The sequence below is a fragment of the Bradyrhizobium sp. 132 genome (assembly GCF_023074185.1).
GTDB lineage: Bacteria > Pseudomonadota > Alphaproteobacteria > Rhizobiales > Xanthobacteraceae > Bradyrhizobium.
Map to the genome: position 1 here is coordinate 1 of NZ_JADPKY010000142.1, position 55,088 is coordinate 55,088.

Annotated in this window: 55 protein-coding genes and 5 pseudogenes (1 of these 60 running past the window's edge); 38 read left to right on the plus strand and 22 right to left on the minus strand. The window is 63.1% G+C overall.

Annotated elements, in window-relative coordinates; genetic code table 11:
* Together IVA74_RS31125 and IVA74_RS31130 are read right to left on the minus strand one after the other, a co-directional pair.
* Positions 1 to 215: pseudogene (locus tag IVA74_RS31125) on the minus strand (IS5/IS1182 family transposase); the annotation flags it as partial.
* A gap of 77 nt (positions 216 to 292) precedes the next feature.
* On the minus strand, positions 293 to 553 hold the full coding sequence (locus IVA74_RS31130) for a hypothetical protein (protein WP_247350644.1): 261 nt from the start codon (positions 551 to 553) through the stop codon (positions 293 to 295).
* A 267-nt stretch (positions 554 to 820) separates the two neighbouring features.
* Between IVA74_RS31130 and rocF the strand changes: the two genes are divergently transcribed.
* From rocF to IVA74_RS31150, 4 genes are all read left to right on the plus strand, one after another.
* Complete coding sequence (rocF, locus tag IVA74_RS31135) at positions 821 to 1,798, plus strand: arginase (RefSeq protein WP_247350647.1); 978 nt, start codon at positions 821 to 823, stop codon at positions 1,796 to 1,798.
* A 161-nt stretch (positions 1,799 to 1,959) separates the two neighbouring features.
* On the plus strand, positions 1,960 to 3,231 hold the full coding sequence (gene soxC, locus IVA74_RS31140) for a sulfite dehydrogenase (protein WP_247350650.1): 1,272 nt from the start codon (positions 1,960 to 1,962) through the stop codon (positions 3,229 to 3,231).
* A complete protein-coding gene (locus tag IVA74_RS31145) occupies positions 3,218 to 3,760 on the plus strand; it encodes a cytochrome c (protein WP_247350652.1) in 543 nt (180 codons plus the stop codon). The genes soxC and IVA74_RS31145 overlap by 14 nt, the downstream gene beginning before the upstream one ends.
* A gap of 102 nt (positions 3,761 to 3,862) precedes the next feature.
* Positions 3,863 to 4,159, plus strand: coding sequence for a hypothetical protein (locus tag IVA74_RS31150; RefSeq protein ID WP_247350657.1), 297 nt, complete (start codon positions 3,863 to 3,865; stop codon positions 4,157 to 4,159).
* Between the two features lie 6 nt (positions 4,160 to 4,165).
* Here IVA74_RS31150 and IVA74_RS31155 read toward each other — a convergent pair whose 3' ends face one another.
* The 3 genes from IVA74_RS31155 to IVA74_RS31165 all read right to left on the minus strand — a co-directional run bounded on the left by IVA74_RS31155 (position 4,166) and on the right by IVA74_RS31165 (position 7,289).
* Entirely contained in the window at positions 4,166 to 5,380 is a 1,215-nt protein-coding gene (locus IVA74_RS31155; RefSeq protein ID WP_247350658.1) for a mandelate racemase/muconate lactonizing enzyme family protein, read from the minus strand.
* A gap of 153 nt (positions 5,381 to 5,533) precedes the next feature.
* The gene (locus tag IVA74_RS31160; protein ID WP_247350660.1) at positions 5,534 to 6,820 is read right to left on the minus strand and encodes a divalent metal cation transporter; all 1,287 of its coding nucleotides are present in this window, start codon (positions 6,818 to 6,820) and stop codon (positions 5,534 to 5,536) included.
* Between the two features lie 283 nt (positions 6,821 to 7,103).
* Complete coding sequence (locus IVA74_RS31165; protein WP_211398252.1) at positions 7,104 to 7,289, minus strand: hypothetical protein; 186 nt, start codon at positions 7,287 to 7,289, stop codon at positions 7,104 to 7,106.
* A 248-nt stretch (positions 7,290 to 7,537) separates the two neighbouring features.
* Between IVA74_RS31165 and IVA74_RS31170 the strand changes: the two genes are divergently transcribed.
* Both IVA74_RS31170 and IVA74_RS31175 read left to right on the plus strand, forming a co-directional pair.
* Positions 7,538 to 7,807 (plus strand): hypothetical protein, encoded by a 270-nt coding sequence (locus IVA74_RS31170; RefSeq protein WP_247350661.1) that lies wholly within the window; start codon positions 7,538 to 7,540, stop codon positions 7,805 to 7,807.
* Between the two features lie 68 nt (positions 7,808 to 7,875).
* Positions 7,876 to 8,049 (plus strand): hypothetical protein, encoded by a 174-nt coding sequence (locus IVA74_RS31175; protein WP_247350663.1) that lies wholly within the window; start codon positions 7,876 to 7,878, stop codon positions 8,047 to 8,049.
* 233 nt (positions 8,050 to 8,282) lie between these two features.
* Here IVA74_RS31175 and IVA74_RS31180 read toward each other — a convergent pair whose 3' ends face one another.
* Positions 8,283 to 8,441 (minus strand): hypothetical protein, encoded by a 159-nt coding sequence (locus IVA74_RS31180; protein ID WP_247350665.1) that lies wholly within the window; start codon positions 8,439 to 8,441, stop codon positions 8,283 to 8,285.
* Between the two features lie 204 nt (positions 8,442 to 8,645).
* Between IVA74_RS31180 and IVA74_RS31185 the strand changes: the two genes are divergently transcribed.
* The 4 genes from IVA74_RS31185 (at position 8,646) to IVA74_RS31200 (ending at position 10,359) form a co-directional block, all read left to right on the plus strand.
* Positions 8,646 to 8,822 (plus strand): hypothetical protein, encoded by a 177-nt coding sequence (locus tag IVA74_RS31185; RefSeq protein WP_247350666.1) that lies wholly within the window; start codon positions 8,646 to 8,648, stop codon positions 8,820 to 8,822.
* A gap of 676 nt (positions 8,823 to 9,498) precedes the next feature.
* Positions 9,499 to 9,747 carry a hypothetical protein gene (locus IVA74_RS31190; RefSeq protein WP_247350667.1) on the plus strand — a complete coding sequence of 83 codons (249 nt, stop codon included), beginning with the start codon at positions 9,499 to 9,501 and terminating at the stop codon, positions 9,745 to 9,747.
* Positions 9,748 to 9,749: 2 nt separating this feature from the next.
* Positions 9,750 to 9,932 carry a hypothetical protein gene (locus IVA74_RS31195; protein ID WP_247350669.1) on the plus strand — a complete coding sequence of 61 codons (183 nt, stop codon included), beginning with the start codon at positions 9,750 to 9,752 and terminating at the stop codon, positions 9,930 to 9,932.
* A 157-nt stretch (positions 9,933 to 10,089) separates the two neighbouring features.
* Positions 10,090 to 10,359, plus strand: coding sequence for a hypothetical protein (locus IVA74_RS31200; RefSeq protein ID WP_247350670.1), 270 nt, complete (start codon positions 10,090 to 10,092; stop codon positions 10,357 to 10,359).
* On the opposite strand, the gene IVA74_RS31205 is transcribed toward IVA74_RS31200, so the two are convergent.
* The 4 genes and pseudogenes from IVA74_RS31205 to IVA74_RS31225 all read right to left on the minus strand — a co-directional run bounded on the left by IVA74_RS31205 (position 10,353) and on the right by IVA74_RS31225 (position 13,498).
* The gene (locus tag IVA74_RS31205) at positions 10,353 to 10,556 is read right to left on the minus strand and encodes a hypothetical protein (RefSeq protein WP_247350673.1); all 204 of its coding nucleotides are present in this window, start codon (positions 10,554 to 10,556) and stop codon (positions 10,353 to 10,355) included. The genes IVA74_RS31200 and IVA74_RS31205 overlap by 7 nt on opposite strands.
* Positions 10,553 to 10,753 carry a hypothetical protein gene (locus IVA74_RS31210; RefSeq protein WP_247350674.1) on the minus strand — a complete coding sequence of 67 codons (201 nt, stop codon included), beginning with the start codon at positions 10,751 to 10,753 and terminating at the stop codon, positions 10,553 to 10,555. The genes IVA74_RS31205 and IVA74_RS31210 overlap by 4 nt, the downstream gene beginning before the upstream one ends.
* Positions 10,754 to 11,547: 794 nt before the next feature.
* Positions 11,548 to 13,101 (minus strand): annotated as a pseudogene (locus IVA74_RS31215) (FAD-dependent monooxygenase).
* 196 nt (positions 13,102 to 13,297) lie between these two features.
* Positions 13,298 to 13,498: a hypothetical protein gene (locus IVA74_RS31225; protein WP_247350676.1), complete on the minus strand. Its 201-nt coding sequence runs from the start codon at positions 13,496 to 13,498 to the stop codon at positions 13,298 to 13,300.
* A gap of 76 nt (positions 13,499 to 13,574) precedes the next feature.
* Between IVA74_RS31225 and IVA74_RS31230 the strand changes: the two are divergent.
* From IVA74_RS31230 to IVA74_RS31260, 7 genes and pseudogenes are all read left to right on the plus strand, one after another.
* Positions 13,575 to 13,817, plus strand: a pseudogene (locus IVA74_RS31230) (YciI family protein); the annotation flags it as partial.
* Positions 13,818 to 13,885: 68 nt separating this feature from the next.
* Positions 13,886 to 14,029: pseudogene (locus IVA74_RS41310) on the plus strand (RNA polymerase sigma factor); the annotation flags it as partial.
* A 173-nt stretch (positions 14,030 to 14,202) separates the two neighbouring features.
* Positions 14,203 to 14,502 carry a hypothetical protein gene (locus IVA74_RS31240; protein ID WP_247350680.1) on the plus strand — a complete coding sequence of 100 codons (300 nt, stop codon included), beginning with the start codon at positions 14,203 to 14,205 and terminating at the stop codon, positions 14,500 to 14,502.
* A 63-nt stretch (positions 14,503 to 14,565) separates the two neighbouring features.
* On the plus strand, positions 14,566 to 14,937 hold the full coding sequence (locus IVA74_RS31245) for a GNAT family N-acetyltransferase (RefSeq protein WP_247350681.1): 372 nt from the start codon (positions 14,566 to 14,568) through the stop codon (positions 14,935 to 14,937).
* 292 nt (positions 14,938 to 15,229) lie between these two features.
* Positions 15,230 to 16,498 carry a CoA transferase gene (locus tag IVA74_RS31250; RefSeq protein ID WP_247350753.1) on the plus strand — a complete coding sequence of 423 codons (1,269 nt, stop codon included), beginning with the start codon at positions 15,230 to 15,232 and terminating at the stop codon, positions 16,496 to 16,498.
* A 187-nt stretch (positions 16,499 to 16,685) separates the two neighbouring features.
* Positions 16,686 to 17,915, plus strand: a complete 1,230-nt coding sequence (locus IVA74_RS31255) for an acyl-CoA dehydrogenase family protein (protein WP_247350682.1) — start codon at positions 16,686 to 16,688, stop codon at positions 17,913 to 17,915.
* A 9-nt stretch (positions 17,916 to 17,924) separates the two neighbouring features.
* The gene (locus IVA74_RS31260; RefSeq protein ID WP_247350683.1) at positions 17,925 to 18,488 is read left to right on the plus strand and encodes a flavin reductase family protein; all 564 of its coding nucleotides are present in this window, start codon (positions 17,925 to 17,927) and stop codon (positions 18,486 to 18,488) included.
* A gap of 25 nt (positions 18,489 to 18,513) precedes the next feature.
* On the opposite strand, the gene IVA74_RS31265 is transcribed toward IVA74_RS31260, so the two are convergent.
* The gene (locus IVA74_RS31265; protein ID WP_247350684.1) at positions 18,514 to 19,422 is read right to left on the minus strand and encodes an NAD(P)-dependent oxidoreductase; all 909 of its coding nucleotides are present in this window, start codon (positions 19,420 to 19,422) and stop codon (positions 18,514 to 18,516) included.
* A gap of 166 nt (positions 19,423 to 19,588) precedes the next feature.
* On the opposite strand from IVA74_RS31265, the gene IVA74_RS31270 reads away from it, so the two are divergent.
* From IVA74_RS31270 to IVA74_RS31295, 6 genes are all read left to right on the plus strand, one after another.
* The gene (locus IVA74_RS31270; RefSeq protein WP_247350685.1) at positions 19,589 to 20,572 is read left to right on the plus strand and encodes an ABC transporter substrate-binding protein; all 984 of its coding nucleotides are present in this window, start codon (positions 19,589 to 19,591) and stop codon (positions 20,570 to 20,572) included.
* Positions 20,573 to 20,623: 51 nt separating this feature from the next.
* The gene (ilvD, locus tag IVA74_RS31275; RefSeq protein WP_247350687.1) at positions 20,624 to 22,318 is read left to right on the plus strand and encodes a dihydroxy-acid dehydratase; all 1,695 of its coding nucleotides are present in this window, start codon (positions 20,624 to 20,626) and stop codon (positions 22,316 to 22,318) included.
* A 120-nt stretch (positions 22,319 to 22,438) separates the two neighbouring features.
* Positions 22,439 to 23,284: an ABC transporter ATP-binding protein gene (locus IVA74_RS31280; protein WP_247350689.1), complete on the plus strand. Its 846-nt coding sequence runs from the start codon at positions 22,439 to 22,441 to the stop codon at positions 23,282 to 23,284.
* The gene (locus IVA74_RS31285) at positions 23,281 to 24,066 is read left to right on the plus strand and encodes an ABC transporter permease (RefSeq protein WP_247350691.1); all 786 of its coding nucleotides are present in this window, start codon (positions 23,281 to 23,283) and stop codon (positions 24,064 to 24,066) included. The genes IVA74_RS31280 and IVA74_RS31285 overlap by 4 nt, the downstream gene beginning before the upstream one ends.
* Positions 24,063 to 24,830 (plus strand): ABC transporter permease subunit, encoded by a 768-nt coding sequence (locus tag IVA74_RS31290; protein ID WP_247350692.1) that lies wholly within the window; start codon positions 24,063 to 24,065, stop codon positions 24,828 to 24,830. Before IVA74_RS31285 ends, IVA74_RS31290 begins: the two co-directional genes overlap by 4 nt.
* 35 nt (positions 24,831 to 24,865) lie before the next feature.
* Entirely contained in the window at positions 24,866 to 25,912 is a 1,047-nt protein-coding gene (locus tag IVA74_RS31295) for a peptidase M29 (RefSeq protein ID WP_247350695.1), read from the plus strand.
* 99 nt (positions 25,913 to 26,011) lie between these two features.
* Here the strand turns inward: IVA74_RS31295 and IVA74_RS31300 are convergent, their stop codons facing one another.
* The 5 genes from IVA74_RS31300 to IVA74_RS31320 are packed head-to-tail and all read right to left on the minus strand — an operon-like array spanning position 26,012 to position 31,718.
* Positions 26,012 to 27,004, minus strand: a complete 993-nt coding sequence (locus IVA74_RS31300; protein WP_247350698.1) for a 3-hydroxybutyryl-CoA dehydrogenase — start codon at positions 27,002 to 27,004, stop codon at positions 26,012 to 26,014.
* A gap of 3 nt (positions 27,005 to 27,007) precedes the next feature.
* Positions 27,008 to 28,096, minus strand: a complete 1,089-nt coding sequence (locus IVA74_RS31305) for an NAD/NADP-dependent octopine/nopaline dehydrogenase family protein (RefSeq protein WP_247350702.1) — start codon at positions 28,094 to 28,096, stop codon at positions 27,008 to 27,010.
* Entirely contained in the window at positions 28,093 to 29,616 is a 1,524-nt protein-coding gene (locus IVA74_RS31310) for a long-chain fatty acid--CoA ligase (RefSeq protein ID WP_247350703.1), read from the minus strand. The genes IVA74_RS31305 and IVA74_RS31310 overlap by 4 nt, the downstream gene beginning before the upstream one ends.
* Positions 29,617 to 29,618: 2 nt before the next feature.
* Positions 29,619 to 30,908, minus strand: a complete 1,290-nt coding sequence (locus IVA74_RS31315) for an acyl-CoA dehydrogenase family protein (protein WP_247350705.1) — start codon at positions 30,906 to 30,908, stop codon at positions 29,619 to 29,621.
* 12 nt (positions 30,909 to 30,920) lie between these two features.
* Positions 30,921 to 31,718, minus strand: coding sequence for an alpha/beta fold hydrolase (locus IVA74_RS31320; RefSeq protein WP_247350707.1), 798 nt, complete (start codon positions 31,716 to 31,718; stop codon positions 30,921 to 30,923).
* Between the two features lie 226 nt (positions 31,719 to 31,944).
* Between IVA74_RS31320 and IVA74_RS31325 the strand changes: the two genes are divergently transcribed.
* The 4 genes from IVA74_RS31325 to IVA74_RS31340 all read left to right on the plus strand — a co-directional run bounded on the left by IVA74_RS31325 (position 31,945) and on the right by IVA74_RS31340 (position 37,338).
* Positions 31,945 to 32,706 (plus strand): SDR family oxidoreductase, encoded by a 762-nt coding sequence (locus IVA74_RS31325; protein WP_247350708.1) that lies wholly within the window; start codon positions 31,945 to 31,947, stop codon positions 32,704 to 32,706.
* A gap of 43 nt (positions 32,707 to 32,749) precedes the next feature.
* Positions 32,750 to 33,586, plus strand: coding sequence for an enoyl-CoA hydratase family protein (locus tag IVA74_RS31330; protein ID WP_247350710.1), 837 nt, complete (start codon positions 32,750 to 32,752; stop codon positions 33,584 to 33,586).
* Positions 33,587 to 33,680: 94 nt separating this feature from the next.
* Positions 33,681 to 36,032 (plus strand): bifunctional salicylyl-CoA 5-hydroxylase/oxidoreductase, encoded by a 2,352-nt coding sequence (locus IVA74_RS31335; protein WP_247350712.1) that lies wholly within the window; start codon positions 33,681 to 33,683, stop codon positions 36,030 to 36,032.
* A 55-nt stretch (positions 36,033 to 36,087) separates the two neighbouring features.
* Positions 36,088 to 37,338: a flavin-dependent oxidoreductase gene (locus IVA74_RS31340; protein ID WP_247350714.1), complete on the plus strand. Its 1,251-nt coding sequence runs from the start codon at positions 36,088 to 36,090 to the stop codon at positions 37,336 to 37,338.
* Between the two features lie 9 nt (positions 37,339 to 37,347).
* On the opposite strand, the gene IVA74_RS31345 is transcribed toward IVA74_RS31340, so the two are convergent.
* Together IVA74_RS31345 and IVA74_RS31350 are read right to left on the minus strand one after the other, a co-directional pair.
* Positions 37,348 to 37,803 (minus strand): cupin domain-containing protein, encoded by a 456-nt coding sequence (locus IVA74_RS31345; protein WP_247350717.1) that lies wholly within the window; start codon positions 37,801 to 37,803, stop codon positions 37,348 to 37,350.
* A gap of 29 nt (positions 37,804 to 37,832) precedes the next feature.
* Positions 37,833 to 39,005: an ABC transporter substrate-binding protein gene (locus IVA74_RS31350; RefSeq protein WP_247350720.1), complete on the minus strand. Its 1,173-nt coding sequence runs from the start codon at positions 39,003 to 39,005 to the stop codon at positions 37,833 to 37,835.
* A 249-nt stretch (positions 39,006 to 39,254) separates the two neighbouring features.
* On the opposite strand from IVA74_RS31350, the gene IVA74_RS31355 reads away from it, so the two are divergent.
* The 3 genes from IVA74_RS31355 (at position 39,255) to IVA74_RS31365 (ending at position 42,090) form a co-directional block, all read left to right on the plus strand.
* Positions 39,255 to 39,773, plus strand: a complete 519-nt coding sequence (locus IVA74_RS31355; protein ID WP_247350722.1) for a MarR family transcriptional regulator — start codon at positions 39,255 to 39,257, stop codon at positions 39,771 to 39,773.
* A 147-nt stretch (positions 39,774 to 39,920) separates the two neighbouring features.
* Entirely contained in the window at positions 39,921 to 41,612 is a 1,692-nt protein-coding gene (locus tag IVA74_RS31360) for a benzoate-CoA ligase family protein (RefSeq protein ID WP_247350724.1), read from the plus strand.
* 13 nt (positions 41,613 to 41,625) lie between these two features.
* Entirely contained in the window at positions 41,626 to 42,090 is a 465-nt protein-coding gene (locus tag IVA74_RS31365) for a RidA family protein (protein ID WP_247350725.1), read from the plus strand.
* A gap of 36 nt (positions 42,091 to 42,126) precedes the next feature.
* Here IVA74_RS31365 and IVA74_RS31370 read toward each other — a convergent pair whose 3' ends face one another.
* Together IVA74_RS31370 and IVA74_RS31375 are read right to left on the minus strand one after the other, a co-directional pair.
* A complete protein-coding gene (locus tag IVA74_RS31370; RefSeq protein ID WP_247350727.1) occupies positions 42,127 to 43,101 on the minus strand; it encodes a CHAD domain-containing protein in 975 nt (324 codons plus the stop codon).
* A gap of 41 nt (positions 43,102 to 43,142) precedes the next feature.
* Complete coding sequence (locus IVA74_RS31375; protein ID WP_247350728.1) at positions 43,143 to 44,669, minus strand: bifunctional aminoglycoside phosphotransferase/ATP-binding protein; 1,527 nt, start codon at positions 44,667 to 44,669, stop codon at positions 43,143 to 43,145.
* A 188-nt stretch (positions 44,670 to 44,857) separates the two neighbouring features.
* Here IVA74_RS31375 and IVA74_RS31380 point away from each other — a divergent pair, with 188 nt between their 5' ends.
* The 4 genes and pseudogenes from IVA74_RS31380 (at position 44,858) to IVA74_RS31390 (ending at position 49,646) form a co-directional block, all read left to right on the plus strand.
* Positions 44,858 to 45,697: a universal stress protein gene (locus IVA74_RS31380; protein ID WP_247350729.1), complete on the plus strand. Its 840-nt coding sequence runs from the start codon at positions 44,858 to 44,860 to the stop codon at positions 45,695 to 45,697.
* A gap of 69 nt (positions 45,698 to 45,766) precedes the next feature.
* Positions 45,767 to 48,460, plus strand: coding sequence for a bifunctional acetate--CoA ligase family protein/GNAT family N-acetyltransferase (locus IVA74_RS31385; protein ID WP_247350730.1), 2,694 nt, complete (start codon positions 45,767 to 45,769; stop codon positions 48,458 to 48,460).
* A pseudogene (locus IVA74_RS41315) lies at positions 48,459 to 48,592 on the plus strand (cyclic nucleotide-binding domain-containing protein); the annotation flags it as partial. The gene IVA74_RS31385 and the pseudogene IVA74_RS41315, both read left to right, overlap by 2 nt.
* Positions 48,593 to 48,917: 325 nt before the next feature.
* On the plus strand, positions 48,918 to 49,646 hold the full coding sequence (locus tag IVA74_RS31390; RefSeq protein WP_247350731.1) for a Crp/Fnr family transcriptional regulator: 729 nt from the start codon (positions 48,918 to 48,920) through the stop codon (positions 49,644 to 49,646).
* Here the strand turns inward: IVA74_RS31390 and IVA74_RS31395 are convergent.
* A complete protein-coding gene (locus tag IVA74_RS31395; RefSeq protein WP_247350732.1) occupies positions 49,643 to 50,419 on the minus strand; it encodes a cyclase family protein in 777 nt (258 codons plus the stop codon). The genes IVA74_RS31390 and IVA74_RS31395 overlap by 4 nt on opposite strands.
* 323 nt (positions 50,420 to 50,742) lie before the next feature.
* Between IVA74_RS31395 and IVA74_RS31400 the strand changes: the two genes are divergently transcribed.
* The 4 genes from IVA74_RS31400 (at position 50,743) to IVA74_RS31415 (ending at position 54,452) form a co-directional block, all read left to right on the plus strand.
* Positions 50,743 to 51,714 carry a TRAP transporter substrate-binding protein gene (locus tag IVA74_RS31400; RefSeq protein ID WP_247350733.1) on the plus strand — a complete coding sequence of 324 codons (972 nt, stop codon included), beginning with the start codon at positions 50,743 to 50,745 and terminating at the stop codon, positions 51,712 to 51,714.
* Between the two features lie 73 nt (positions 51,715 to 51,787).
* Positions 51,788 to 52,339: a TRAP transporter small permease gene (locus tag IVA74_RS31405; protein ID WP_247350735.1), complete on the plus strand. Its 552-nt coding sequence runs from the start codon at positions 51,788 to 51,790 to the stop codon at positions 52,337 to 52,339.
* Positions 52,330 to 53,622, plus strand: a complete 1,293-nt coding sequence (locus IVA74_RS31410) for a TRAP transporter large permease (RefSeq protein ID WP_247350737.1) — start codon at positions 52,330 to 52,332, stop codon at positions 53,620 to 53,622. The genes IVA74_RS31405 and IVA74_RS31410 overlap by 10 nt, the downstream gene beginning before the upstream one ends.
* Positions 53,623 to 53,645: 23 nt before the next feature.
* Complete coding sequence (locus tag IVA74_RS31415; protein ID WP_247350739.1) at positions 53,646 to 54,452, plus strand: SDR family oxidoreductase; 807 nt, start codon at positions 53,646 to 53,648, stop codon at positions 54,450 to 54,452.
* A 9-nt stretch (positions 54,453 to 54,461) separates the two neighbouring features.
* On the opposite strand, the gene IVA74_RS31420 is transcribed toward IVA74_RS31415, so the two are convergent.
* Positions 54,462 to 55,088: the 3' portion of a substrate-binding domain-containing protein gene (locus IVA74_RS31420; protein ID WP_247350742.1), read on the minus strand. It continues 72 nt past the right edge of the window; only the last 627 of its 699 coding nucleotides appear in the window; its start codon lies beyond the right edge, outside the window — the gene reads right to left on this strand; its stop codon occupies positions 54,462 to 54,464.

Genomic DNA, 55,088 nt, shown 5'->3' on the forward strand with positions numbered 1-55,088 from the left:
TAGAACACCTGCAGCAGCAAGGCGCTCAGCAATTGCTCCGGAGGGATCGAAGGACGTCCCTCGCTGGCGTATAGCTTTCCAAGGCTGCGGTTCAAATCATTCAAAACATCCCGGACAAGTTCCCGGACCTTCCGCAGCGGATGGTTCGCTGGCACACGTTTATCCGGCGCGATGTACGAAAACAGGCCGCCCTGATCCGTAAACCTGCCGCGCATGATCGTCTCCGCCGATTCGAGATGATAAAGTGAATCATCAAGTCCCCTCCCTGGCGAGGGGGTTTTTCAGCAGACTGCTAGCGCCGACGCGCCACCGCGACCCCGAACAGGAAAGCAACGAACAGGCTCGCAAGCGGCGCTTCGCGCGTGATTGCCGCGACGGTCGCGAGGGGCCGTCCGGGCTTTCGCGCTTCATCGATTGCGGAGGTCATGCGGTCGACAGCTGCATGCAAGCCGCCTGCGACCTCACCGACGGTGCGGGATACGTCCGTCGCGGCATCGATGGCGCGCTCGGCCATGCCGGGGTGGGAAGTGGACTGCGGAATCTCCGTGCTCAAGCGCGCGACCTCCAGGCTGATCGTGTGACGGAGGCCGGTACCTTTGGCTATCCGCGCGAGCGCTCGTTCTGAACAGCGGGTCCGACGACCTTTGGCTATCCGCGACAGGCGCCGTGGTTTTTACGGCGGGTACCGGCCGTGGATGAGCAATTCGGCGCGCGGGGTTTTGTTCCGAGTCGATACACCGCTACGCGGACCTCCCCCGTGAAACGACGGGCGCGAATCTCTGTTAGGCTGGCGCAATCTTGCTGATCTCAGGAGACGGCTGTGACCGATCGGACCCCGACGGATCGAGCCCGGCGAATCGCCTTGCTGGGCGCTCCCATCGACATGGGGGCTTCGCAGCGCGGCACCCTGATGGGTCCTGCGGCGCTCCGCACCGCCGGCCTTGCGACACTGCTCGAAAGCCTGGATTTCGAGGTCACTGATTACGGCGATCTCTCGGTGGCCGAGGTCCGGGACCTCGCGGACAGGCCTCCCGACAAAGCCAATCACTACCGCGAAATTCAGCGCTGGACGCGCGTGCTGAGCCGCAAAGGCTACGAGATCGCGAACACCGGTGCGCTGCCGATTTTCCTGGGAGGCGATCACACCTTGTCGATGGGATCGGTGAACGCCATGGCCCGTCACTGGCAGGAGCGCGGACGCGAGCTGTTCGTGCTCTGGCTCGATGCCCATGCCGACTACAACACGCCGGAGACGACGATTACCGCCAATATGCACGGCATGTCGGCAGCGTTCCTGTGCGGCGAACCCGGCCTCGACGGATTGCTCGGTGACGATCCGCGCGCCTCGATCGATCCCGACAGGCTCGACCTGTTCGGCGCGCGCTCAATCGACAAGCTCGAAAAGGAGTTGATGCGCGCGCGCCGGATCAGGGTTGTCGACATGCGACAGATCGACGAGTTCGGCGTCGCCGTGCTGATCCGCCGCGTCATCGAGCGCGTCAGGGCCGGCAACGGCGTGCTGCATGTCAGCTTCGACGTCGATTTTCTCGACCCCTGCGTCGCGCCGGGTGTCGGCACGACGGTGCCGGGCGGAGCGACCTATCGCGAGGCGCATCTGATCATGGAGCTTCTGCACGATTCCGGCGTGGTCGGATCAGTCGACATCGTCGAGCTCAACCCGTTCCTCGACGAACGTGGCCGCACTGCGCGGACTGCGGTTGAACTGATCGGCAGCCTGTTCGGCCAGCAGATCGCCGACCGGCCGACACCAAGCAATGCGATCGCGCCGGGTGAGTGACGCACGAGCCGTTTGTGCGTTGCGAAGAAGGGAACTGCCGTCGCCGCCGCCGGATTTAGATCAGTCGAGGTCGAAATCGCCTATTTTTGAAACAGCTGCGAATTGCAAATGCACGTCGCAGAATGTTTCATGCGGGTGGCGCTTCAGCCGAGGATCCGCAAATGAGCAGCACGTTCGACGCCGACGACAAATCCGCAGGCACGACTCGCCGCCTCTTTCTGCGCGGCAGTGCTGCGGTGGCGGGTGGCACCGTCATGGGCGCCGGTGCATCGGCTGTCGCCGAGACCGACAACCTTCCACCCAACGTTCCCGAATGGATGAAGGCGCCGGGCGAACCGATGGGAAGCCAGCCCTATGGCGCGCCGTCACCGTTCGAGAAGGGCGTCGTCAAGAACATCTCAAAGACCCTCAAGCAGTACATATCGGCCTCCGGCCGGACTCCATTGCAGGAGCTCGATGGCATTATCACGCCGAACGGACTGTTCTACGAGCGGCATCACGGCGGCGTTCCGACCATCGATCCGGCTCAGCACCGGTTGATGCTGCACGGGCTGGTCGAGCGTCCGCTGATCTTCACAATGGACGATCTCAGGCGTTTCCCGTCGGAATCGCGCGTCCACTTTCTCGAATGCTCCGGCAATCCCGGCTACAGCAAGCCTTACGGCAAGACAGCGTCGGACCTTGTGGGTCTGGTGAGTTGTGCGGAGTGGACCGGCGTCAGTCTCAAGCTGGTGCTTCAGGAGGCCGGGTTGAAGCCGGAAGCCAAATGGGTCGTCGCCGAGGGCGCCGACGCCGCTGCTCTGACCCGCAGCATCCCGATCGAGAAATGCCTCGAGGACGCAATGTTGGTTTACAGCCAGAACGGGGAGCGGCTGCGTCCGCAGCAGGGCTATCCGCTGCGGCTGTTCCTCCCTGGCTTCGAGGGCAATATGAGCGTGAAGTGGCTGCGCCGCCTGCATGTGACGGCGGAGCCGGTTTATTCGCGAGAGGAGACCTCGAAATACACCGACCTCCTGCCGGACGGCACCGCACGTGAATTTTCGTTCTTCATGGAGGCGAAGTCGATCATTACGCGGCCCTCGGGCGGCCAGCGTCTGAACGCGCCCGGCTTCCACGAGATCACCGGCATCGCTTGGAGCGGGCATGGCAAGATCGCGCGCGTCGAGATATCCGTCGACGACGGCAAGAGCTGGCAGGACGCGCGATTGCAGGAGCCGGTGCTGACGCGCGCTCTCACGCGCTTCCGTCTGCCGTGGCGATGGGACGGCAAACCTGCCGTGATCCAGAGCCGGGCCATCGATGAGACCGGCTATGTGCAGCCGACGCTGTCCGAGCTGCTCGCGGTGCGCGGCGAGAACTATTTCTACCACAACAACGCGATATGGCCCTGGCGCATCGCGGCTGACGGTGAGGTGACCAATGCGCTGGCGTGAGATTTGCAGCATCGCCGTTGCAATCGTGGTCTCTGTCTTTGCAAGCGAAGCGCAGGCGCAAAGCCTGTACGGCATCGGGCACCCGGCGACGGCTGCGGAGATCGCAGGCTGGAACATCGATATCGGGCGCGACGGCAGCAATCTGCCGAAGGGAAGTGGCTCAGTCGGCCACGGGCGCGAGGTGTTCGCCCAGCAATGTGCTTCATGCCATGGCGACCAGGGCGAGGGCGGACTGGGTGATCGGCTCGTCGGAGGGCAGGGCACGATCGGGACTCCTAAGCCTATCAGAACGGTCGGCAGCTATTGGCCTTATGCGCCGACGCTGTTCGACTACATCCGTCGCGCCATGCCGCAGAACGCGCCGCAGTCGCTGAGTGACGAGGACGTCTATGCGGTGTCCGCCTATATCCTGAACCTGAACGGGCTGGTGGCAGCCGATGCGGCGCTCGATGCAAAATCGCTTGCGGCGGTCAATATGCCGAACCGCGACAGGTTCGTTGACGATGCGCGGCCTGATGTGAAAAAGTGATGGCCTTGTCGCGATCAGGTTCCACGCGGTGGCTCGGAACTTGCTTATGCTAATGGTGGAACTCGCGGGACGTCATTGAATTAACCTGCGAGAGGAAAAAATATGGGTCATACGATGGCAACTGATCGCTTCGCAAACTCCATGTTGTCAGCGCTTCGCCATCCCGGCGTGATTGCGTTGATTGTGGCCGGCGTGACGATTGCTGCGATGCTCATCGTCGATCATGGGCCGTGGAATCGCGCCAAGACGCAGCCGGCTCACGTCGCGATGTATGCGACCACGGGAGAAGCTGCGCGCGCCGCTGGTGCGGCAGTGCTCCCGACCGAACAGAAGTCGCCGATCGAGCCGGAGCGGCCGGGGCCGAACACGTCCCCGACCATCAACCCCGTGACGCCGTAGTCGGCCTCAATCCTTGCGACCGTAGTTGAGGAGCCCGCCGCTGGCCTTTGGCGGATGCGCGCGAAGGGCTTCCTCGTTCGGCTCGGTGCCCCAGCCGGGCCGGTCTGGAATAACCAGATGCCCGTTCGCAATCTCCGGCTCATGCGTGAACAGCTCGCGGTCCCATGCCAAGCGATCGATGTCGATCTCCATGATGCGCAGGTTCGGCACCGCGGCGCAGAAATGCGCATTCATCATCGAGCAGAGATGGCCGTAGAAATTATGCGGTGCGACGTTGACTTCGAACGCTTCCGCGGCGGCTGCGATTTTCATCGACTGCCAGACGCCGTTCCAGGGCGTGTCGATGATCGCGACGTCCATCGCCTGCTCGTGGAAATAGGGCAGGAATTCCCGCAGGCCCAATAGCGTCTCGCAGGACGAGATCGGATGCGGGCTTTGCCTGCGGATGTAACCGAGCGCTTCCGGGTTGAAGCTGTCGATCTCGATCCAGAACATGTCGAGGTCCGCGATGGTACGCAGGATATTCAGATAGCCCTCGGTCTTGGCGTTGAAGTTGCAGTCGAGCAGGATGTCGACGTCGGGGCCTGCACCGTCGCGGATCGCTTCCAGATGCATGCGCAGGTCGCGCAGGATTTTGCGGTCGACGTTGATCTCGGGGGCGAAGGGAGAGCCGAACCCCGGCCGCCAACCGGTCGGCTTGCCGTCGTCGTAGGAAAAGATGTTGGTCTTGAGCGCGGTGAACTTCTTCTCGCGCACCTCGCGTCCCATTGCCTTGACGCCGTCGAGGTTCTCGATCGGCGGCTTGTACCAGGACGGATGATTGATCCGCCATGTCGCGCAATGCGACCAATACACCCTGACGCGGTGACGGATCTTGCCGCCGAGCAGTTCGTAGCAAGGCACGCCGAGACACTTCGCCTTGGCATCGAGCAGTGCGTTCTCGATCGCGCCGAGCGCCTGCGCCACCACGCCGCCGGCGGCGGGACGTGTGGCCGCGAACAGCTCGGCGTAGATGCGCTCGTGCCGGAAAACGTTTTGCCCGATGACGCGGGCGGACAGGCGCTGGATCGCAGCGCCGACGCCGGGCGAGCCGAAGCCTTCGTCGAACTCGCTCCAGCCGACGATACCGTCTTCGGTCGTCAGTTTGACGAAGTGGTAGTTTCTCCAACCGGCATCGCAGGCGAGAATTTCGAGACTTGTTGCTTTTGATGATTTGGTCATGTCGCTCCCCGTCGCCCGGCCGGGCTTTGCTTATTCTTGAGGCCCGGTCGCAAGCCCCGGCCCTGGTCGCAATTGTTAGGCCAACCACGGATCGGCGTGAAGCCCGCAGCGGGCCTGGCCCTAGACGTTTTACGGCCATTGTCGCAAGGTTAGTCAGCCGATCGCGGAAGAGCCGAGCAGAGCAAGCACGGCCAGCGCCATCAACGCGGTGCCGAGCCAGCCCAGTACGACGAGCCATGACCGGGCCTTGAAGCGGCCCATGATCGCCTTGCTCGAGACGATCAGCATCATCATCGCCATGATCGGAACGGCGACGATGCCGTTGAGCACGGCGCTCCACACCAGCATTTGAATTGAGCCGATCCCGGTGAAGCCGAGCCCGAAGCCCATAATGGTCGCCGCGGCGATGATGGTGTAGAAGCCGACCGCCTCGTCCGGCTTGGCCTCCAGCGTCGCGCGCCAGCCGAAGATCTCCGCCACGCCGTAAGCGGCCGAACCCGCCAGCACCGGAATTGCGAGCAGGCCCGTGCCGATGATGCCGGTCGCGAACAGGGCGAAGGTGAAGTCGCCGGCGAGCGGCCGCAGCGCTTCGGCGGCCTGCGTCGCCGAGTTGATGTTGGTGACGCCATGTGCGTGCAGGACCGACGCGGTGGTTAGGATGATGAAGAAGGCGATGCCGTTGGAGAGCAGCATGCCGGCGAGGGTGTCGACCCTGATGCGCGCGAGTTCGGGATTGCCGCCGCGCTTCAGTGCGCGAAGCGGCTTGTCGCGCTTGCCCTGATTCATCTCCTCGACCTCCTGCGAAGCCTGCCAGAAGAACAGATAGGGGCTGATGGTGGTGCCGAGCACGGCGACCACCATCATGAGGTAGTCGGCGCTGACATTGGCCTTCGGCCACACCGCCGCGAGCAGCGCCGTGCTCCACGGGATATTCACGGTGAAGGCCGTCGCGACATAGGCGAACAGCGCCAAAGTGAGGAATTTCAGCACCGGCGAATAGCGCCGATAGGGCAGAAACACCTGCAGCAGGGTCGAGCCCGCCGCGAAGATCAGCGCGTGCTCGTGGTTGAGGCCGCCGATCACCAGCGAGAGCGCCTCAGCCATCGCGGCGATGTCAGCGGCGATGTTGAAGGTGTTGGCGGCGACGAGCATGGCGACGAGCGTCAGCACCGCCCAGCGCGGCGCGATCTGCATCACGTTGGCGGCCAGCCCCTTGCCGGTGACGCGGCCGATCCGGGCGCTGACGAGTTGGATGGCGATCATGAACGGTGTGGTCAGAAACACCGTCCAGAGCAAGCCATAGCCGAACTGCGCGCCGGCCTGCGAATAGGTGGCGATGCCGGACGGATCGTCGTCGGCCGCTCCGGTGACGAGACCCGGCCCGAGCCTTTGCAACAGCGTCGGCGCCGATTTCGGGGGGGTGAGGGCACTGTCGGTCATGGCAGGAGGGACCTCGGTCGGGGGCCGTCTTTAGCAAATGCTAATGAGGGAACAAGGTTCCGAGCGGGGCATGAGCGGGCTCCTCGCCAATTTCTGATAAAGCTAATCGACTTTTGACTCGTCGGGCAAAACACCTGTATAAGTGCATCATCGAAGAACACTCGGTGCCCGCTTTTGCCCGCATCCCTAGCGCAACCGGCGACCATGGACGGCCGTCGCGCGTCCGCAACGTGCGCATGGAGAGCAGCGAGGTGTTTGTCCCCTGAGCAGATACGCTTCGGGACTATTTGATGCTGACGAACATGCCCCAGGCGCCGGCCAGCGCGGCGCCGGAAAAGACGATCAGCGGATTGTCGCAGAACGCGCTCCCATAGGTGCACATGGTGACGCCGAACGAGCCGATCTCGTGATGGCTTGCGGAATAGAACAGTCCCGACAGCACCAGCAATGCAGCGGCGACGTAATACATCGACGATCTCTCCGAAGCTTTCCCGATTGCGTCTTTCGCAAGGGACACGTTCCAGCATGGCGCGAACGAATTGCATCCTGCCGAATGTGCCTTGCTGCATTTGAACTAAAGTCGATCAGTCCCGCGAGACGTTGCCGCCATTGGTTGCAGTTTGCTGCGCTATCTACGTTGATTCGGGACGGGAACATCTGGACGCGCGGTCCATTAACGAACAGGAAATTGGCTGGACCAACCTAGGGGAGTGGCCCATGGGCGCCGAAAGGATGCACCCTCCGCGGTACTGGCGAATGCGGGCGGAAGAATTCCGCACCAAGGCGGACAATTGCGAGTACGCCGAGACGCGGGAAGTGCTGCGCAAGGTGGCGGAAAATTACGAAGAACTGGCGCGCCGCGCCGCGCGCATCTGCACCGTCCCGACCCTGGACGAACGGCGAAGGCAGGAATCCCACCAAGTCGTTCAGGACTACGCCGAGGATCAGCGCGCGATCATGGGACGTCTGGGCGCGCCCATGAATTAGAAGCGCTACCGCGCCAGGGAACAAACGTTCACTTTGGGACTTAGGACTCAGTTCGCCAGCGAGGGGAAATGAGCAAGGACCAGCAAGCCGGGCCGTTGAGAGTCCATCATCATCAGCCGGGGCCGTCGTGCTCCAAATGCGAGACGTCCACGCGCTACCTGACCTCGATCCTCGACGTGCAACGCGATCGCCCGGTCCTGATCTACCGGTGCGATGGTTGCCGCGAGGAGGTCTGGGTGTGAGCGAGGGTGTCTGCCGGCGGTCCCGCAGAAGCGCAGACCCTGAAAAACAGCTAGTTTGAAGGCCCGCAGCTCAGCGCCGCGATCTTCCCGGAGGCATTAAAAGTGAGGATCGCGCTCACGATGCCGTCGCGCGAAACGTATGAGATGATCGTTGCGTCCGCGGTCGGCTGGAGGTTGTCCAGGCGGGATGCGGGGTAGTTCTTCATGCGATCGACCCAATACTCCCGCAAGCCTTACTCCCACAAGCCTTGCCGGCCCGAGATCGTTTTCATGCCGCCGCAGCCGCAATGGACCACCGCGTCGTCAGCATACATTGCCAGAATGGTTTCGATATCGCCGTCACGGTAGGCATCGAGCCAGTCAACCGCAGCGGCCATCGGGTCAAAGGACATGATCCTACCTACGTGCCGTTTCTCGCCGTGGTTTAGGGGCGGGGTCGTGAATGTGAGGTGAAAGGCGCGCGTTCGGATTGCGCAAGAGGGCAAGAGCGCACCGGATAGCTGCAGGCGAGCTTCCCTCCGCGTGTTCACTTTTGGACTGTCCTAAATCGTTTCATAACCTACGCTGCGAATAGAGCAGGAAGACGGGAGCTTGTCATGCTCATCAGCAAGGAATTCGGGGCGTATCTCGACGTGCAGAAAACGCACCAGCTTGACGCAAGCCAAACGACACGACAATTGCTGCGCCGTTCGCGGGAGCAGATCGAGATGTCAACGACACTGCTTCAGCAACGGGTTCCGAAGATCTGGCACCCTGAGCCTCCAGAACAATAGAAACCTCGTCCGCCGTTCCCGCGTTGCGCGGAATGGCGAACCGAGACACCAGGCAGCGGCCTATTTGTGCTGCGTGCAACATACCCATGACGTTCATTGACGCGGTTGCTTCACCGGACGGCGCGATTGCCATCTTTCGGTGCTCCGGGTGCAACAAGCTCTGCTGGGAGAAGCCCAGACGAGACCAAAACTAAGGGCGCCTCGGTCGGCGCCTCCAGGCTGCCAACGCTGCTTCCATAGCGGCTGAACCTCTGGCCTGCTTTGACCTGCCAGTGGAAAGAAACGGCCGCAGCGCGGCGGGCCGAGCTGAGGCCGTGGAGGTTGTCGGTCGTTCATCCGGACCGACACCCGAATAACCCTTTGTCCCTTAAAGCTGTTCCTAATCGGGTGGCGTGTTTTTCGCTTGTCGCGTAGCTGCCGGGGCCGTGCTCCGGCCGGTTTGCGTGCCCAATGCGGCATGGCGCGTCTCGACGAAACACGCCTGAAACAGTGCTGAAACCAGATAGTCTCGAACTCCCCGCCCGCGGCGCCCGACCAACCAGGCGAAAAGGAGATCACCATGATCCAGGTCGGTTCGAAGGAAGAAGTCGCGTTTCTGCTGGCGCTGTTCGGCACGCATACCCAACCGGTCAAGCGGCCGAAGTCGACATCGCAGCAGGCGTGAGGCGCTGATCCCATGCCAGGTTTGGCCGAATGCCAGAGCCTCTTGCGCCTTCTGATCGCAAGGGGCGACCCGAAAGCCATCCCGCTCGCCCAAGGCGCTATCGATTCATACCTGAACACGGCGCCGGTGTGCATGCGCGGGCGCGGCCTGCGCGTGCTCCAGCGCGATGCGCTTGACCAGCATGGTGCCGCGGTCGGCGTGCAGCGCTCGTTCGCCGAGACGGTGGATGCCTATATCGAGCGGAAGCTTGCGGAGGAGTGAGGGTGGCGAGCGTCATTTCGCCCCTGTCGCTTTCGCCCGTGAAGAGACCGGGCACGAACGCGGCAACTGATGCTGCCGCGTTCGCGTCTTCATCGAATTTCACGCTCGGCTTCCGCGCGGTTACTGGGTCGGCGGCAGCACCTGTCTGCTTGCTTGTTTTGCTTGAAACCGTCGTCGTGGGATGAGTGATTAGGCCGTTGTGGCGCGCGCGTCCGCGACGGAGGCGCGGAATCGGCGGGCAGGACGCTGGAGTTCCTGGAACCCATTGATTCCCCGCAGATTTTTTCGTGCCGCCGGAAACCCTTTGTCCGCTTCGGACCTATTACGGCAAAGGATGCTGCAATGCCCCGATATTATTTCGATCTGCGCGACGAGACCGGTGTAGCGCTCGACGAGGAAGGGCTGGAGCTGGCAAGCCCTCGCTCCGTTCACGCGGAGGCCGCCAGGTCGGTCGCGGATATGGCGCGCGACGCCATCCTCTCCGCGCCTCCCGCCGGCCGCAGGCAGACGATGGCGATCGACGTTCGCGATGCCGCAGGTCCCGTGATGCAGGTGAACTTCTCGTTCGCGATCGAGATCTTCAGGACAGCTTCAGAATCACGCGATCATTGACGCGTCAGCAATGTCGCCGACTGCTCGGGCTCGAGCACGGCGATCTTGCGGCCGAGCTGCCAGACCTCGACCTTGCCGTGCCGCGTGAATTGCTGCGCGAAGATGAGCGCGGTCGCATCCGACGTGGCCTCGAAAGCTTCGGCGGAGCGGAAGACACCGTTTTCGCCGACCAGGTAGGCGCGATATTGCTGTGTCATGTCGGAGCCCTCAGACCCGGGGAATGCAGCCAGGCGTCGATGCGAATGGCCGTCTCGTCCTGCCGCGCGCGGCGCAGCAGCATCTCGCGGCGGCGCCCCGGCGCGAGCGTGCGCGCCTCCTCGCGAAGGCGTGTCGCTTCGTCTGCGAGTCGCTCATGGAGGGGTTTGATCTGCTTGAAGCGTCGACGCGTCAGCATGGCGCATGTCCATCGTGCGAGCAGGGGGAGCGCAACCCCGGCGTTGTCGTTGCCGATCGATGCCGAGTGAGGCGCGGTGATATCTCAAGCCTAGGCCGCCGGTTTCGCACCGTCTTTGTCATTTGCTATTTTGTTTAGAAGAATCTTTCGGGGGTGCGCGCGGCTAGTCTGAGCGGCTTGAGTGGCTTACTCATTTTGCGGTGCAGGATGCGAGCTGCGGTGGACCGCATCGGCTCGGGCAGCAGCGCCGCGGCGACCGATGAGTGCGCATCGATTTCACCTCCGCGCTACCGTCGTCCCACCTCCTTCAGCGCCCGATGCGGACCACCTCATTGCCGTCGCGAACGCATGCACGCCGGCGAGGTGCAGCGCCAGCAGGCGGCGGGCCGGGGCGCCGGAGAGGTCGTCGAGGTCGATCGAGAACATGGATGCCGGCCTGTGGTCGCGCGCCGCCGGGACGAAGGAGCTCGTCGCAGATAGTAGAGGAGTGTTCTCAACGGGAGCGCCTGCGTACAACGCGTTCATTGACGGGGGCATGACTGGCGCCACGACCAGCAGTAGCTCCGCGTCGTCGATGTCCGGATCGCCGCTGACCGAGCACGCACAGCTTGATCAAGAGGCTGTTTCCGCCGGTTCCTTCGTCGATCGCCTCGGAAACTGGACCGACACGCCGGCCGGCACTATGCCTGCCCGATACTCGCCAGAACCACTGCTCCCTTCCGCCGCGGGAGTAGTCGCTCCCGAAGAGGTCCGCCGTCTCAGTCGTGTCAATGAGTCGAATGCGGGCAGCGTTTTCACGTCGGGAAGTGCACCAGTCCCGTATCTGCCTTCCACGCCGCAGCCGGTCCGAACCACCTCGTCAGCGCGTTAGCGAGTTCGTGTTGGCGCTGATCTCCCACCCAGGCCACGTGCCCGTCGGGCCGCACCAGCACGGCGCCTGGTGCTGCGACTTGTCCGATCGCCGGAAGCTGCCACGGGCCGTCGCAATCGGCGTAAATGCGATCGATGCGATCTGCCCAGGGCGCGATGTCGAGGCCGCCTGTCTTGCTGAAATTGAGCAGCAAGCCCCGCGCGCCATGTAGCAGCGTGAACAATCGCAGCGGTCGTCCGTCGATCGTGAGATCGAGATCGGGCATGCGGCGCCCGAGCAGTGGATGTCCTTTGCCCAGATCATAGTGCACGTCGAGCCCGCTCATCATCGCGCCAAAACGCTGGCGCGGCTCGTCCATCGCGAGCAGCTCCGCCACGATGTCGCGCGCGGCCTTGAGGCCGTCCTCGCCACGGCGGAGCAGGGCGATTTGCGCCATGGTGTTGCGTCGCACGCGCGCGGCGACGGGATGGCGCTCGGCACTGTAAGTGTCGAGCAGGCTTTCGGGGGATATGCCTTTGACCACCTGCGCGAGCTTCCAGCCGAGATTGACCGCGTCCTGCGCGCCGATGTTGAGGCCACGTCCGCCGACGGAATGATGGATATGCGCGGCATCGCCGGCGAGCAGCACGCGTCCCTTGCGATAGAACACGGCCTGCCGTGCTGCATCGGTGAAGCGGGATCCAGGACGGGCTGTGCAGTCCCAAGTCGGTGCCGTACACGGCGACGAGGGCCTCGCTGAGATCGCGCAAGCCGGGTTCTCCGGTGCGGTCGAGCGTCGCTTCGGTCAAGACCACCAGCACGCGTCCGCTCGTGGTCTTGCTGAGGCCGTGAAAGCCGAGCGCATCGTGGCGCAGGCCCCAGGCCGGCTCGCAAGCCGGTTTTTGGCGCATTTCGACCTCGGCCATGAGGTTGCTCAGCGTCGGATCGGAGCCGGCGAACTCGATGCCGGCGGCCTTGCGCACCAGGCTGCGGCCGCCGTCGCAGCCGACCAGATAGTTTGTGCGCAAGGTCTCGCCGTCGGAGAGCGTCAGGTCGATGCCGGTCTCGTCCTCCGCGAAGCCCGTCACCTCCAGGTTTCGATAGATCGGCACAGCGAGCTCTTCGACCCAGCCGGCCAGGATGCGCTCGATATGGCTCTGCCGCAGTGCGAGCCCGTAAGCGTGCCGGGCGGGGAGGTCGCTGATGTCGAGCGTGGTCCAGGCGAAGCCGGCGAGCTGGGTGATCTGTCCTTCGCGCAGGAAACGATCCGCGACGCCGCGCTGGTCGAGGATCTCGATGCTGCGCGCGTGCCTGATAGCTCCTGGTCGGCGCGCCGTTCGACCACGGCGACGTCGACATTCGCGAGCGCGAGCTCCGCGGCCAGCATCAAGCCGGTCGGGCCACCGCCGACGATCACCACGGCGTGGTCGGTCGCGTCGCCGGCGCGGGCCGGTGTGGTGTGGCCGCGCGGCCGGGACGTCGGATGCAATACGGACATGTGGTGACCCCCTCGAGTTTGGATATTGTTCGGGTCGAGGGTTCTACGGCAGGGCCGGGGGCTTGAAGCAAGCCCGTTGCACACCACATATCTGAGTGGGAGAGGAAATCCCCCTTCCGCGTCCGCCACGTTGACACATCGGGCAAAACACCGGCAGAATGGCATCATCGAGATGCGTGCCGCCCGCGGAAGCGGCCTAGTCATCCTTCGACAAATCGCCGGGCTTGGTGGGAAGGTCGATGGTGCCGCCGTCGCCGTGCACGAGATCGCGGCCCTTGTCCTCCGTCTCGCCGGCGTCTTCAACGATGGCCTCTCGCGTGTTGCGCTCCTTGTCGATGCGCGGCTTTTGTCTTGGAAGATTTCGCGACGTCTGCTGGGACGTAGTGTTGCGTGTCATCTGTCGGTCCTCCTGATCGCCTAACGCAGCCTTGGCGAATTCGTTCGTTTGACACGTCGGGCAACACACCGGCAGAATGATATCATCGAGACGAGTTGGTTCACCCGCGCGGAAAACATCCGCCGCGGGTTTTTTTGTCTTGATTTCGAGATCGGACGGCGGTGGCGCATTGCGGCCACTCGTCGAACCTCGAGCGCCGATCGGCGCGCCGTTGGTGCTCGACGGCCCCTATGCGGAGACCAAGGAGCAGTTGCTCGGCTTCTACATCGTCGATTGCAAGAACCTCGACGAGGCTCTCGATGTTGCGCGCGACCTCGGATAGGCCAATCCCGGCGGCGCCTATGAGGTGCGTCCGGTCGGCGTGTTCAGGCCCGGAGGGAATCTGACGTGAGCGAGGCCGATACCGCCTGGATCGAGACCGCGCTGACCTCGGCGCGCCCCCAGGCGGTCGGCGCGCTGCTGCGCTATTTCCGCGATCTCGACACCGCCGAGGAGGCCTTCCAGAACGCCTGCCTGCGCGCGCTCAAGACCATCCGCGGCGTCGTGCCGCCGTCGTCCGAACCATTGCTGGCCGTGCACGCGCGAACGTGCCGGTCGCGGAGTTGGGCATTTGCTCGCGCCGCTGCGGTCTCCGGAGCCAATCTGGTTGTGTCCTTCTACTTCGCTAACCGCGGCTTCGAAAATGTCGCAAGGATCATCAAGCGGTGAAAATGCCAGATGATGAAATCAGGGCAATCGTTGCCGAGACGCTGGCCGAGCAACACAGGCTTCAGCAGGCGAATATCGATGCGATCGTATTGAGGACGGTGGCATCGGTGCTGGCCTCTTTTGGAATCGAGGATGACGACCGAAAGGAGCTGAGGGCTGATTTTCAGCACCTACGCCGATGGCGAACGAGCGTGGAGCAGGCGCAGAGCTACACCTTCAAGGCCGTCATTACAGTGATCGCCACCGGCCTGGTGGGTGCGGTTTGGCTAGGCGTCAAGGTCGTGCTCGGCAAGTGAGCCTCAACCGCGACGACATTGCTGCACTTCCACTCACGTCATTCCTCGCCAATGGACCGTCTCATGTACAGAATTCGCATTGTCGATGCATCCGATGACGACATCGCCGAGACATTGGCCGATCTGCATCAGTTGACGTTCTTCGATGCGGCTGCCTTGCCACAATTCGAGTTAGGGGCGTGGTGGCTTGCCTATCACGGCGATGAGGCGGTAGCCTTCGCTGGTGTCGTGCCCTCAACGCACATTCGAAATGGCGGCTATTTCTCCAGGGTCGGTGTGTTGCAGCGGCATCGGGGACGTGATCTTCAGTGCAGGCTGATGCGGGTGATCGAGGCGAGGGGACGGCGTATTGGATGGGACAGCATCGTCTCGGATACGACGGACAATCCGGTGTCTGCCAATAATTTCATCCGGGCGGGCTATCGGCTCTTTTAGCCCCAAGTGCCCTGGGCTTGGTCGCATACGCTTTACTGGCGAAAGCGGCTTCGCTGAGCGAATGGAGCCAGGTTTCCCGCGGTGCGAGCGTGATTCGCGCAACGTAAGATGGTTCGCGCGAGATGAAGCGCAGCACGAAACGTCCAAGGGCCCGGCAGCTTGACAGCTGCCGGGCCCTTTTGCGTATTCGAGCGATGCGGGTGAAGCACTTGCGAAGTCAGCGGTGGCGCGCTTTAAGTTTGCTCTCGCAGGAAATTCGGCGACCACAAGCCGATGTAAGGGAGCTCTATCGATGCCCACCAAGCCTCAATTGCCGGAACGTTCGCCGCGGACGACGGGAGGGCTGACCGCACTCGATGGTCTACTGGTCGTCGATTTCACGCGTGTGGTTGCCGGCCCGGCCTGTACGCAGACGCTTGCCGATTTCGGCGCGCACGTCATCAAGATCGAGAATCCGGACGGCGGCGACGACACGCGTGCGTATGAACACGCCGAGATCGGTGGAGAGAGTGCTGCCTATCTCAGCTTGAATCGCAACAAGCGCGGCATCGCGCTCGACCTGACCGTACCGGAGGCTCGTGAGATTGCGCTGGATCTGATTCGCAAGGCCGACGTCGTCGTCGAGAACTTTTCCAGCGGGGTCATGAAGAAATTTGGCCTCGATTATGAAGCTGTTGCACCGCTCAATCCGCGGCTGGTCTATTGCTCGATCTCCGCCTACGGGCGCACCGGACCGTTTGCCTCGCGTCCCGGTTTTGATCCGATCACGCAGGCGGAAAGCGGCTTCATGTCGCTTAACGGATTTGCCGATGGACCGGCGGTTCGCACCGGCCCGCCCATCGTGGACATAGCGACGGGGATGTCTGCCTGCAACGCCATCCTGCTGGCGCTGTTGGCGCGGGATCGGCTCGGTCGCGGCCAGCATGTCGAGGTCGCCCTGTTCGACATCGCCATGGGCATGACGAGCTTCTACGGCATGGCTTATCTGATCAATGGCGAGAACCCTGGGCGGTTCGGTAATTCGCCGAGCGGGTCTCCCACCGTCGGCGTCTACGAGGCCTCCGATGGGCCGCTCTACATCGCGTGTGCCAACGACCGGCTCTATCGCAGGCTGGTCGTCGAGGTGCTGAACAGGCCTGATCTCATAACCGATCCGCAGTTTGCAACGCGCAAAGCCCGCTCTGAGAACAAGGAGCTTTTGCGAGCAGCCATCGCGGAGGTCTTTGCAAGCGATACCCTCGAGAGCTGGATGGCGAAGATGAAGCTCGCCAATATCCCGGTCGGCTATCTCCGGACGGTCGAGGAGGGGTTCAATGCACCGGAGGCGCGAGAGCGCCATCGCTTGAGCCGGATTCCGCATCGTACGGCAGAGTGGGTCCCGAACATCGAGCCACCTATTGCCATGAGCCTGACCGGTTCGGTTGATCCTGTGGCTGCTCCGCTGCTGGGCGAGCACACGGAGCAGGTTTTACGTGATACGCTCGGTTATGATGAGCGCCGGATATCGCAGTTCACCCAAAGGGGTGTCTTTGGCTCAGGTAAGCCATCGGCGTCGGTTTGAGCCTGAGGGGCTGATCCTGCAGGCCAAGCCTGGCGCGGTTCGCAGTTCTCGGCGTCGCAATACCGCCTTCGCGACATCGCATCCTTCCCGGGCGGCCGGGTTCAGGGCGACTATACCCAGCGGGCGCCGCCTCGGCTTGATTTGGCAAAAGTCTCGCCTCATAACTGCGTGAAAGCGAGGGATGCCAATGGCGCCTGGTCAAGAGCCGAGCGTGGGTCAGCCCGCGGGGGCGCAATCCGATGAACGTGCCCATGCGGCAATGGTCGCGAAGGCCCGGGCGCTCGTACCACGGCTGCGAGACCGCGCGGCACAAACGGAAGAGCTGCGGCACCTGCCGCCGGAGACCGAACTGGACCTGCACGAGGCCGGCCTGTTCCGGATGCTCCAGCCCAGGCGCATTGGCGGCGCAGAACTCGACTATGTCGCCTTAATCGATTGCGCGGACCTCCTCGGACAAGCAGACGCGTCAGTGGCGTGGAATCTGGCCAATCTGGCGAGCCATCACTGGATGCTCGGCATGTTCGAGCCGACGGCGCAGGATCTGGTCTGGGGCCGTGATCCGGACGCGCTGATCGCATCCTCGTTCATATTTCCCGCCGGACGCGCCACGAGAGTCCAGGGGGGATACCGGCTCCATGGCAGCTGGCCGTTCTCCTCGGGCGTTGCCTCCTGCGCATGGAACATGCTCGCAAGCGTGGTTTACTCCGACGATGAGGCAGACGGCATCGAGTATCGGATATTTCTGCTGCCGAAAGCCGACTACAAGGTCCTTGATACCTGGAATGTCGCGGGACTGCGCGGCACAGGGTCTTGCGACGTGGAGGTCAGGGACGTTTTCGTGCCCGACTACATGACGGTCGCGGTGGGCGATCTTGCCGGCGGTCCGACTCCGGGGAGCGAGCTCAATCCTAATTCGCTGTATGCGCTCCCCGTGTTCGCGCTGTTTCCTTACGTCCTCTCCGGCGTCGCGCTGGGGAACGCGCAGGCGTGTCTCGACGACTATGCGGAGGTCGTCCGTCATCGCATTTCCACCTACAACCACGCCAAGCTGAGCGACTTTCAAAGCACCCAGATCAAGATCGCAGAGGCCTCGGCGAAGATCGACGCCGCACGCTTGATCATGCGCTCGGCCTGTCTGAATGCCATGGAGGATGCGCGGCGCGGTCATGTCCCCGATATGGCGACCAAGACCAGATACCGGCGCGACGGGGCTTATTCAGTAAACTCCTGCACGGATGCGGTTTCGATGCTGTTTGCCGCGAGCGGGGCGCGGGGTTTGTTCACGACGGGCGTGTTGCAGCGGCAGTTCCGCGATGCGCACGCGATCAACTCGCATCTCGCGTTCAATTTCGATGCGGCCGGGACCAATTATGGACGCGTGGCGCTGGGCCTGCCGTCCGAGAATCTCACGCTTTGAGGCCGGCCGATGAATGATCTGCCGAAGCAACCGGCCGTTCCCGATCCAGCCAACGAATTCGCGAACGACAGCTCGCCGATCGATCCCCGTGATTTTCGCAGCGCGCTTGGCACCTACGCTACGGGCGTGACGATCATCACGGCCGCGGCGCCTGATGGCAAGCCCTATGGCCTGACATGCAATTCGTTCGCCTCGGTCTCCCTGAATCCTCCGCTGGTTCTTTGGAGCCTGCTCGTCTATTCGTCCAGTTTGATCATCTTCCAGAACGCCAGTCATTTCACCGTCAATGTGCTTAGCGCTTCGCAACAGGCGCTTGCGAGCAAATTCGCCAAGTCATCGGATGACAAGTTTACCGGTGTTGACTGGACGCCGGGCCTGGGCAACGCACCGGTGCTCGCCGAGAGCGTCGCCAATTTTCAATGCCGCTCGGTCAATCGCTATTACGGCGGCGACCATGTGATCTTTCTCGGTGCAGTCGAGGCCTATGCTTACAATGCGACGGAGCCGCTGCTGTTCGCGCGGGGCGCGTTTGGTCGATTTCTCGCCGACGACGAGCCCAAGAAGCTACCCTGACGTGCTTCAGCTCGCGCTGGGCGGTTCAGCGCTCCCGCGCCGAAAGCTTGTAGATTTCGAGTGCATCCGCATCCGCGCCTCGCGCGGCCTTGGCGAGCCTGAAAAGTTGTCCCGCAAGCGAAGCCATGGGCACCGGCGTTGACGTCGTCTGCGCGACATCGGCGACCGTATCGAGGTCCTTGAGCATTGTAGCGATGTGACCGAGCGGCGGTGAGTGAATGCCCTGGACCATCCGCGGCACGAACAGCTGAAGCGGAATGGAGTCCGCGAAGCCGCCGGCGAGTGCTTCGGGTAACCGGTTGGCGTCGATTCCGGCGTTCACGGCAAGGCGCGTTGCTTCGGCAAGCACAGCCATCGCGCATCCGACAATCACCTGGTTGCAGAGCTTTGTAGTCTGGCCGGCGCCGGTCGGGCCCATGTGGGTGAACCTGCGTGCCATAGCGAGCACATAGGGCCGAACCCTCTCGATGTCGCCTGCTTCTCCGCCGGCCATGATCGCAAGGGTGCCTTCCTCGGCGCCCTTGGTGCCGCCAGACACTGGCGCATCGACCCAACTCGCGCCGTTCGAAGCTTTCAGCCGTGCTGCAAGGTCACGCGCCGCGTCAGGATGGATCGATGAGAAGTCGACCACGAGCTTCCCTGTTCCGGCAGCGGTTGAAACGCCTTCAGGCCCGAAGATCACCTCTTCAACGGCGGCGGCATCGGTCACGCACATGAAGACGATGTCCGAGCTCTCCAACAAGTCGCGTGGGGTGGCTGCGCATTTGGCGCCGGCCTCGACGAGCGCGGCCACCTTCGCTTCCGAACGGTTCCAGACCGTGACCTGATGGCTGGTCTCGAGCAGGCGCCGGGTCATGGGTGTCCCCATCAGTCCAAGGCCGAGATAGCCGAGCCGCTCGACGCCTTGCGGGTTTGTCCTGCTCGCTTCGGCCATAGGTTGCCTCCATCCGTCGCTCTGCGACGCTGCATTACCATACATGGCGCATGCCACGACGAAACCGCCCGGCCCGCATGGCTTGCTTGATTGTTTGAACCATGAAACATTTGCGGCGGTCGGATTGGATGGCGCCGGTCGGTGCCGGAGCAGCGGAGTGGGCACGATGCGAACCGTTTCGAAGTGGATCCTGGCTTTGGGGGCGGCAGCGGCCGCGAGTGCGAGTGCAGGCTCGTCATGGGCGCAGCAGACGATCCGCGTCGGCTGGACGATTCCGGCTGAGGAATCCAAGTACTGGATGATGCGCCGCCCGGCTGAGTTTCCCAATATCGGCAAGACCTACAACATCGAATGGACCCAATTTCAGGGCACCGCTCCAATGACGCAGGCATTGACGGCCGGCGCGCTGGATTGCGCGACGCAGGCGCCGCTGTCGCTCGCCAACGGCGTGGTCGGCGGCAACCTCAAGGCCTACATTGTGGCGCAGCACGTCTTCGAGAAGCCCGGCGGATTCTCGGTCTACTGGGCCGTCATGGACGACTCCCCGATCAAGTCAATCGCCGATCTCAAAGGCAAGACGGTCGGGATCTCCGTGATCGGCGGCGGCACGCAAGGCCCGTTCAATCTGCTGCTGAAGCAGAATGGCGTCGATCCGGCCAAGGACATCAAGCTGGTCGAGGTCGGCTTTGCCATTTCTGAAGATGCGCTGCGGCAGGGCCGTGTCGATGCGGTCAACATGAACCAGCCGTTTGCCGCGCGCGCGGAGGCAAAGGGCGGCACTCGCAAACTCTTCTCGCTGTCGCAGGCCATGCCAAACATCGTGCATATCCTGGAAGCCTGCCGTGCGGATTTCGTCGACAAAAACCCGGAGCTGGTGAAGGCTTACGTGCGTGACATCACCTCCGGCATGAAGAAAGTGCTGGCCAACCGCGAAGAGACGTTGAAGGTGGTCAACGAAGTCCTGAAGGCACCTATTCCGGTTCTCGAGACCTATCTGCTCAAGGACAATGATTTCGGCCGCGATCCCGGTGCGGCACCGAATTTCCCCGCGATCCAGAAGATGCTGGACATCTACGCGGAGACAGGGATGCTACCAAAATTGGATGTCGCGCAATTCAAGCATTCGACGATTGTCGCTCCTTTGCAATAGGCGATCGGGCGAACGATCCGAGCGAGGAGGTCGCGGCGTGAAGATGCACGTATGAAGAAGTTGCGATCACGGATCACGACGGACGGCCTCGATCGGGCCCCGCACCGCGCGTTCATGCGGGCCATGGGGCTCGACGACGCTGCGATTGCCAAGCCGATGGTGGGCGTCGTCAGCATGAAGGGCGAACAGACGCCCTGCAACATGACCCACGACTTCCAGGTCGCGGCGGCCAAAACGGGCATCGAGGAGGCCGGCGGGACGCCGCGCGAGTTTTCGACCGTGTCGGTTTCCGACGGCATCAGCATGAATCACGAGGGGATGAAGTTCTCCCTGTTTTCGCGGGAGCTGATTGCCGATTCGATCGAAGCCGTCGTCCATGGTCTCGCCTACGATGCGCTGATCGGATACGGCGGATGCGACAAGACGCTTCCCGGCGTGATGATGGGGATGGTCCGGTGCAACGTGCCGTCCATTTTCATCTATGGCGGTAGCTCGCTGCCGGGCCGTGTGGACGGGCGGACCCTGACCGTGCTCGACTCCTATGAGGCTGTCGGCAGCTTCATGACCGGAGAGATCGACGGCGCCACGCTCGAGCGGATCGAGCGCGCCTGCCTGCCGACCATCGGCGCGTGCGCCGGGCAGTTCACCGCGAACACCATGGGGATGGTGTCTGAAGCGATGGGCCTCACCATTCCCAACGTGTCGATGGTGCCGGGCGTCTATGCCGAGCGCGCGCAGATATCCAGGCGGGCGGGGCGCCTCATCATGGAGATGCTGGAGCGCGGCGGGCCCTTGCCGCGCGACATCGTGACGCGGAAATCCCTGGAAAACGGTGCGGCAATCGTGGCTGCCACGGGTGGTTCGACCAATGCTGCGCTGCATCTGCCGGCGATTGCGAACGAGGCCGGGATCGCATTCACGATCGATGATGTCGGCGAGGTTTTTGCCAGGACGCCGCTGATCGGAAACCTGCGACCTGGAGGCAAATATACGGCGAAGGATGTCTACGATATCGGCGGCGCCGCCGTGGTGATCCGGGAGCTGATCCAGAGCGGGCATATTGATGGCAGTTGCCTGTCCGTCACGGGGCGTACACTTGCCGAAGAATATGGCGCCGCCAACGCACCCGACGGAGAGGTCGTTTACGCGGCTCGGGCGCCAATCATGCCCGATGGCGGCGTGGCTGTGCTGAAGGGAAACCTCTGCCCTGATGGCGCGGTGATCAAGGTCGCGGGCTTGAAGAGCCTGTTGTTCGAAGGTGTGGCGCGCATCTTCGAAGACGAAGAAGCTTGCGTCGCAGCGGTTCGTGACCGCAGCTACAAAGCGGGCGAGGTGCTCGTAATCCGCAATGAAGGGCCGGTTGGCGGCCCAGGCATGCGCGAGATGCTCGGCGTCACCGCGCTGATCTATGGACAGGGCATGGGCGAAAAAGTGGCCCTGATCACGGATGGACGGTTCTCCGGCGCCACTCGCGGAATGTGCGTCGGCTATGTGTCTCCCGAGGCCTTCGTTGGCGGCCCGCTGACGCTGGTTCGCGATGGCGACAGGATCCGGATTGATGCTGCAAATCGGCGGATGGATATGCTCGTCGACGAGCAGGAACTCACTGCTCGCCGGCACAATTGGAAGCCGCGTCCGCCTCGTCACCGTGCTGGCGCCCTCGCGAAATATGCGCGATTGGTTGGCCAGGCGCCAGGCGGTGCTGTCACGCATGAAGGGCCCGCAGAATGGCCCTGGTTCGAATGACGCGGCGCACCTGCTCGGAAACAGTCGGTAGTCTGGCAAGTTTCTTGCTAAGCTCGTGCCGCTGACGGGGACGTTCAGCGAGTCTGTTGCGCAGGATTCGCGCGAGTGAAGTGAGATGGGATGAAGGTAGTGCCTTCGAGATCGAGCGAATGGGTGAGACCGGTGAGGCCGCAAAAACCGGCTTCTGCAATCATCGAGATCGAGCGCGTCTCGCAGGTTTTCCAGACCTCGACGCGCAAGGATCATGTGGCGCTATCTGACATCTCGCTGACGATCGACGAGGGAGCCTTCGTCTCCATCCTTGGTCCGTCCGGCTGTGGCAAGTCGACCCTGCTTTACGTCGTCGGCGGCTTCGTCAGCCCGACCAGCGGCTCAGCAAAGATAAAGGGACGGACAATCACGGGGCCAGGGCCGGATCGCGGTCCGGTGTTTCAGGAATTCGCGTTGTTTCCGTGGAAGACCGTGCTGGGTAACGTGATGTATGGCCCGCGTCAGCAGGGCGTGCGGGCTACTGAGGCGGAAGCGCAGAGCCGGGCCCTGATCGAGATGGTCGGGCTCAAGGGCTATGAGGGCTTCTATCCCAAGGAATTGTCCGGCGGCATGAAGCAGCGCGTGGCACTGGCCCGAACGCTGGCTTACCATCCTGAGGTTCTGTTGATGGACGAGCCATTCGGTGCGCTCGATGCTCACACCCGGACGCGCCTGCAGAACGATCTCCTGAACATCTGGGAGCGTGATCGCAAGACGGTGCTGTTCGTCACCCACTCGGTGGACGAGGCCGTCTTCCTGTCGGACAAGGTCGTCATGATGTCGACATCGCCCGGCCGCATCCGCGACATCATCGACATCGACCTGCCGCGGCCACGCCGGCGTAACGAGCTGCTGCTTGACCCGCGCTACCAGAAATACGTCGTCGAGATCGAGCGGATGTTCGACGAGAGCGACCTAATTGGGTCTTCGTCATGATATCGCCTGCTGCCTTGGCGAGACGTGCTGCCCCGGTGCTTGCCTGCATCGGATTGCTCGCAATGTGGCAGGTGGCGTCGCTCGCGCTAAAGAATGACAGCTTTCCGACGGCGATCGAGGCGATCCGGGCGATTCCGGACATTCTTGGCGACAGGGAATCGCTGATCAACATCCTGGCCTCGCTGCGCCGCATGGCGATCGGGTTCGGCATAGCGGTATTGATCTCGATTCCGCTGGGCCTGTTGATGGGCCGCAGCCGGGCCGTTGCGGCCTTCTTCAATCCGCTGCTGATGATCATCTATCCGGTGCCGAAGGCGGCCTTGATGCCGATCATCATGCTGTGGCTGGGCGTCGGTGATGTCACGAAGACGCTGGTGATCTTTCTGGGCGTCAGCCTGCCCGTGATCTATCACAGCTTCGAGGGCGCCAAGGCAGTGGAAGAGAAAATGCTCTGGTCGGGCGCCGCGATGGGGCTTTCACCTGCGCAACGGCTGGTCCGGATTGTGCTGCCGGCGGCGCTTCCGGAAATCTTGACCGGGTGCCGAACTGGACTCGTGCTGGCGCTGATCACGATGATCACCAGCGAGATGATTGCCCGCCAGTCGGGCGCCGGCAATATCCTGTTCAACGCGCTCGACATGGGCCAATACGACACCGTCTTCGCAATGATCATCATCGTTGGGGCGATGGGAATCTGCCTGGATGCGATCTTCGAGCGGATTCGCGCAAGGCTGGTGCGGTGGTCCGAGCCTCAGTTCGACATGCCGCTGAGCTTCTCATGATATCGCGCCTTCACTCCACAAGCATCATCCTCGGGCTCGCGCCAATCGTGCTGGTGCTCGCGCTGTGGCAGGGCCTCGTTTCATTTGGCTTTGCGCCTGCAGTCTTGCTGCCGCCGCCGGGATACGTCTTCGGCCGGCTGCTCCAGCAACTTTTGACCTGGACGTTCCAGCAGGATATCGCGGCGACCCTGCTCAGGTTGTTTGCCGGCTTCGCGATTGCGGTCGTGCTCGGTGTCAGCGTCGGCATCGCCGCTGCCGCCAATCCGGCTATCAACGCCGTGGTTCGGCCGATTGTTCGCGTATTGGCGCCGTTGCCCAAGGTTGCGCTTTATCCGGCACTTCTGTTGCTGCTCGGCTTCGGACACGGATCGAAGATCACGCTGGTGGCGGCAGACGCACTCTTTCCCATTTTGCTCTCTACCTATTACGGCGCGTCGACGGTGGAGCAGAAGCTGATCTGGTCGGCCATGGCGGCGGGAACGCCGCGCTATGAGATCCTGTTCAAGGTGGTGCTGCCGGCGGCGATGCCGTCGATCCTGACCGGTTGCCGGATCGGCCTTGTCATTTCCTGCATCGTGGTGTTTCTGGCCGAGATGATCACATCGACGGATGGGCTCGGACATTCGCTCGTCACGGCGGCCCGGACTTTTCAGGCCGTCGATATGTTCGTGCCGCTAATCACGATCTCGCTGCTGGGGTTGATCCTGAATGGTCTGCTGGGGGCCGTGCGCGCGTACCTGCTGCGGGGTTTCCCCGAAGCATGAACTGCGAAGAAGAAACCAGAAGACGGGAGTAGACCATGCTGGCTGATCGCATTGAGGCTAAATGGATCGACGCATTTTGCGAGATCTTTGAACGATGCGCTGTCAAGGCCGGCGATACCGCCGCGATCCTCTCGGAAACCCAGTCACGTGCGTTGAATGTTCATCTGGCGGAGCTCGCGCTGCTGCGGATGGGCGCGCGGCCGTTTCATGTGGTTATGCCGACTCCGCGTAACCGGAATATTGTTCCGGTTCGCTCAACGGGGGCGAGTGAGGCGATCCAACGGCTCGGGCCGGTCATCACCGCGCTTCAACAGGCCGGCTTTGTGGTGGATTGCACCATCGAGGGTCTAATGCATGCCGTGGAGACACCAGAGATCCTCAAGGCCGGTGCGCGCATCCTGGTGATCTCCAACGAGCATCCCGAGGCGCTGGAGCGGATGGTGCCGGATCCGGCGCTGGAGAAGCGCGTTCGCGCAGCGGCGAAGATGCTGCGCGGGACCAAGCGGATGCGGGTGACGTCAAAAGCCGGCACGGCGCTCGACGTCGATATGGTCGGCGCGTCCACGGTCGGCGTGTGGGGGTGGACGGACAAGCCCGGTACGTTGGCGCATTGGCCCGGCGGCATCGTTGTCAGCTTCCCCAAGAACGGAACGATCAATGGCACGCTGGTGATGGCGCCCGGCGACATCAACCTGACCTTCAAGCGTTACCTGACATCTCCGGTGAAGATGACACTGAAGGACGATTATGTCGTCGAGCTCGACGGCGAGGGCACGGATGCCGCGATGATGCGTGCCTATCTCGCGGCCTGGGGCGATCGGGAAGCCTATGCGGTATCCCATGTCGGTTTCGGCATGAATCCGGGCGCACGCTACGAGGCGCTGTCGATGTATGACCAGCGCGATACCAACGGCACGGAGATTCGCGCCGTCTCCGGCAACTTCCTGTTTTCGACCGGGGCCAATGAATTCGCCGGCCGCTACACGGCGGGCCATTTCGATCTGCCGATGATGGGGACGACGATTGAGCTTGATGACCTCGCGGTGGTGCGTGAAGGGGTGCTTCAGGACGTCTTCGGCTAGAGCGTTTTCGAGCGAAGTGGATACCGGTTCGCGTGAAGAAAACGCGTCAAAACAAGAATGTAGAGCTTCGGTTCTGATTCAATCAGAACCGATAATGCTCTAGCCGCGATCGAGCACCGGCGGACGCGCCAGGTCGAAGTGCCGGAGCAGGTCGACCATGGCCTGAAGCCGCTTCACCCGATAGGCGTCGACGTCCATACCTGAATAATCGAGAAAGCCTGCGCCAGTGCGCAGGCCGATCCGGCCTTCGTGCATATTGCGGGTAATGACGTCCGGCGCGCGATACCGGTCACTGCCAAGTGCGTCCTCGAGATACCGGCTGGCGTAGTACAAAATGTCGCCGCCTCCCCAGTCGATGAATTCAAGCAACCCGAGTACGGCATAGCGGAAGCCAAATCCGTAGCGGATCGCCTTGTCGATCTCTTCTGCGCTGGCGACGCCTTCCTCGACCATGCGTGCGGCCTCGTTCATCGCGAGCGCCTGGATGCGCGGAACGATGAAGCCAGGCGTCGCCGCGCAGACCACCGGTACCTTGCCGATGCCTTCGAGCAGAGCCTTGACCTCGTCGATGATGGCGGGATCGGTAGCCTTGCCGGGCGAAACCTCGACCAGCGGTATCAGATAGGCCGGATTGAGCCAGTGCACGTTGAGGAAGCGTCGGGGGTTCACGATGGCACCTGAGAGATCGTCGACGAGAATGGTCGACGTCGTTGAGGCGATGATCGTATCCGGGCCGATCTGCTTTGAAGCCGCCCCCAGGATCTCTCTCTTCAGTTCGACGACTTCTGGGACCCCCTCAAAGACTATTCCCGCGTCGGATAGTGCAACACCGCTCTGGCTGGCCGGCGCCACCGAGACCCGTGCGATGAGCGGATCGACATCCGCCTCGGTCACTAGCCCCAGCTTCGACAGGCTGGCAAAGGTCTTCCTGACCTCGCCGAGCGCATCTGCCTCCAGCCTGGCGAAATCTTCCGCTGAGCGGGCCTTGATGTCGATCATCGTGACCGTATGCCCCGCGTAGGCGAACGCGACGGCGATGCCGCGGCCCATGCGGCCGGCCCCGAGACAGGCAATGTTAGCTCGGCTGGTCATCGGTTAAAATCCCTTGCGAAGAAGCGTCTGCAGTTCGGCCTTGCCGAGATTGCCGAGCCCCAGCGTCTCGAGCGTTCGGCCGCCTTGCGCTAAATCCTCACCGCAGATTGCGCCACCGATGGCCAGGAATGCCTTGGCCAATGGCGTCGCCACGCCCGCTAGGCCGGCGACGGAGACCAGCAGCGATAGCCCAAGCCGCAAATCTTCACGCATGTAGCGATGCTCCCTCAGCACGATCCGCTCGCGCCAGTCACCGGAATCGGTCAGCCGGTCATGCGAGCCGCGCCCATACATCCAGATCTCGCCTTCCCTCGCATAATGATGGGCGAGCGGAAAATGCGGTGCGCCATATCCGAGTGCCTCACGCACGGCGATCCGCTCGGCATCGAGTGCATCCGTAACTCGGCGAATCGCGGCTTGCGTTCCTTCCTTGTGGATGTCCCACCGCTCGAAATGCTCGATCGGGCCCGCATTCATCACGATCAGAGGCGGATGGATAATCGGGCCTGCGTTCATCAGCGCGCCGGAGAGAGCATCTCCGCACGGCTCGACCGCGCCGGGGAAAGCCTGTCCAATCACCTCAAGTGCATGCGGCGCTTGATCGAGCGGGAAAACGCCGACCGGAAGTCGCTTGGCGCGGATGGTGATCGCGACCTCGAATGGCCCGTGCTTGCGGGTCAGCCAGGGTAACGTCCCGGTCTCAGCAAAGCTCGCCTTGGCGCGATTGTCCGCATCCCGCGCAGCCTGTGCGAAGATCATCGAGCCGAACGTCGCCGGCGGCAGAAACACGACCTGTCCATTTCGTAGATGTGGAGCAAGCAGCCGCGCAATGTCGGGCTGCGCGAAGGCAGGTGCAGGGCACAGGATCAACTCTGCGCCGTCGACCGCTTCGGCAATGTCAGCCGTTAGCACCGCGAGCTTGACGTCGTGAGGACCGTTATGATCCTTCACCAGGATGCGCGAGCCGGCGGCGCGATGGGCTGCGACCTGATTCGCGTCGCGGCGCCAGAGCCGGACCGCATGTCCCGACAGCGCAAAATCGCCCGCGGCCGCGAAAGAGCCGTTCCCCCCGCCTAGAACCGCAATCTTCAAGATGCTTCTCCTCGCGTGCGCGATTGCGCATCAAGCTGCTTCAGCAGAAAATGCTGGACCTTGCCCAGCGCAGTGCGCGGCAGGTCGGTGACGAAAACGATCTCGCGCGGAACCTTGTAGCGCGCGAGTTGTGCCTGAAGATGCACTTTCAACTCGTCTGCTTCCAGTCGACAGCCGGATCGCTGAATCACATAGGCGATTGGCACTTCGTCCCAACGCGGATCGGGCCGGCCGATCACGGCGCATTCGCTGACATCGGGGTGTTCGAGCAGGACGCGCTCGACCTCTGCAGGGTAGACATTCTCGCCGCCGGATATGATCATGTTTTTCTTGCGATCTCGGACCCAGAAATAGCCGTCCGCATCGCACAGGCCGATATCGCCGGTGCGATACCAGCCGTCGTGCAGCACATCGCGCGTGGCGTCCGCATTGCTCCAATATTCGAAGAACACGTGGGGGCCGCGAACCGCGATCTCGCCCGGCCCGCCCGCCGGCATCTCGTTGCCGGCCTGATCAATCACCTTCGCTTCGCAGCACAGGCCGGCAAGTCCCGTCGATCCTGCGCGCGAGAGATCGCCACCAAGCCGAGTGTAGACTGCGATGGGACAAGTCTCCGTCGAGCCGTAGACCTGAAGCACCGGGACGCCACGGGCGACGAAGCGGTCGATCAGATGCGGCGGCACGATGGTCGAGCCGGTCGTGACGGCCTTGAGTGATGAAAGATCGGTCGTGGCCCAGGCGGGATGCTCGCTTACGGCCTGGATGATCGCCGGCACCATCACGGTCAGTGTCGGTCGTTCCCGTTCGATGGCTGCAAGCGCAGTGTCCGGCGTGAAGCGCGCGTGAACCGTGACCGTCGCGCCTAGCTGGAGCGCCGGCGTGGTCTGGATGTTGAGGCCGCCGACATGGAAAAACGGCAGCAGCGTCAGCACATGGTCGTCGGACGTCATGTTGTGCATGTGCTGGCTCATGACGCCGTTCCAGAACAGCGCCTCCTGGCGCAGCACCGCGCCTTTGGGCCGTCCGGTCGTTCCTGACGTGTAGACAATAAGGAGCGGGCAGGAGAGATCAGTGTGCGGGTTGCGGCCGGTGCCCCCGCTTCGAGCCAACAGGTTTTCGAACGTCGTGCCGCGAAGCGGCTCGAAGTCGAGCCCGACAATTGCAGTCCCCTCAAGCTCGGCAAGAACGCCTTCAAATGCCTGCTCGAGCACCAAAACCTTGGCGCCGGCATCGGTGAGGATGAAAAGCTGCTCGGCGATAGCGAGCCGCCAGTTCAGGGGCACCAGCATCGCGCCGAGCCGGGCGCAGGCATAGAGCAGAACCAGATAGTCCGGCCGGTTCAGGCTGAGGATGGCGACGCGGTCGCCCCGGCCTACGCCGAGCTCCTGCTTCAACGTCGCCGCGGTCCGCTCGATCCGTGCGGCGAACGCTGCATAGCTCAACCGCTCGCCTTCAAAGGCAATGGCTGTCTTGTCTGGCGCGAACGCCGCGTTGCGATCGATCAGACTACAGAGGTCCACCGTCAGTCGTCCGTTTCGCCGGCCTCGTATAGTGCTTCGCGTCCGATCCGGTCGAGGCAGAGCTCGGCTGTCCAAGGCAGCATCAGCGAGCCGCAGCGGCTGTCTCGATAGATGCGCTCGAGCGGCAGCGAGCGGAGCATGGCCTGGCCGCCGCAGGTCCGGATCGCGAGTGTAGCGAGCTCATTGGCGCCCTCCATCACCGAATATTGCGCGGCATAGGCGCGCAGCACCTGCTCCTTGCTCGGATTGGCGCGGGCCTCGGTGACGGCCTGGAACCAGATCGCCTTGATCTGCTCGAGCTTGATCTCCATCTGCGCGACCGCAATTTGCTTGGTCGGATACATCCGGCGCTTGATCGGCGGCATGCCCGGTATTTCGCCGCGCAGATATCGCACGGTGAAGTCATAGGCGGCTTGCGCAAGGCCCATATAGGTCGGCGACAGCGTCAGGAACATGTGCGGCCAGCGCATCGCGGCCTGGAAATAGACGCCCCGCGGCATCAGCGCCGAATCTCCCGGCACGAACACGTCCTTGAACAGCAGCGTGCGCGAGACCGTTCCGCGCATCCCGAGCGGATCCCAGTCGCCGACGACCGAAACGCCTTCCGATTTTGCGGGGATGGCGAGGTAAAGCGTATTGCGGCGCGAAGCCTTTTCGCCTTCCTCGATCTCGGTGCAGAGCACGCCGTAATAGTCCGCATGTCCGGAGAGCGATGCAAAGATCTTCTTGCCGTTGACGATCCAGCCGCCTTCGGCCGGCCGTGCTTCCGTGCCGAAAGCGACGCCGCCTGCCGCTGCCGCACCACCCTCCGAGAAGGGCTGCGAATAGATCGCGCCATCCTCGACGATGCGCTTGTAGTGGACTGCACGCCGCCCTTCGTGCTCGGCGCGGGTCTCAGCGTCCATATCGAGATCGTCGGCGAGCGGGCCCGACCACAGCGTCGAGCAGACATGCATGTTCCAGGTGAGCGCAGTCGCGCCGCAATAACGGCCGATTTCGGCTGCCGCCAAAGCGTAGGTCTGGTAGTTTGCGCCGAGCCCGCCATGTTTCTTGGGGACGGCAATGCCGAGCAGGCCGACGCGATGCAGGTCGCGATAATTCTCGGACGGGAAGATCGCCTCGCGGTCGTAAGTCGCGGCGCGGCCAGCGAACACGCTCTGGCCGATCTCGCGCGCCCGCGCGATGATGCCGGCTTGTTCGTCGCTCAGGCGGAACGCGACGGGATCGAAGATCGGCGCATCGAGCGCGACCTTGTCGGTTGCGCCGATATTCTTGCTGACTTGCATGGTCATGGCGCAGTTACCCTACGTTTTGGTCGCGACGGAGTTCAGGAACCGACCGAGGGCCCCGTCAAAGGCATCGGGGCGCTCAAGGTTCGCAAGATGGCCGGCACCGGCCAACTCGACATATTCGGCAAATGGAATGTAGGTCGCCGTCTTCGCCATCATGGCGGCCGGCGCGTTGTTGTCCCTGGAGCCGGACAGCAGCAGCGTCGGGATGGAAATGTCCTTGAGCGTGGCTCGCTGATCGAATCCAATCAAGGCCAGCATCATGGCGCGATAGCTCGCCTCGGGCACGCTTGCCATGCACTCGCGTGCGAGCTCCATTCCCTTGGGATCAGGATCGTCGCCCACGAGTTCCTCCACCAGAGAGGGCGCCAGCGACTTCATCGTTTCCCCGCGATCGAGCGGTCCCAGGCGTGCGGCGAGAAACGATTTCTGCCAATCGCCATCGGCCTTGCCGAAGGCCGGGCTGGTCTGCGCCAGCACGACTGCGCGCGCCGGTTTTGGGGATTGCACCAGCCATTTCTGGACGATCATGCCGCCGATGGAATGGCCAACCAGAATGGGCCTGCTCGCACCAAGCTGCTCGATGAATTGCTGGAGCGCATCGGCCAGGGCAGCGATGCTGACGCTGGCGAGCGGCGCCGATCCGCCATAGCCCGGCATGTCCCACGCAATCGCGTGGAAGCGGTCGCCGAATGTAGCAAGCTGCTGCCGCCAGGCCCGTGCCGCACCGCCGATTCCGTGCAGGAAAATCAGAGGCGTCGCGCCCGGATCGCCGGCGGCTTCATAGGCGAAGCGGCCGTCCTTTGTTATCATTGGCGCAGGCTGCGACACGCGACATCCTTTTGCTCGGCCCTTCGATGCTAACAGGCCTGTGAGGGATGGGAAGAGATAATTTTATACTTAAAGCAATTTTTGGGCCGGTCGTTGGCGTGCAGTTGTTCGCGGTGCCAAGTCGAGGCTTGTTTGCAAAAGTTTGAAGGTTAAAATATATCAAAATATATCCAAGAGAGCGATCAGCAGAATGCAAGGAAGCCAGCGCATGTCCGGATTACCGCATTCGCCGCACGCGCTGGTGACCGGTGGCGGTCGCGGCATCGGTCGCGCTATCGCGGCAGCGCTCGTCGAGGCCGGCGCCACGGTGACGGTGCTTGGCCGGAACGCCGCGACGCTTGAAGAGGCCGTCAGTGCAGGAGCTGCGCATTTCGCGGCCGTCGCCGACGTCTCGAACGAAACCTCTTTGAAGGCCGCCATCGCTGAAGCGAGCGCGCGGCAGCCGATCGACATTCTGATCGCCAACGCGGGAAGTGCCGAGTCCGCGCCGTTCTTCAAATCCGACAGCGCCCTGTTTGCGCGCATGATGGACGTCAATTTCATGGGCGTGGTCCATGCCATCAGCGGTGTGCTGCCCGGGATGAAGGATCGCCCCTACGGGCGCATCGTCGCGATCGCGTCGACGGCCGGGCTCAAGGGCTATGCCTACGTCAGCGCGTACACTGCGGCCAAGCATGCTGTGGTCGGTCTCGTGCGGTCCCTCGCTATCGAGATGGCTGGCAGCAGCGTAACCGTAAACGCGGTGTGCCCCGGTTTCACCGACACGGATCTTGTCGCCGGCAGCATCGAGAACATCATGAAAAAGACGGGGCGTAGTCGCGAGCAGGCCATTGCCGAGCTCGCGAAACATAATCCGCAGGGACGGTTGATCACGCCCCAGGAGGTCGCCGATGCCGTGCTCTGGCTGTGCGGCGGGAGCGCCGGTGCGATCACCGGGCAGGCGATCGCTGTTGCCGGTGGTGAGATTTAGCGCGCCTGGCATGGGCACATAATAAGAAATCCAAGGAGATCGCATGAGCAGACCAGCCAACCCCGTGACCTTGCCGCTCGCGGACTATTCGCCGCAGCACTTCCTGTTCGCCGTAGTCGATGGCGTTGCAACAGTTACGCTCAATCGTCAGGAACGGAAGAATCCGCTGACCTTCGAGAGCTATCGCGAACTCACCGATTTCTTTCGCGCTTGCGCGTTCGATGATGCGGTCAAGTCCATCGTCATGACAGGCGCCGGTGCCAATTTCTCGTCCGGCGGCGATGTGTTCGAGATCATCGGTCCGCTCGTGAAGATGGACACCAAGGGGCTGACGGCGTTTACGCGGATGACCGGCGACCTCGTCAAGGCGATGCGGGCCTGCCCGCAGCCGATCGTGGCGGCGGTCGAAGGGATCTGCGCCGGCGCGGGCGCAATCATCGCCATGGCGTCGGACATGCGGCTTGCGGCGAGCGGGACCAAGGTCGCATTCCTCTTCAACAAGGTGGGCCTTGCCGGTTGTGACATGGGCGCCTGCGCGATCCTGCCGCGGATCATCGGACAGTCCCGCGCCTCCGAGTTGCTCTACACCGGCCGGTTCATGACTGCGGAGGAGGGCGAGCGCTGGGGTTTCTTCAGCCGCATCGTCACATCGGAGCAGGTGCTGCCCCAGGCACAGCTGCTGGCCAAGCAGATTGCGGAGGGACCGACCTTTGCCAACACCATGACCAAGCGGATGCTGGCGATGGAATGGGCGATGTCGGTGGAGGAGGCGATCGAGGCGGAAGCTGTTGCTCAAGCGCTGTGCATGACGACGGCGGATTTCGAACGGGCCTTCGAGGCCTTCGCCAACAAGGTCAAGCCGGTCTTCAGGGGCGACTAAGCCGGGCTTTGCCGGCATCCTGCCGCAATGGGGACTTGCGCGAAATTAGTTTAGGCTTAAAATAGTTTCGGCGGGTTGAACTGGCGAGGCTCCCATGAAAGTCGCGATCATTGGTGGCGGACCTGCGGGTCTCTACGCTGCAATCCTGCTCAAAAAGCAGCGGCCGAGCGCTGAGATTACGGTGTACGAGCGCAACCGCGCGGACGACACTTTCGGCTTCGGCGTGGTGTTCTCAGACGCGACGCTCGATAATTTCGAGAAGCACGATCTTCCGAGCTATCGCCGTATCACCCAGGAATTCGCCTACTGGGACGACATCGCCGTGCACTTCCGCGGAACGGTCCATCGGGTCGGTGGCAACGGCTTTTGTGGCTGCTCGCGGCAGAAGCTGCTCCTGATTCTCCAGGCGCGAGCGCGCGAACTGGGCGTCGTCCTGATTTTCGAAGCGGACGTCGAGGACGAATCCAGCTTCGCCGACGCCGATCTCATCCTGCTCGCGGACGGCATCAACAGCCGCTTCCGCGACAAATACGTCGATCATTTCGCCCCGGAAGTCGATCTCCGTACCAACAAGTTTGCCTGGATGGGTTCGACCAGGCCGCTGGATGCCTTCACCTTCATCTTCCAGGAGACGGAGTGGGGGCGGTTCATCGCCCATGCCTATCAATATCAAGCCGGGCACTCGACCTGGATTTTCGAGACCGATCCGGAGACGTTCGAGCGGGCGGGACTGACGGGTCTGAACGAGACCCAATCCGCCGCGCGGATGGCTGAGATCTTCGGCTGGTTCCTCGAAGGGCACCAACTGCTCACCAACCGCTCGACGTGGCGTAACTTCCCGATGATCCGCAGCAAGCGCTGGGTCAAGGACAACATGGTGCTGCTCGGCGACGCCAAGGCGACCGCGCATTTCTCGATCGGCTCGGGCACCAAGCTCGCAATGGAAGACGCGATCGCGCTGGCTGACGCCATGGAGAGGGCGCCCAGCATCAAGGCGGCGCTGGACGTCTATGAGCACGGCCGCCGCGAAGAGGTCGAGAAGATGCAGCACGCCGCCGACGTCTCGCTGGTCTGGTTCGAGCATGTCGACCGCTTCTGGGATTTCGATCCCGTGCAGTTCGCCTTCGGCGTGATGACGCGCTCGAAGGCGATCACCTATGACAATCTGAAACTCCGTGCCCCTGACTTCGTGGCGGAGGTCGAAAGATCGTTTGCCAAGCGTGTTCGTGACGGCGGCTTCGACGTCGACACCAAGAACCCGATGGTGCCGCTGTTCCAGCCATTCCGGCTGCGCGAGATGGAGATCGCCAACCGCGCCGTGGTATCGCCGATGTGCATGTATTCGGCGAAGGAGGGCGTGCCGACCGATTTCCATCTGGTGCATTACGGATCGCGCGCGATCGGCGGCGCCGGCCTGATCTTCACGGAGATGACCTGCGTTGCCCGCGACGCCCGCATCACGCCCGGCTGCACAGGACTGTGGAATGACGAGCAGGAGGCGTCGTGGTGGCGCATCGTTGATTTCGTTCATGCCAATTCGACTGCGAAAATCTGCCTGCAATTGGGCCACGCCGGGCGCAAGGGCGCGACCAAGCTGATGTGGGACGGCATGGATCGTCCGCTGGAGGAGGGCGGCTGGGACGTCTTTTCCGCATCGCCGCTGCCCTATTTCCCCGACAGCCAGGTTCCGCGTGAGCTCGATCGCGCCGGCATGGATGCGGTGAGGGACGCTTTCGTCGCGGCGGCCGAGCGCGGCGAACGCTGCGGTTTCGACATGCTCGAACTGCACTGCGCCCACGGCTATCTGCTCGCGAGCTTCATTTCGCCGCTGACGAATACGCGGACGGATGATTATGGCGGATCGCTCGCCAATCGCCTGCGCTTCCCGCTCGAAATTTTCGAGGCGCTGCGGGCCGTGTGGCCGTCGCACAAGCCGATGTCGGTGCGCATTTCCGCGACCGACTGGGCCGAGGGTGGTATCGGCGGCGATGACGCGGTGGCGATCGCGCGCGCTTTTGCCGAAGCCGGCGTCGATCTCGTCGACGTCTCGACCGGGCAGACCGTGCGCGATGCGCAGCCGGTCTATGGGCGCATGTTCCAGACCCCGTTCTCCGACCAGGTCCGCAATGAGGCTCGCGTGGCCACGATGTGCGTCGGCAACATCACGACCGCCGACCAGGCCAACACCATCCTGGCTGCCGGCCGGGCGGACCTCGTCGCGCTCGGGCGGCCGCATCTGGTCGATCCCTTCTTCACCATGCGGGCTGCAGCCTGGTACGGAGCAGGCGACGCGTTCTGCCCGCCGCAATATCATCCCGGAAAAGATCAGATTTTCCGCAACAGCGTACGGGACCGACAGGATCTCGAGGAGCTGAGAATTAAGGCTAAGCCCAAGACCCGGGCCGAGCTCAGGGCGGAGGCGACAAAGCCGCTTGCGGCGGAGTGACCGCCCGTGCGAATTTGGCCGCATTGCCTGGTGTGTATCGAGTGGAGTGAGGGCGATGAAGGCGATTATCGTCGGTGGCGGTGTCGGTGGTCTCACCACCGCGTTGATGCTGCGCTCGCGGGGCCTGGCTTGCGAGATATTCGAGCAGTCCGACGCCATCCGAGAGCTTGGCGTCGGCATCAACACGCTTCCGCATGCCATGCGCGAGCTGGCAGGCCTCGGGCTGCTCCAGCAGTTAGACGATGTCGCGATCCGCACCGACCAGCTCTATTACCTCAACCGTCACGGCCAGGAAGTCTGGCGCGAGGCCCGCGGCATCGACGCCGGGCACGATGTGCCGCAATTCTCGATCCACCGCGGTCGCCTTCAGGGCGTCATTCATCGGGCCGTCGAGGAGCGGCTTGGGCCGGAGGCCATCCACACCGGCTGCCGCCTCGGTGCCTTCACCCAGGACGAGGGCGGCGTCACCGCTTATTTCTTCGATCGCGCCGGCGCGCACATTCACACCGCGCGCGGGGACATTCTGATTGGTGCCGACGGCATCCATTCGCGGGTCCGCGACACGTTGTTTCCGTGCGAGGGGCCGCCGTGCTGGAACGGCCTGATGCTATGGCGTGGTGCGCGAGATTGGCCGCTGTTCCTGACCGGCAAGTCGATGATCGTCGCCGGTGGCCTCAACGCCAAGGTGGTGATCTATCCGATCGCAGAGGGATCGAGCCCGGCGAGCCGTCTCACCAACTGGGCGGTGCTGGTGAAGGTCGGCGAGGGCAACGCGCCGCCGCCGCGAAAGGAAGACTGGTCCCGGCCGGGGCGGCGCGAGGAGCTGATGCCGCATGTCGCGCGCTTCTCGGTGCCTTACATCGACGTGAAGAGCCTGATCTCGGCCACGCCCGAGTTCTACGAATATCCGACCTGCGACCGCGATCCGTTACCCTATTGGTCGTCCGGGCGCGTCACGCTGCTCGGCGATGCCGCGCATCCGATGTATCCGGTCGGCTCCAATGGCGCCTCGCAGGCGATCCTCGATGCACGCTGCCTCGCCGACACGCTGATGCGCGCCGAGCACCCGCGCCAGGCGCTGCTTGAATACGAGAAGAAGCGCCTGCCGATGACCGCTGACATCGTCCGCTCCAACCGTCGCGGCGGCCCCGAGGGCGTCATCGACGCCGTCGAGCAACTCGCGCCTGACGGCTTCGATAATGTCGACACCGTGCTGAGCTATTCCCAGCGCGAAGCGATCGTACGCGGCTATGCCACCAAAGCCGGATTCGCTGCAGTGCCGGGACTGGCGGCGGTGCGCGCTTAGGATGCGCTGCTAGCCGCCGGAAGGCGGCGGCAGGAAGTGGATGTTGAACTCGGCCGCCATCGCCACCACGTCCTCCGGCTTCTGCTCCTTCATGTTGTGAAGGCCCCAGAACAGGTCGAACAGCTTGCGGGTCGGCGAGACCCAGAACAGCACTTTTGCGGTCTGCTCCGACTTGTTGAAGATGCCATGCGGCACGCCCATGCCGAGCCGAATCAGATCTCCCGCGGTCGCCTGCGACTCGGAATGGCCGAGCATGAAATCGAGATTGCCCTCTAGCATGTAGAGATATTCATCCTGGTCGGGATGAATGTGCGGCGGTACGAACGTGCCCGGCGGCAGCGTCGCGTGCCAGGAGAAGCTGTGCTCTGTGTTGCTCTTCGGCACATAGGTCTGGCCGAGGATGTTCCAGGAGATGCCCTGGATCCCCTCATTGGCCCGCGTGATGCCGGTGATTTCGCTCTTCATTGTGATCCTCCCTCAACGCGACGTGCGGCTTAGTTCGCTGCCTTGCAGTCCTTGGCGTAACGGTCGCCGTAATTCTCAAAAACCTTCTGCACGATCTCGGTCTGGAACTTGCCGTCCGCGCGCTTGGCGACCTTGGTCAGGTAGAAATCCTGGATCGGATAGCCGTTGGTGTTGAACTTGAAGGCGCCGCGCAGCGAGGTGAAGTCGGCCTTTTTCAGCGCAGCCCCAACTGCATCCTTGTTCGAGAGATCTCCCTTCACGGCTTTGACGGCGCTGTCGATCAGCATCGCGGCATCGTACGCCTGGAAGGCGTAGGTGCCTGGCACGCTGTTGTAGGCGGCCTCGTAGGCGGCGACGAACTTCTTGTTCTGGGGATTGTCGAGATTTGGAGCCCAGTTCGCGCCGCCGAACATGCCGACCGCGGCGTCCTGCTGCGCCGGCAAGGTCGATTCATCCACCGTGAAAGCCGAGAGCACCGGAATGCTGTCGGCGAGGCCTGCCTGCTTGTATTGCTTGACGAGATTGACGCCGAGGCCGCCCGGCATGAACGTGAAAAGAGCATCGGGCTTCTGCGATGAAATCTTGGAAAGCTCCGGCTGGAAGTCCAGCGTGTTGAGCGGCATGTAGGATTCCTCGACAATCTCACCCTTGTAGTCGAGCTTGAAGCCGGCGACCGAGTCCTTGCCGGCCTGATAGTTCGGCACCATCAGATACATGCGCTTGTAGCCGCGATCCTGCGCCACCTTGCCGAGGATTTCGTGCACCTGATCGTTCTGGTACGAGGTGACATAAAAGAACGGATTGCAGTCCTTGCCGGCAAAAGTAGATGGGCCGGCGTTGGGGCTGATCAGGAAGGTTTTCGATTCCGTGACCGGCCGGTGGATCGCCTGGAGGATGTTGGAGAAGATCGGGCCGACCACGAAGTCGACCTTGTCGCGCTCCAGAAGGCCCTTGACCTTGGTGACTGCTGCGTCCGGCTTCAATTCATCGTCGACCACGACGACCTCGACATCGCGGCCGCCCATCTTGCCGCCGAGGTCCTTCATCCCGAGCGCAAAGCCGTCGCGGACCTGTTGGCCGAGCGCGGCGGCGGGTCCCGAGAGGGTCACGATCACACCCAGCTTGATCTTCTCCTGGGCGAGGGAAGGGCTCGCGGTGCCAAGCAGCAACGCGGCTGCGGCCAAGGTCATCTGCGTCTTCATGATCAGTCCCCCGTGACGACGGCCTTGCGCTGCAAGCCGCTACTCCAATCCAAGTTTATGCCGATGATTGCTGCCGCGGCAAGCGAGCTCAAGGCCTCGTCATGCTGCGCGCAGCCGCGCATGCAAGCGGCGCGCCAATTATTTGAAGCCTAAAGAAATCAGCGTGCGGTCGATTGTTGCGGCTTTAGGCTTGCAGCCGGCTTCGATTTATTTGAAGCTCAAAACGTTGGGGAATCCGTGCCCGCGCCAATGCCGGCCGTGAGTGACTGCATCAACATGCTCGATTCCGAGACCAAGGCCGTCGAAACTCCGGAGGATCACGCCGAAGAGCTTCGGCTGTGGCTGCGGCTCTTGACCTGCACGACCCTGATCGAGGGCGAGGTCCGTGGCCGGTTGCGGCAGCGCTTCGACGTCACATTGCCCCGTTTCGACCTGATGGCGCAGCTCGACAAGGCGCCTGACGGCATGACGCTGTCCGACGTCTCCAAGCGCATGATGGTGTCGAACGGCAACGTGACCGGCCTCGTCGAACGCCTCGTGGAATCCGGTCATCTCGACCGCCGCACTTCCGAGACGGACCGCCGCGTTCAGGTGATCCGCCTCACGAAACTCGGTCGCGGCGAGTTTCGCAAAATGGCCGCGGAACACGAGACCTGGATCGCCGATTTGTTCGCCGATCTGACGCCGAAGGATGTACGCGAATTGATGCGGCTGCTCGCCAAGACCAAGGCATCGGCGCAGAAATCAGCCGGTCGTCGGCGGACTTAGGTCCACGGGCTGACGCCCCACCAATCCCATTTGCCGCCGGAAAAAGCACAGGATGCCCAAAATCCGCTATTGCACCAAATTGTTTTAAGCATAAAATGTTTTTGAGTTAGTGCTGCCGGGTGCTTTCCATGCCGAAAGGAGCGTGCGATGGCCAACGCCGCCAAGGTTCAAGTCTCGGGCTCGCATGACGGCAACGCCGCAACGGCTCATGTCGATGCGTTCGCGCGGCAACATCTGCCGCCGCGAGAGTTTTTGCCCGAATTCATTTTCTCGCGTCCCGAGCTGCAATATCCGGCCCGCTTGAACTGCGTCAGCTATTTCCTCGACCGCTGGGTCGAGCAGGGACATGGCGACGCCCCTTGCGTCATCAGCCCCGCTGGCAGCTACACCTATCGCGAGTTGCAAGAGCTCGTGAACCGCATCGCCAACGTACTGGTCGGCAGGCTTGGTCTTGTGACCGGCGAACGCGTGCTGTTGCGCTCGGCCAACAATCCGATGATGGTTGCGACCTACCTCGCGGTGATCAAGGCTGGCGGCATCGTCGTCGCGACCATGCCGTTGCTCCGCGCCAAGGAGCTGTCATATCCGATCCAGAAGGCGGAGATCACACTGGCGCTCTGCGATGGAAAACTCGCCGAGGAAATGGAGAAGGCGAAAGCCGCAGCACCCGGCCTCAGACACGTGGTCTATTGGGGCAACGGGGCCGGCGACTCGCTCGAGGCGCTGATGGCGGAGGCGAGCCCGGAGTTCAGAGCTGTCGATACTGCCTCCGACGACATCTGCCTGATCGCCTTCACGTCGGGCACGACTGGCGATCCCAAAGGCACCATGCATTTCCACCGCGACATGCTGGCGGTCTGCGATGGTTATGCGCGCAACATCTTGCGTGCGGAGCAGAAGGATCGCTTCGTCGGCTCGGCACCGCTCGCCTTCACGTTTGGCTTCGGTGGCGTGCTGTTTCCGATGCACATCGGCGCCTCCTTCGTCGTTCTGGAGAAGACAGCGCCCGACGACATTCTGAACGCCATCGAGCAGCACAAGATCACGGTCTGCTTCACCGCGCCGACCGCGTACCGGGCGATGATCGGCAAGCTCCCGGGCCGCGACATTTCCACGCTGCGCAAATGCGTGTCCGCCGGCGAGACGCTGCCCAAGCCGACATTCGACGCCTGGCTGAAGGCGACCGGCATCAAGCTGATGGACGGCATCGGTTCGACCGAGCTGCTGCACATCTTCATCAGCGCTACCGAGGACGAGATCCGCCCGGGTGCGACGGGTAAGCCCGTGCCGGGTTATGAGGCCAAGATCGTCGACGATTCCGGCAATGATTTACCGCCCGGCACGATAGGACAGCTCGCGGTACGCGGGCCGACCGGCTGCCGCTATCTCGCCGACGAGCGGCAGCGCAAATACGTCCAGAACGGCTGGAACATCACGGGCGACACCTACCTGATGGATAGCGACGGCTATTTCTGGTACCAGTCGCGCTCGGACGACATGATCGTGTCGGCCGGCTACAACATCGCAGGCACGGACGTCGAGGCGGCGCTGCTCACGCATCCCTCCGTCGTCGAGTGCGGGGTCGTCGGTGCGCCGGACGAGGCGCGCGGCATGATCGTGAAGGCCTATGTCATTGCCGCGCCTAGCGTGACGCCCGACGCTCAGCTGGTCACCGCGTTGCAGGAGCATGTCAAGCGCGAGATCGCGCCATACAAATATCCGCGCGCGATCGAGTTCGTGACGCAGCTACCGAAGACCGAGACTGGCAAGTTAAAACGCTTCGCCCTGCGGCAACTGGCGCAAGCCGCAGTGACGTCCTCTGGCGTCGCGGCGGAATGAGAAGGATAGAGAGTTGTCCGTGACGACGCCGAAAGGCCCGCACCTCGCGGTGCTGCCGACAGCAGCCGAGGACGAAACCCGCTCCAAGGCGCAGGTACTTCAGCCGTCTGGTTGGCCGGTACCGAAAGGCTATGCCAACGGCATGGCCGCCGAGGGACGCATCGTCGTCACTGGCGGCGTGATCGGCTGGGATGCCGAGGAACGTCTCGCGGAGGGTTTTGTCGCGCAGGTGCGCCAAACCCTGGGCAACATCGCCGCGATCCTTGCTGAGGCCGGTGCGCAGCCCGAGCATTTGGTTCGGCTGACCTGGTACGTCGTCGACATGGACGAGTACCTGACGAACCTCAAAGAGCTCGGCAAGGCCTACCGCACCATCTTCGGCGCGCACTATCCGGCGATGGCGCTGGTTCAGGTGGTCCGCCTCGTCGAGAAGGCGGCGCGCGTCGAAATCGAGGCCACCGCCGTCATTCCGCGCTGAGCCGTGCCCGGTTGCAGCTCGCCTTGGCGAGATCACCTAATCCTCAGGCTCCGCATTCGGCGCAATGTCGGCGGAGCGGAACGGCTTGGCCTTGTCCAGTTTCCGGTAGGCGTCCGACGCGGTCCGCAACAGCTTCTTTTCCCGCTTGCGGCTGAGGAAGCGAATGCCCGCCTCTGGGACGACCTCGTTCAATGACGCGGCCAGGGTCTGCCCTCGCGCATCGTCGTTCAACTGTCCCAGCGACTTTTGCGCCTTGCGCAATTGCTTGAGGATCGACTTCTGCTTCGTCAACGAGTCGTCGGCGAACAGGTCCTCCAGCGACTCGATCGAATAGGTCAGCCGCTTGTTGAGAAGCCGCAGCTTGTGCCGCTTTTCGACGTCTAGCTTACGGAGTTTTCGCGCCTTCTTGAGCAGCGTCGTTTCCCACTCCGTGAGTTGCGCCGTCGCGTGGTCGGCAAGCGAGCAGCGGCGCAATCGGATGGCCTCCTTGCTGCGCCGGGTCGACCAGGGGCCGCTCTCGATCCAGCTAGAGGTCTGCTCGACGAGACGGCGATATCGCGCGGATTGCAGCGCACGCGCCAGCAGACGATGGCTCTCGGCGCGCTTCTCGTCCCAGTGCTGAAGTTCGGCAATCACGGTCAACTCGCCGCCGCTCTCGGCGATGACCCGCTCGATCGCCACGTCGAGGTCCCGCACCATGCCGAGTTGGCTGTTCAGCCATTTCAGTTCGGTCCAGACCTGCGGGCGCAGGGCGTCATCCACCATCGGCGAGAAGAAGCGGATGGCGGTGCGTAGATGCGTCAGTGCGATTCGGATCTGGTGCAGCGCCTCTGGATCGCCGCGGCAGGTGCCGTCATGCTGGGCAAGAACGGCGTCGAGGTGACGGCGGGCAATGATGCGGAAGGCCGTGTCGCAGACCATGCCGGGGCTGAGCCGGCCGGGCAGGGCGTTGCGCTTTGCCGCAGGCTTGGCGCTCGCGGCCGCCGTCGAACTCGTGCTGGGTCGCGCCATCCTTACCCGCGTCAAACAGATTGCCTTATCTGCAGATTGCCTTACTTGCTCTCGGCGATCGCGTCCCGGCAGTTCTGGAGCGTCTGCTCTTGCGTCCCGGATGCATCGATGGTCGCCCAACCGACATGGCCGATATTATAGTGCTCTTGCAGCGCGGCAACCTCTTGCGTGGCGTCGGATGCGTCGCCCCGGCGGCTTCCGATCCGCGCCTGCCGGGTCGCGAGGTCCGCAACCAGAAACAGGCCGCTCAGCGGCACGTTGCGCTCGCGTGCCAGTGCGGCGACCGCGTCTCGTTCGTTCTCGCGGGCGAATACGCCGTCGATGATCGCCGAATGGCCTTGCGCCAGCACCCGCCGGGCGTGCTGAGCCAACATGTCGTAAACGCGGGCTGTAACCTCCGGCGTGTATGCGGATGCCGGCAGCTTGTGCGTCTCCTCGACCCCGAACATCTGCTTGCGGACGACGTCGCTGCGCAGCACGACGGCCCCCGGCTGCGGCGTAACGACCGGTGCGAGTGCGCGTGCCAAAATCGTCTTTCCGGTGCCTGACAGTCCGCCGACCGCGATCAGGCGGGGAGCGGGAGGGTGGATCAACGCCCGGGCGAGGCCAAAATAGCGCCGTGCGTCGTCCACGATGCCGGGATTACTAGAATGTGACGGCTTCAGCCGTGCCAGGGCCACCTGGGCACGGATCGCGGCCCGGACGGACATGAACAGCGGCAATGCGGAGAGCGCGTCGAGATTTTCGGGCGGCGTCGCGGCGAGATAACGGTTCAGCACGATGTTGGCCGCGTATCGTTGATCATGGCGCAGCAGGTCCATCAGCGTGAATGCGAGATCGTAGAGCACGTCGATGGTTGCGATCTGGGCGTCAAACTCGATGGCGTCGAACAGCACCGGCTTTTTGTCGATCGACACGATGTTCGCAAGATGCAGGTCGCCGTGGCAGCGGCGCACGAAGCCCTGACGGCTGCGCTCTATGAGCAGCGGCCGGAGGCCCCTAAACATCGCGAGCGAGGCTGTACCGAGCCGTGCAATCTCTCCGGCTTCGAAGCCGGTTCGCAGGCCATTGCTGTTGCCGTCGATCAGGCCGGGGATGGAGGAAACCCATGCCTCGCCGTCGGCGGGGATCGCCGCGGCATGCGAAGCCACGATGGCGTCGGCGACAGCCGAGGCAAAATTAGCATCCAGCGGACCGGCCTTGGCCAGATGGTCTAGCGTCCGGCTCTCGTCGAAGCGCGACATCTCGACCGCATACTCGATCGGCCGTCCGGGGCCGTCGACCTTCACCGATCCGTCGGGCTCTTCCGTGATCGCCACGACCCGATGATAGATCTGCGGCGCCTGCGGCCGGTTGATCCTGAGCTCCTCCTCGCACGCCGCCTTGCGCTTCTCGAGAGTCGAATAATCGAGGAACGGAAACTGCACGGCGCGCTTGATTTTCAGCGCGCGCCTGCCTTCGAGAAAAACCGAAGCTGCGTGCGTATCGATCCGCCTCACGCCTGGATGCATGACAGAATCGGTGAGCGCCGCAAAGATCCGGTCCTGGGTCGCAGAATTCTCTATCATTCCAGTTGGCACTTCCACATGCATCGAAAGGCGGTCCACCAAGCGACAGGTTAACCCTTAGGAGGAGATCGCGGCCAGTCCTTGACCTTGGTCAACGCCTGTCCCGGCTGGCGGAGTTCCCCGGGCTTGACGAGGATCAAGCGTCCCGACGAAGCCGAGCCTAATCCAGCAGTCAAAGGAGAATCCCGATGCCCATCAAGGACGTCTTTCTGCCGCTTGTCGGCCAGCCGCGCGAGCCGGCCCTTGCTGCGATCGAGAAATGCGTTGCCGTTGCCGCCGACCTCGGCGCCAGGATCACCGCGCTGGGACTCGAAGAGGATGTTTTCGTGCGGCCGAAGGTGATGCTCCCAGACGATTCCGATGCGGCCGAGGCAAAAGGGTTGCTCGAGGCCGGCGACATGCAGCAGCTCCTGAATGCGTTCAGCCATGCGACGTCCCGCGCCAACATTCGCGCTCACAGCCGATCGGCCAAGGTGCCGGCCGACCAGATCGCGTCAATCCTGGCCGAGCACGGGCGTTTCAGCGATCTCACGCTGGTCCCCGTGAAGCCGCACGACAGCCGGACCGAGCACATCATCGAGACGCTCCTGTTCGAATCCGGGCGGCCAGTGCTGCTCTGCCCGGAGCAGCATGTGGACGAATTGCGACCGGAATTCGAGAACGTTATGATCGCATGGGATCACTCCGCGCGTGCGGCGCGAGCGGTCGGTGACGCGCTGCCTATCCTTCAGGCAGCTACCTCGGTCCGCGTGGTGACCGTGGCGGACGACAAGTCCGACCGGATCGTGCAATCCGGGACGGCTTTGGTCGATCACTTAAGGGAGCACGGGATCTACGCCTCGTTCGAAACCACGACGGGCAGCGGCAGTTCGATCGGCAAGGTGCTGGGAAGCTGGGCGAATTCCCATGCCATCGATGCGATCGTGATGGGTGCCTACCATCATTCGCGCCTGAACGAGATCGTTTGGGGCGGTGTGACAAAGACCGTCATTGGCGAGCCACCGTGCTGGGTTATGATCTCGCACTAGGCGGCTAGCCAGTTCATCGGCCTGATCGTCAACCATCGGAACCGCCACCGACCGGGCGCATTTGCTTTCATGTCAACTTATCGTCTGAAGAACCTGCTGTCGCCGCGTTCCGTTGCGCTCGTCGGTGCGAGCGCCCGCCCGGTCTCCGTTGGACGCGCCATTCTGGAGAACATTCGGAAGGCTGAATTCACGGGCCAGTTCGGCCTCGTCAATTCGCGCCATGCCGAGATCGGCGGCGTCGCGGCGGTGGACAGCCTCGACAAACTGTCGTTCGTGCCCGAACTCGTGGTCATCACCGCGCCGGCGCGCGCGGTTCCCGACATTATCGATCAAGCCGGCCGTCGCGGCTCGGCGGGCGCGCTGATCGTCTCGGCCGGGCTCGGTCACGGACCGGGGTCCCCGCACGAGGCCGCCATCGCGGCGGCACGCAAATTCGGCATGCGGCTGATCGGGCCGAACTGCCTCGGCATCATGATGCCCGGCGTGAGCCTCAATGCGAGTTTTGCCGCGCACATGCCGGGGGCGGGAAATCTCGCGCTGATTTCGCAATCGGGTGCCATCGCGGCCGGCATGGTCGATTGGGCCGCGCAGCGCGGCGTCGGCTTCTCCGGCATCGTCTCGATCGGCAATCAGATCGACGTCGATATTGCCGATCTGCTCGACTATTTCGCGATGGATCACAAGACTCGTGCGATCCTGCTCTATATCGAGGCCATCAAGGACGCGCGGAAGTTCATGTCGGCAGCGCGCGCCGCGGCGCGCGTGAAGCCGGTCGTCGTGGTCAAATCCGGCCGCATGGCGCAGGGCGCGAGGGCGGCAGCCACCCACACCGGTGCGCTCGCGGGCGCCGACGCCGTCTATGACGCGGCGTTCCGCCGCGCGGGCGTCCTGCGGGTCTCCGATCTGCGCGAGCTGTTCGATTGCGCCGAGACGCTCGGCCGCGTCGAATCCCCGGCCGGAAAGCGCCTCGCCATCCTGACCAATGGCGGCGGCATCGGCGTCCTCGCCATTGACCGATTGGTCGAACTCGGCGGCATTCCGGCGGGCATCTCGGCGGACGCCCGCAAGAAGCTCGATGATGCGCTGCCGCCGACCTGGTCCGGCGCTAATCCCGTCGACATCGTGGGCGACGCCGATGCGTCGCGCTATGCGGCGGCGCTGGAGGTGCTGCTCGCCGATTCCGGCAATGACGCTGTCCTGGTCCTCAATGTGCAGACCGCGATCGCCTCGGCTGCCGATATCGCAACGATGGTGACCGAACGCGTCAAGGCATATCGCCAGAAGCACCGCAGTTGGGCCAAGCCCGTGCTCGCCTCGTGGATCGGAGCAGACCAGAACATCATCGAAACACTGTCTGGCGCCGGCATTCCGAACTATCCGACTGAAGACGACGCGATACGCGGCTTCATGTACCTCGTGAGGCATCGCGAAGTCGTGGAGGAGCTGAGCCAGGTTCCTCCGGCGATGCCCGATACGTTCGTACCTGACGCCCAGACTGCCAGGCAGATTGTTACGTCTGCGATCGCCGACGGTCGCGAATGGCTCGAACCCGTCGAGATCAAGCTTCTGCTGGAGGCCTATGACATCGCAATGGTTCCGACCTATGCCGCCACTGATGTCGAGCAGGCGGTAGCCTACGCGAAAGAAATCTTCGCGCAAGGCGCCACCGTCGTGCTGAAAATCATGTCGCGCGACATCGTCCACAAATCCGATGTTGGCGGCGTCGTGCTCAATCTGACCGTGCCCGAGGCGGTGCGCACCGCTGCCACCGACATTATCGCTCGGGCAAGGAAGCTGCTTCCCGAAGCTCGCATCGAGGGCGTCATCGTGCAGGCGATGGTCGTCAAGGCGAAGGGGCGCGAGCTGATCCTGGGCCTCGCCGACGATCCCACCTTCGGCGCCGTCGTTGTCTTCGGCCGCGGCGGGATCGCGGTCGAGATCATCAACGACAGGGCGCTTGCGCTGCCGCCGCTCGATCTGCAACTGGCCCGCGACCTGATCGACCGCACGCGCGTGTCACGGCTGCTTCGCGCTTACCGGGACGTGCCGGCGGTGAAGCCCGACGCCGTCGCCATGGTCCTGGTCAAGCTGGCGCAGATGGCCGCCGACATTCCCGAGATCCGCGAATTCGACATCAATCCGCTGCTCGCGGATGAAACCGGCGTCACCGCGGTCGATGCCCGCGTCGCGGTCGGGTCGCCGCAACGGAAGTTTGCCGGCTCAGGTCCTGCCAACTTCGCCGTTCGGGCCTATCCATCGCAATGGGAACGCCGCCTCGAGCTCAAGGACGGCTGGCGCATCTTCGTGCGGCCCTTGCGTCCCGAAGACGAGCCGACCATCCACGAATTCCTGCGTCACGTCACGGCGCACGACCTTCGCCTGCGTTTCTTCGCGCCGATGAAGGAGTTTACCCACGAGTTCATCGCGCGCCTGACCCAGCTCGACTATGCGCGCGCGATGGCATTTATCGCATTCGACGAGGCGACCGGCGAGATGGTGGGCGTGGTCCGGCTCCATTCGGACTCGATCTACGAGAGCGGCGAATACGCGATCCTGCTGCGGTCCGATCTCAAGGGCAGGGGGCTGGGCTGGGCGCTGATGCAACTGATCATCGACTACGCGAAGTCGGAAGGGCTCAAAGCGATCTCCGGTGATGTTCTCAGGGAGAACACCACGATGCTTGAGATGTGTCGCCAGCTCGGCTTCGAGGTGAGGCCGGATCCCGCCGAGCCCGATATTTGCGACGTCAGGCTGAAACTCTGAGCATCTCGAACGCCGCGTCCATTTTGCCTCCGGCGAGACGTGTTCTCCGAGGGGGACATCACAACCTCGTTCTGCAATCTCCTCGAGGGCGTCATGCGGCTATACAAGCTGCTGCCCGACGGCCGGCGTCGAGGCTCTGGCCGCGGCCTGACCTTCTGTCCACAACGGTCTCGCAGGCCCTCGCGCGATCATCGTCTGATCTGGCGCGCCAAATCGCGATGCTCACCCGGGCCAGCTCCGGGCGTTCGGCAGCGTCTCAACGCAATAAGAATTGCGTTACCTGCAACTCTGCATCTATCAAATGCATCGGCGCATCCTTCGGATGCCGACTTGGGGCCCGACTGCCGCATTTTCGCGGCATTTGCCTACAGATGCGCGCGTGCTTTCTGGTTGAAAAGCCTGATAACGTTGACTACGCAGGAACTTCAGTGCCTTGCAGTCTTAGGAGCCCCGCGGCGTGCCTCAGGACAAGACCGGCGACCCGCGACAGTCGGCGGGCAACAAACTATCGGTCCTGCGCAAGCACCCGATCTTCGCGGATCTGGAGCCGGACGCGCTTGATCAGCTCTGCCGCTACGCCAAGCACACCATGGTGAAGCGCGGTGCGACGATCGCCGCCAAGGGCGATCCCGGAAACAATTTGTTCGCGGTGATCGCCGGGACAGTGAAGATTTCCTCTTCGTCGCCTGATGGGCGGAATGCCATTCTCAACCTGATCGGTCCTGGAGAAATCTTTGGCGAGATCGCCGTGCTCGACGGCGCGCCAAGGTCGGCCGACGCGACCGCCAACACCAATTGCGAGCTCTACATCATCGACCGCCGGGACTTCCTGCCGTTCGTGAAGAGCCAGCCGGCGCTGGCGATGAAATTCATCGAGCTGCTCTGCGCGCGCTTGCGCTGGACCAGCCAGCAAGTCGAGCAGGTGATCCTGCAAGATCTACCGGGTCGGCTCGCGAGCGCGCTGCTCGGTCTCACTGAGGAGCGCAAGCTCGACTCCGGCAGCGGCACGCTGACCATCACGCAGCAGGAGATCAGCGAGATGGTGGGGATGACGCGCGAGAGCATCAACAAGCAATTGCGCGTCTGGGCAGGTCGCAACTGGGTTCGCCTCGAGCACGGCGCCATCGTCGTGCTCGACATTGACGCCTTGCGCGAACTCGCCGAGAGCGGCCTCGACGGTAACTAGCTGTCGATGATCGCGACTGCGCGGGTCCAGCCTGCGGAGGCACGCTCGATCTTCACCGGAAAGCATGACACCGTGAACCCGGTCGAGGGCAGCTGGTCGAGATTGTGCAGCTTCTCGAGATGGCAATAGCCGATGTGCCGTCCCGCCTTGTGGCCTTCCCAGATCAGGCCGGCATCTTTTGTTTCCGCATATTTCTTCGCGGTATAGACGAATGGCGCGTCCCAGCTCCATCCGTCGGTGCCGGTCAGCCGCACGCCGCGTTCGAGCAGATACATGGTGGCCTCATAGCCCATGCCACAACCCGAGTTGACGTAGTCGGCGCGGCCGAATTTGGCGCCGGCGCTGGTGTTGACGACGACGATCTCCAGCGGCGACAGCGTGTGCCCGATCCGCCTCAACTCCTTCTCGACGTCGTCGGCGCTCGCTACGTAACCGTCGGGCAGATGCCGGAAGTCGAGCTTCACGGCGGGCTGAAAGCACCATTCCAGCGGCACCTCGTCGATCGTCCACGACCGCTCGCCGCGATTCATGGTCGGATGGAAGTGCCAGGGCGCATCGAGATGCGTGCCGTTATGGGTCGACAGCGAGACTTGCTCGACGGCCCAGCCCTGGCCGTCCGGCAGGTCTTGCGCCTTGAGGCCGTCGAAGAACTGCAGCATCCGCGGCAGGCCTTGCTGGTGATCGATATACTGGATCGTCGGGTGATTGCCCGGGGGATCGGCCGTCACGTCGTTTCTGAGCGGCACGGAGATGTCGATCAGCTTCCGCGGCATGGGTGTTCCTCGGGACGGTCCGTTTTGTTTCGAAGCATCTTGGAGGGGCCGCACCGGGGGCGTCAAGCGACGCGCGTGAACGTTTCCCGCGGCAGGCAGCCAGATGGTTTCGGAAAAAGCTGACTATTCCCAGCTTGCCTCTCCGAACCCGCTTGATCCATCGATGCAACTCTAGCATTGATCGATGCCGGATTTGGCTTGGACTCAGAATGCCGCCCGCCCTACGGACGACAATGGCGCTTGACTTCACACCTGAAGTGGAGCGACCCAAGGCGGCCCACAGCATCTGCCCAACGATATAATCACCTCAGGAGGAAGCCCAGATGAAGACACTCACCGGCATCATTGCAGCCGCTCTGCTTGCGGTCTCAGCCCCCTTGGCGACCGCACGCGATTTCCGTTCCGCCGACATCCATCCCGCTGATTATCCGACCGTCGAGGCCGTCAAGTTCATGGGCAAGCAGCTCGCGACGGCGAGCGGCGGCAAGCTTGGTGTGAAGGTGTTTCCCAACGGAGCCCTGGGCTCCGAGAAGGACACCATCGAGCAGCTCAAGATCGGCGCACTCGACATGATGCGGATCAACGCATCGCCCTTGAACAACTTCGTGCCGGAAACCATCGCGTTGTGCCTGCCCTTCATCTTCCGGGACACGCAGCACATGCGCACGGTCCTTGACGGGCCGATCGGCGACGAGATCCTGGCGGCCATGGCGCCCGCAGGCCTGATCGGCCTCGCCTATTATGACAGCGGCGCCCGGTCCATCTACACCGTCAAGGCACCGATCAAGTCGCTCGCCGACCTCAAGGGACTGAAGATTCGCGTCCAGCAATCCGACCTGTGGGTCGGCATGATCCAGAGCCTCGGGGCCAACCCGACGCCGATGCCGTATGGCGAGGTTTATACCGCGCTCAAGACGGGTCTGGTGGACGCTGCCGAGAACAACTGGCCCTCTTACGAATCCTCGCGCCATTTCGAGGCCGCCAAGTTCTACAACGTCACCGAGCACTCCCTGGCGCCCGAAGTTCTCGTGATGTCCAAGACGGTCTGGGACACGCTGAGCAAGGAAGATCAGGCGATGGTCCGCAAGGCGGCCAAAGAATCGGTGCCGGTCATGCGCAAGCTCTGGGACGAGCGTGAGCAGGCGTCCCGCAAGACGGTCGAGGCGGCCGGCGTTCAGGTCGTGACGATCGCCAACAAGGCGGAATTCGTCGATGCGATGAAGCCGGTGTACGACAAGTTCGCCGGCGACGAGAAGCTGAAGGGCCTCGTCAAGCGGATCCAGGACACGAAGTAAGACCATAGCGTCGGTCCGGCGTCGCCGCATGGCGACACCGGACACCGCAAGGAGACGCGCAAGGGAGACCTGGATGACAGACCCACACGTCGCAAGCCACGAGCAGGGGGAGGTAGCCGAACGCCCGTCTACCGGCTTGCTGTCGCGGATCAATGCCGTCGTCGCTCGCGCGGGGATGTATCTGTCGGTGACCGGGCTGCTCGTCATCGTCACCATCGTGTTCTACCAGGTGTTCGGACGTTACGTGCTGAATTCCAGCCCGACCTGGACGGAGAACCTTGCGCTAGTTCTGATCCTGTATGTCACGCTGATCGGCGCCGCTGTCGGCGTGCGCGATGCGGGACACATCGGAATGGACAGCTTGCTGGTGATGCTTCCTGATCAAGTGCGTGAGAAGATCGAACTCGTGATCCACGTCCTGGTGGCCGTGTTCGGTATTGCGATGGCCTACAACGGCTGGATCCTCGGGTCGTCGGTCGGAACGGTGAAGATCCCCAATCTCGGCCTGCCGGAGGTCATCCGCTACGTGCCGCTGATCGCCTCCGGCGTTTTGATCGTTTCCTTTTCAATCGAGCACATCATTGCTCTCCTGCGCGGCGAAGAGGTCGTCCCCTCATGGAATTGATCATTCTCGGCGCCACTTTCTTCGGCTTTCTCGTCATCGGTGTACCCGTTGCCTTCGCGATCGGTCTCTCGGCGATTTGCACCATCCTTTACGAAGGCCTGCCGGTCGCCGTCATCTTCCAGCAGATGATGTCGGGGATGAACATCTTCTCCTTCCTCGCCATCCCGTTCTTCGTCTTCAGCGGTGAGCTGATGCTGCATGGCGGCGTCGCCGACAAAATCGTGCAGCTCGCCAAGAACCTCGTCGGGCACATCCGCGGCGGGCTCGGCATGTCGAACGTGGTCGCCTGCACGCTGTTCGGCGGCGTCTCCGGTTCGCCCGTGGCTGACGTGTCGGCAATGGGGGCCGTGATGATCCCCATGATGAAAAAGGAAGGCTTCGACACCGACTACGCCGTCAACGTCACCACCCATGCCTCGCTGGTCGGAGCGCTGATGCCGACCAGTCACAACATGATCATCTATGCGCTCGCCGCCGGCGGCAAGGTATCGATCGGCGCGCTGATCGCCGCCGGCCTGCTGCCGGCGCTCGTGCTGATGGTATGCATGCTGGCCGCCGCTTACGGGGTCGCGGTGAAGCGAGGCTATCCGGCCGGCAAGTTCCCGGGCTGGCCAGCGGTTTTTCGCTCGTTTGCGGCCGCTCTGCCTGGCCTTCTGATCGTCGGCATCATCCTCTCAGGCATCCTCTCGGGCGTGTTCACGGCAACCGAATCCGCGGCCGTCGCGGTCACCTATACGATCCTGCTGACGTTCTTCATTTACCGCACAATGACCTTGCCGAACTTCCTGCGCGCTGCGGCCAAGGCGGTGAAGACGACGGGCGTGGTGCTGCTGCTGATCGGCGTCTCCACCATGTTCCAGTATCTGATGGGACTGTACGAGGTGGCCGATTTCGCCGGCGACATGATGAGCAAGGTCTCGACGCAGCCCTGGGTCATCTTCCTGCTCATCAACGTCATCCTGTTCGTGCTCGGCACGTTCATGGACATGGCCGCGACCATCCTGATCTGCACGCCGATCTTCCTGCCGATCGCGATGAAGGCGGGCATGGATCCGGTGCAGTTCGGCATGCTGATGCTGATCAACTGCGCGCTGGGGCTGAACACCCCGCCGGTCGGAACCACGCAGTTCGTAGGCTGCGCCATCGGTGGCATCTCGGTGGGCGCGGTGATGCGCACCATCCTGCCGTTCTACGCCGCTCTGATCGCAGCTCTGATGTTCGTGACCTACGTCCCCGCCTTCTCGCTGTGGCTACCCCGCCTGCTGATGGGCTACAAGGGATAGCAGCAACACAGGAGAATCTATCCGTGACTGACTATCGCAAGCTCTTCGATCTCACCGGCAAGACCGCCGTGGTGCTCGGCGCCGCATCGGGCATCGGCAAATCGTCAGCCGAGGCGCTGGCCGGGCTCGGTGCCCGTGTCGTCTGCGCCGATCGCGCGCTTGATGCCGCCGAAGCGACCGCCGCCGGCATTCGCGACAAGGGCGGCTGGGCCGAGGCGGCTGCGTGTGACGCCGCGAGCGCTGCGGACGTCAATGCGCTGGCCAAAACCGTGATGCAGAAATTTCCGCGGCTCGATATCGCGGTGACCACGCCCGGGCTCAACATTCGCAAGACCATCCTCGACTATACCGAGGAGGATCTCGACCGCGTCCTCAACCTCAACATCAAAGGCACGGTCTGGTTCTTCCAGGCGTTCGGCCGCATCATGGTCGAGCAGAAGGGCGGCAGCATCATTGCCTGCTCCTCGGTGCGTGCGGTGACCATCGAGCCGGGCCTGGGCGTCTACGGCTCGACCAAGGCGGCCATCGGCCTGCTGGTGAAGGGGTTTGCTTCCGAGGTCGGACGCTCCGGCGTGCGCGTCAATGCGATCGCGCCGAGCATCGCCGAGACCGCGCTGACCGGCCCGTTCAAGCAGCGTCCTGACATCTACAATCTTTACGCCGGCCACACCGTGTTCAACCGCTGGAGCAGCGCCGACGAGGTCGCGACCGCCGTCGCCTATCTCGCCTCGGACGCCGCAAGCTATGTCAGCGGCAGCACGCTGTTCGTCGACGGCGGCTGGACCGCGGTGGACGGGCCGCCGACCGGCCTCACCCAGCTGCACAAATAGGGCGGTTGTCTAGCCGGTGAAGCCTGCACGCTGGCGCAGTTCCTTGTGATCTGCGCCGGTCAGCAGCGCGATCAGCGCGGCCGCTTCTTGCGGATGCGCGGCCCGCGTGGTCACGCCGGCCGTGTACATCGTCACGAGCTCGCAGCCCGGCGGCAACGCCCCTGATAGCGCGATGCCGTCGGTCGCGATGATCTCGGTCGCCTGGGTGCAGCCGATCGGACGCGTCGCGGTCGATGACGCAAGCTCCCGCATCGCGGCCGCGCCATTGGGAAAAATCTTGAGGCGCGAAGCAACCTCATAGGCGATGCCGAGCTGATCCAGGACTTTTGCGACGTGCTGTCCCGCTGTCGAGGCTCTGGTATCCGGGACGTAGATTGCGTCGGCGCTGCGCAGCACTTCGCGCAAATTGGCCTCGGTCTTCACCGTCACCTTGGGATCGCGGCTGCGGACCGCCAGCGCGGTCTCGACCCGGCCGACATCTGCGATGGAGGAGGGGGTGACGAGCTTCTCCTCCGCGAGCTTCGCAAGCAGCGCCTGCGTCAGGATGACGAGATCGGCCGCCGTCCCCGCGCGCAGCTTGTCGGCCATGATGCCGACCGCGCCGAACTCACCGTCGATACCGAGGCCGGTCTGCGC

Excerpts from the sequence above, each read along its gene's own strand:
- IVA74_RS31145 (WP_247350652.1), top strand. The coding sequence starts at position 3,218 with ATGCGCTGGCGTGAGATTTGCAGCATCGCCGTTGCAATCGTGGTCTCT.
- IVA74_RS31155 (WP_247350658.1), bottom strand. The coding sequence starts at position 5,380 with ATGACCAAATCATCAAAAGCAACAAGTCTCGAAATTCTCGCCTGCGAT.
- IVA74_RS31335 (WP_247350712.1), top strand. The coding sequence starts at position 33,681 with ATGAAAGTCGCGATCATTGGTGGCGGACCTGCGGGTCTCTACGCTGCA.
- IVA74_RS31295 (WP_247350695.1), top strand. The coding sequence starts at position 24,866 with ATGCTGGCTGATCGCATTGAGGCTAAATGGATCGACGCATTTTGCGAG.
- IVA74_RS31340 (WP_247350714.1), top strand. The coding sequence starts at position 36,088 with ATGAAGGCGATTATCGTCGGTGGCGGTGTCGGTGGTCTCACCACCGCG.
- IVA74_RS31380 (WP_247350729.1), top strand. The coding sequence starts at position 44,858 with ATGCCCATCAAGGACGTCTTTCTGCCGCTTGTCGGCCAGCCGCGCGAG.
- IVA74_RS31400 (WP_247350733.1), top strand. The coding sequence starts at position 50,743 with ATGAAGACACTCACCGGCATCATTGCAGCCGCTCTGCTTGCGGTCTCA.
- IVA74_RS31315 (WP_247350705.1), bottom strand. The coding sequence starts at position 30,908 with ATGACCATGCAAGTCAGCAAGAATATCGGCGCAACCGACAAGGTCGCG.
- ilvD (WP_247350687.1), top strand. The coding sequence starts at position 20,624 with ATGAAGAAGTTGCGATCACGGATCACGACGGACGGCCTCGATCGGGCC.
- IVA74_RS31360 (WP_247350724.1), top strand. The coding sequence starts at position 39,921 with ATGGCCAACGCCGCCAAGGTTCAAGTCTCGGGCTCGCATGACGGCAAC.
- IVA74_RS31355 (WP_247350722.1), top strand. The coding sequence starts at position 39,255 with ATGCCGGCCGTGAGTGACTGCATCAACATGCTCGATTCCGAGACCAAG.
- IVA74_RS31255 (WP_247350682.1), top strand. The coding sequence starts at position 16,686 with ATGGCGCCTGGTCAAGAGCCGAGCGTGGGTCAGCCCGCGGGGGCGCAA.
- IVA74_RS31405 (WP_247350735.1), top strand. The coding sequence starts at position 51,788 with ATGACAGACCCACACGTCGCAAGCCACGAGCAGGGGGAGGTAGCCGAA.
- IVA74_RS31270 (WP_247350685.1), top strand. The coding sequence starts at position 19,589 with ATGCGAACCGTTTCGAAGTGGATCCTGGCTTTGGGGGCGGCAGCGGCC.
- IVA74_RS31290 (WP_247350692.1), top strand. The coding sequence starts at position 24,063 with ATGATATCGCGCCTTCACTCCACAAGCATCATCCTCGGGCTCGCGCCA.
- IVA74_RS31225 (WP_247350676.1), bottom strand. The coding sequence starts at position 13,498 with ATGACACGCAACACTACGTCCCAGCAGACGTCGCGAAATCTTCCAAGA.
- IVA74_RS31150 (WP_247350657.1), top strand. The coding sequence starts at position 3,863 with ATGGGTCATACGATGGCAACTGATCGCTTCGCAAACTCCATGTTGTCA.
- IVA74_RS31325 (WP_247350708.1), top strand. The coding sequence starts at position 31,945 with ATGTCCGGATTACCGCATTCGCCGCACGCGCTGGTGACCGGTGGCGGT.
- IVA74_RS31170 (WP_247350661.1), top strand. The coding sequence starts at position 7,538 with ATGGGCGCCGAAAGGATGCACCCTCCGCGGTACTGGCGAATGCGGGCG.
- IVA74_RS31265 (WP_247350684.1), bottom strand. The coding sequence starts at position 19,422 with ATGGCCGAAGCGAGCAGGACAAACCCGCAAGGCGTCGAGCGGCTCGGC.
- soxC (WP_247350650.1), top strand. The coding sequence starts at position 1,960 with ATGAGCAGCACGTTCGACGCCGACGACAAATCCGCAGGCACGACTCGC.
- IVA74_RS31350 (WP_247350720.1), bottom strand. The coding sequence starts at position 39,005 with ATGAAGACGCAGATGACCTTGGCCGCAGCCGCGTTGCTGCTTGGCACC.
- IVA74_RS31190 (WP_247350667.1), top strand. The coding sequence starts at position 9,499 with ATGCCAGGTTTGGCCGAATGCCAGAGCCTCTTGCGCCTTCTGATCGCA.
- IVA74_RS31330 (WP_247350710.1), top strand. The coding sequence starts at position 32,750 with ATGAGCAGACCAGCCAACCCCGTGACCTTGCCGCTCGCGGACTATTCG.
- IVA74_RS31175 (WP_247350663.1), top strand. The coding sequence starts at position 7,876 with ATGAGCAAGGACCAGCAAGCCGGGCCGTTGAGAGTCCATCATCATCAG.
- IVA74_RS31300 (WP_247350698.1), bottom strand. The coding sequence starts at position 27,004 with ATGACCAGCCGAGCTAACATTGCCTGTCTCGGGGCCGGCCGCATGGGC.
- IVA74_RS31250 (WP_247350753.1), top strand. The coding sequence starts at position 15,230 with ATGCCCACCAAGCCTCAATTGCCGGAACGTTCGCCGCGGACGACGGGA.
- IVA74_RS31205 (WP_247350673.1), bottom strand. The coding sequence starts at position 10,556 with ATGACACAGCAATATCGCGCCTACCTGGTCGGCGAAAACGGTGTCTTC.
- IVA74_RS31165 (WP_211398252.1), bottom strand. The coding sequence starts at position 7,289 with ATGTATTACGTCGCCGCTGCATTGCTGGTGCTGTCGGGACTGTTCTAT.
- IVA74_RS31395 (WP_247350732.1), bottom strand. The coding sequence starts at position 50,419 with ATGCCGCGGAAGCTGATCGACATCTCCGTGCCGCTCAGAAACGACGTG.
- IVA74_RS31385 (WP_247350730.1), top strand. The coding sequence starts at position 45,767 with ATGTCAACTTATCGTCTGAAGAACCTGCTGTCGCCGCGTTCCGTTGCG.
- IVA74_RS31260 (WP_247350683.1), top strand. The coding sequence starts at position 17,925 with ATGAATGATCTGCCGAAGCAACCGGCCGTTCCCGATCCAGCCAACGAA.
- IVA74_RS31280 (WP_247350689.1), top strand. The coding sequence starts at position 22,439 with ATGAAGGTAGTGCCTTCGAGATCGAGCGAATGGGTGAGACCGGTGAGG.
- IVA74_RS31370 (WP_247350727.1), bottom strand. The coding sequence starts at position 43,101 with ATGGCGCGACCCAGCACGAGTTCGACGGCGGCCGCGAGCGCCAAGCCT.
- IVA74_RS31320 (WP_247350707.1), bottom strand. The coding sequence starts at position 31,718 with ATGATAACAAAGGACGGCCGCTTCGCCTATGAAGCCGCCGGCGATCCG.
- IVA74_RS31185 (WP_247350666.1), top strand. The coding sequence starts at position 8,646 with ATGCTCATCAGCAAGGAATTCGGGGCGTATCTCGACGTGCAGAAAACG.
- IVA74_RS31375 (WP_247350728.1), bottom strand. The coding sequence starts at position 44,669 with ATGATAGAGAATTCTGCGACCCAGGACCGGATCTTTGCGGCGCTCACC.
- IVA74_RS31200 (WP_247350670.1), top strand. The coding sequence starts at position 10,090 with ATGCCCCGATATTATTTCGATCTGCGCGACGAGACCGGTGTAGCGCTC.
- IVA74_RS31245 (WP_247350681.1), top strand. The coding sequence starts at position 14,566 with ATGTACAGAATTCGCATTGTCGATGCATCCGATGACGACATCGCCGAG.
- IVA74_RS31285 (WP_247350691.1), top strand. The coding sequence starts at position 23,281 with ATGATATCGCCTGCTGCCTTGGCGAGACGTGCTGCCCCGGTGCTTGCC.
- IVA74_RS31410 (WP_247350737.1), top strand. The coding sequence starts at position 52,330 with ATGGAATTGATCATTCTCGGCGCCACTTTCTTCGGCTTTCTCGTCATC.
- IVA74_RS31210 (WP_247350674.1), bottom strand. The coding sequence starts at position 10,753 with ATGCTGACGCGTCGACGCTTCAAGCAGATCAAACCCCTCCATGAGCGA.
- IVA74_RS31345 (WP_247350717.1), bottom strand. The coding sequence starts at position 37,803 with ATGAAGAGCGAAATCACCGGCATCACGCGGGCCAATGAGGGGATCCAG.
- IVA74_RS31180 (WP_247350665.1), bottom strand. The coding sequence starts at position 8,441 with ATGTCCTTTGACCCGATGGCCGCTGCGGTTGACTGGCTCGATGCCTAC.
- IVA74_RS31160 (WP_247350660.1), bottom strand. The coding sequence starts at position 6,820 with ATGACCGACAGTGCCCTCACCCCCCCGAAATCGGCGCCGACGCTGTTG.